The 46981-nt window shown below is 72.4% G+C and carries 44 protein-coding genes and 1 tRNA gene; 22 read left to right on the forward strand and 23 right to left on the reverse strand.

Features of this window, described 5'->3' with window-relative positions:
* Positions 1-76: 76 nt before the first annotated feature.
* The 6 genes from fabF to AB0B76_RS06095 all read right to left on the reverse strand — a co-directional run bounded on the left by fabF (position 77) and on the right by AB0B76_RS06095 (position 6313).
* Positions 77-1294, reverse strand: coding sequence for a beta-ketoacyl-ACP synthase II (gene fabF / locus AB0B76_RS06070; protein WP_360370047.1), 1218 nt, complete (start codon positions 1292-1294; stop codon positions 77-79).
* Between the two features lie 66 nt (positions 1295-1360).
* Positions 1361-1606 (reverse strand): acyl carrier protein, encoded by a 246-nt coding sequence (locus tag AB0B76_RS06075; protein ID WP_223097536.1) that lies wholly within the window; start codon positions 1604-1606, stop codon positions 1361-1363.
* 53 nt (positions 1607-1659) lie between these two features.
* Positions 1660-2622: a beta-ketoacyl-ACP synthase III gene (locus AB0B76_RS06080; protein ID WP_360370050.1), complete on the reverse strand. Its 963-nt coding sequence runs from the start codon at positions 2620-2622 to the stop codon at positions 1660-1662.
* A complete protein-coding gene (locus AB0B76_RS06085; protein WP_360370053.1) occupies positions 2619-3776 on the reverse strand; it encodes an acyltransferase domain-containing protein in 1158 nt (385 codons plus the stop codon). Before AB0B76_RS06085 ends, AB0B76_RS06080 begins: the two co-directional genes overlap by 4 nt.
* 170 nt (positions 3777-3946) lie before the next feature.
* Positions 3947-5176, reverse strand: a complete 1230-nt coding sequence (locus AB0B76_RS06090; protein WP_360370249.1) for a helix-turn-helix domain-containing protein — start codon at positions 5174-5176, stop codon at positions 3947-3949.
* 129 nt (positions 5177-5305) lie between these two features.
* On the reverse strand, positions 5306-6313 hold the full coding sequence (locus AB0B76_RS06095) for a cellulase family glycosylhydrolase (protein WP_360370056.1): 1008 nt from the start codon (positions 6311-6313) through the stop codon (positions 5306-5308).
* Between the two features lie 140 nt (positions 6314-6453).
* Between AB0B76_RS06095 and AB0B76_RS06100 the strand changes: the two genes are divergently transcribed.
* From AB0B76_RS06100 to AB0B76_RS06120, 5 genes are all read left to right on the forward strand, one after another.
* Positions 6454-8652 carry a UvrD-helicase domain-containing protein gene (locus AB0B76_RS06100; RefSeq protein ID WP_360370059.1) on the forward strand — a complete coding sequence of 733 codons (2199 nt, stop codon included), beginning with the start codon at positions 6454-6456 and terminating at the stop codon, positions 8650-8652.
* Positions 8649-9545, forward strand: a complete 897-nt coding sequence (locus AB0B76_RS06105) for a ParA family protein (protein WP_360370062.1) — start codon at positions 8649-8651, stop codon at positions 9543-9545. Before AB0B76_RS06100 ends, AB0B76_RS06105 begins: the two co-directional genes overlap by 4 nt.
* Positions 9546-9556: 11 nt before the next feature.
* The gene (locus tag AB0B76_RS06110) at positions 9557-9946 is read left to right on the forward strand and encodes a hypothetical protein (protein WP_360370065.1); all 390 of its coding nucleotides are present in this window, start codon (positions 9557-9559) and stop codon (positions 9944-9946) included.
* Positions 9947-10097: 151 nt separating this feature from the next.
* Positions 10098-10655 (forward strand): winged helix-turn-helix domain-containing protein, encoded by a 558-nt coding sequence (locus AB0B76_RS06115; protein WP_360370068.1) that lies wholly within the window; start codon positions 10098-10100, stop codon positions 10653-10655.
* A gap of 2 nt (positions 10656-10657) precedes the next feature.
* Complete coding sequence (locus AB0B76_RS06120) at positions 10658-11122, forward strand: hypothetical protein (protein ID WP_360370071.1); 465 nt, start codon at positions 10658-10660, stop codon at positions 11120-11122.
* A gap of 100 nt (positions 11123-11222) precedes the next feature.
* Here AB0B76_RS06120 and AB0B76_RS06125 read toward each other — a convergent pair whose 3' ends face one another.
* From AB0B76_RS06125 to AB0B76_RS06135, 3 genes are all read right to left on the reverse strand, one after another.
* A complete protein-coding gene (locus tag AB0B76_RS06125) occupies positions 11223-12677 on the reverse strand; it encodes a hypothetical protein (protein WP_360370074.1) in 1455 nt (484 codons plus the stop codon).
* 32 nt (positions 12678-12709) lie between these two features.
* Positions 12710-12782, reverse strand: a tRNA-OTHER gene (locus tag AB0B76_RS06130).
* A 112-nt stretch (positions 12783-12894) separates the two neighbouring features.
* Positions 12895-13062 (reverse strand): hypothetical protein, encoded by a 168-nt coding sequence (locus AB0B76_RS06135; RefSeq protein WP_360370077.1) that lies wholly within the window; start codon positions 13060-13062, stop codon positions 12895-12897.
* 139 nt (positions 13063-13201) lie between these two features.
* Here AB0B76_RS06135 and AB0B76_RS06140 point away from each other — a divergent pair, with 139 nt between their 5' ends.
* A complete protein-coding gene (locus AB0B76_RS06140; RefSeq protein WP_360370080.1) occupies positions 13202-14515 on the forward strand; it encodes a TIGR04013 family B12-binding domain/radical SAM domain-containing protein in 1314 nt (437 codons plus the stop codon).
* A 23-nt stretch (positions 14516-14538) separates the two neighbouring features.
* On the opposite strand, the gene AB0B76_RS06145 is transcribed toward AB0B76_RS06140, so the two are convergent.
* Positions 14539-15765, reverse strand: a complete 1227-nt coding sequence (locus tag AB0B76_RS06145) for a helix-turn-helix domain-containing protein (RefSeq protein WP_360370083.1) — start codon at positions 15763-15765, stop codon at positions 14539-14541.
* Positions 15766-15917: 152 nt separating this feature from the next.
* Here AB0B76_RS06145 and AB0B76_RS06150 point away from each other — a divergent pair, with 152 nt between their 5' ends.
* Together AB0B76_RS06150 and AB0B76_RS06155 are read left to right on the forward strand one after the other, a co-directional pair.
* Positions 15918-16385 carry a DUF6069 family protein gene (locus AB0B76_RS06150; RefSeq protein WP_360370086.1) on the forward strand — a complete coding sequence of 156 codons (468 nt, stop codon included), beginning with the start codon at positions 15918-15920 and terminating at the stop codon, positions 16383-16385.
* 257 nt (positions 16386-16642) lie between these two features.
* Complete coding sequence (locus AB0B76_RS06155; protein WP_360370089.1) at positions 16643-17788, forward strand: alpha/beta hydrolase; 1146 nt, start codon at positions 16643-16645, stop codon at positions 17786-17788.
* On the opposite strand, the gene secA2 is transcribed toward AB0B76_RS06155, so the two are convergent.
* Both secA2 and AB0B76_RS06165 read right to left on the reverse strand, forming a co-directional pair.
* The gene (gene secA2 / locus AB0B76_RS06160) at positions 17779-20118 is read right to left on the reverse strand and encodes an accessory Sec system translocase SecA2 (protein WP_360370092.1); all 2340 of its coding nucleotides are present in this window, start codon (positions 20116-20118) and stop codon (positions 17779-17781) included. The two genes, AB0B76_RS06155 and secA2, sit on opposite strands and share 10 nt — an antisense overlap.
* A 31-nt stretch (positions 20119-20149) precedes the next feature.
* Positions 20150-20806 carry a hypothetical protein gene (locus tag AB0B76_RS06165; RefSeq protein ID WP_360370095.1) on the reverse strand — a complete coding sequence of 219 codons (657 nt, stop codon included), beginning with the start codon at positions 20804-20806 and terminating at the stop codon, positions 20150-20152.
* A 116-nt stretch (positions 20807-20922) separates the two neighbouring features.
* Between AB0B76_RS06165 and AB0B76_RS06170 the strand changes: the two genes are divergently transcribed.
* The 3 genes from AB0B76_RS06170 (at position 20923) to AB0B76_RS06180 (ending at position 25135) form a co-directional block, all read left to right on the forward strand.
* Complete coding sequence (locus AB0B76_RS06170) at positions 20923-22032, forward strand: HupE/UreJ family protein (RefSeq protein WP_360370098.1); 1110 nt, start codon at positions 20923-20925, stop codon at positions 22030-22032.
* Between the two features lie 95 nt (positions 22033-22127).
* A complete protein-coding gene (locus tag AB0B76_RS06175; RefSeq protein ID WP_360370101.1) occupies positions 22128-24080 on the forward strand; it encodes a metallophosphoesterase family protein in 1953 nt (650 codons plus the stop codon).
* Positions 24081-24136: 56 nt separating this feature from the next.
* Positions 24137-25135 (forward strand): DUF916 domain-containing protein, encoded by a 999-nt coding sequence (locus AB0B76_RS06180; protein WP_360370104.1) that lies wholly within the window; start codon positions 24137-24139, stop codon positions 25133-25135.
* On the opposite strand, the gene AB0B76_RS06185 is transcribed toward AB0B76_RS06180, so the two are convergent.
* Positions 25111-26361 carry a cellulase family glycosylhydrolase gene (locus AB0B76_RS06185; RefSeq protein WP_360370107.1) on the reverse strand — a complete coding sequence of 417 codons (1251 nt, stop codon included), beginning with the start codon at positions 26359-26361 and terminating at the stop codon, positions 25111-25113. The two genes, AB0B76_RS06180 and AB0B76_RS06185, sit on opposite strands and share 25 nt — an antisense overlap.
* A gap of 77 nt (positions 26362-26438) precedes the next feature.
* Positions 26439-26975: a MarR family transcriptional regulator gene (locus tag AB0B76_RS06190; protein WP_360370110.1), complete on the reverse strand. Its 537-nt coding sequence runs from the start codon at positions 26973-26975 to the stop codon at positions 26439-26441.
* Between the two features lie 97 nt (positions 26976-27072).
* Here AB0B76_RS06190 and AB0B76_RS06195 point away from each other — a divergent pair, with 97 nt between their 5' ends.
* The 5 genes from AB0B76_RS06195 to AB0B76_RS06215 all read left to right on the forward strand — a co-directional run bounded on the left by AB0B76_RS06195 (position 27073) and on the right by AB0B76_RS06215 (position 34013).
* Positions 27073-30264: an efflux RND transporter permease subunit gene (locus AB0B76_RS06195; protein WP_360370113.1), complete on the forward strand. Its 3192-nt coding sequence runs from the start codon at positions 27073-27075 to the stop codon at positions 30262-30264.
* Positions 30265-31455: 1191 nt separating this feature from the next.
* Positions 31456-32094 carry a transporter gene (locus tag AB0B76_RS06200; protein ID WP_360370116.1) on the forward strand — a complete coding sequence of 213 codons (639 nt, stop codon included), beginning with the start codon at positions 31456-31458 and terminating at the stop codon, positions 32092-32094.
* Entirely contained in the window at positions 32087-32398 is a 312-nt protein-coding gene (locus AB0B76_RS06205; RefSeq protein ID WP_360370119.1) for a transcriptional regulator, read from the forward strand. The genes AB0B76_RS06200 and AB0B76_RS06205 overlap by 8 nt, the downstream gene beginning before the upstream one ends.
* The gene (locus AB0B76_RS06210; RefSeq protein ID WP_360370122.1) at positions 32398-33267 is read left to right on the forward strand and encodes an ABC transporter ATP-binding protein; all 870 of its coding nucleotides are present in this window, start codon (positions 32398-32400) and stop codon (positions 33265-33267) included. Before AB0B76_RS06205 ends, AB0B76_RS06210 begins: the two co-directional genes overlap by 1 nt.
* Positions 33268-33272: 5 nt before the next feature.
* Positions 33273-34013: an ABC transporter permease gene (locus AB0B76_RS06215; RefSeq protein ID WP_360370125.1), complete on the forward strand. Its 741-nt coding sequence runs from the start codon at positions 33273-33275 to the stop codon at positions 34011-34013.
* On the opposite strand, the gene AB0B76_RS06220 is transcribed toward AB0B76_RS06215, so the two are convergent.
* The gene (locus AB0B76_RS06220; protein WP_360370128.1) at positions 34006-34881 is read right to left on the reverse strand and encodes an alpha/beta hydrolase; all 876 of its coding nucleotides are present in this window, start codon (positions 34879-34881) and stop codon (positions 34006-34008) included. The two genes, AB0B76_RS06215 and AB0B76_RS06220, sit on opposite strands and share 8 nt — an antisense overlap.
* A gap of 55 nt (positions 34882-34936) precedes the next feature.
* Here AB0B76_RS06220 and AB0B76_RS06225 point away from each other — a divergent pair, with 55 nt between their 5' ends.
* Genes AB0B76_RS06225 through AB0B76_RS06235 form a run of 3 tightly spaced genes read left to right on the forward strand, consistent with a single transcriptional unit; the run spans position 34937 to position 38836 of the window.
* On the forward strand, positions 34937-37732 hold the full coding sequence (locus tag AB0B76_RS06225; protein WP_360370131.1) for a BTAD domain-containing putative transcriptional regulator: 2796 nt from the start codon (positions 34937-34939) through the stop codon (positions 37730-37732).
* Positions 37733-37744: 12 nt separating this feature from the next.
* Positions 37745-38182 (forward strand): hypothetical protein, encoded by a 438-nt coding sequence (locus AB0B76_RS06230; protein ID WP_360370134.1) that lies wholly within the window; start codon positions 37745-37747, stop codon positions 38180-38182.
* Positions 38183-38194: 12 nt separating this feature from the next.
* Positions 38195-38836: a hypothetical protein gene (locus AB0B76_RS06235; RefSeq protein WP_360370137.1), complete on the forward strand. Its 642-nt coding sequence runs from the start codon at positions 38195-38197 to the stop codon at positions 38834-38836.
* Here the strand turns inward: AB0B76_RS06235 and AB0B76_RS06240 are convergent.
* The 3 genes from AB0B76_RS06240 to AB0B76_RS06250 all read right to left on the reverse strand — a co-directional run bounded on the left by AB0B76_RS06240 (position 38833) and on the right by AB0B76_RS06250 (position 41208).
* A complete protein-coding gene (locus AB0B76_RS06240; RefSeq protein WP_360370140.1) occupies positions 38833-39255 on the reverse strand; it encodes a winged helix-turn-helix domain-containing protein in 423 nt (140 codons plus the stop codon). The two genes, AB0B76_RS06235 and AB0B76_RS06240, sit on opposite strands and share 4 nt — an antisense overlap.
* 119 nt (positions 39256-39374) lie before the next feature.
* Positions 39375-39638 carry a hypothetical protein gene (locus AB0B76_RS06245; RefSeq protein WP_360370143.1) on the reverse strand — a complete coding sequence of 88 codons (264 nt, stop codon included), beginning with the start codon at positions 39636-39638 and terminating at the stop codon, positions 39375-39377.
* A 214-nt stretch (positions 39639-39852) separates the two neighbouring features.
* Positions 39853-41208, reverse strand: coding sequence for a GH1 family beta-glucosidase (locus tag AB0B76_RS06250; RefSeq protein ID WP_360370146.1), 1356 nt, complete (start codon positions 41206-41208; stop codon positions 39853-39855).
* A gap of 36 nt (positions 41209-41244) precedes the next feature.
* On the opposite strand from AB0B76_RS06250, the gene AB0B76_RS06255 reads away from it, so the two are divergent.
* Positions 41245-42018 carry an aldo/keto reductase gene (locus AB0B76_RS06255; protein WP_360370149.1) on the forward strand — a complete coding sequence of 258 codons (774 nt, stop codon included), beginning with the start codon at positions 41245-41247 and terminating at the stop codon, positions 42016-42018.
* Here AB0B76_RS06255 and AB0B76_RS06260 read toward each other — a convergent pair.
* Genes AB0B76_RS06260 through AB0B76_RS06270 form a run of 3 tightly spaced genes read right to left on the reverse strand, consistent with a single transcriptional unit; the run spans position 42005 to position 44075 of the window.
* The gene (locus AB0B76_RS06260; protein ID WP_360370152.1) at positions 42005-42469 is read right to left on the reverse strand and encodes a hypothetical protein; all 465 of its coding nucleotides are present in this window, start codon (positions 42467-42469) and stop codon (positions 42005-42007) included. The two genes, AB0B76_RS06255 and AB0B76_RS06260, sit on opposite strands and share 14 nt — an antisense overlap.
* A 27-nt stretch (positions 42470-42496) precedes the next feature.
* Entirely contained in the window at positions 42497-43708 is a 1212-nt protein-coding gene (locus AB0B76_RS06265) for a cellulose binding domain-containing protein (protein WP_360370154.1), read from the reverse strand.
* Between the two features lies 1 nt (position 43709).
* On the reverse strand, positions 43710-44075 hold the full coding sequence (locus AB0B76_RS06270; RefSeq protein ID WP_360370157.1) for a PPOX class F420-dependent oxidoreductase: 366 nt from the start codon (positions 44073-44075) through the stop codon (positions 43710-43712).
* 58 nt (positions 44076-44133) lie between these two features.
* On the opposite strand from AB0B76_RS06270, the gene AB0B76_RS06275 reads away from it, so the two are divergent.
* On the forward strand, positions 44134-44589 hold the full coding sequence (locus AB0B76_RS06275; RefSeq protein WP_360370160.1) for a helix-turn-helix domain-containing protein: 456 nt from the start codon (positions 44134-44136) through the stop codon (positions 44587-44589).
* A 138-nt stretch (positions 44590-44727) separates the two neighbouring features.
* Here the strand turns inward: AB0B76_RS06275 and AB0B76_RS06280 are convergent, their stop codons facing one another.
* A complete protein-coding gene (locus tag AB0B76_RS06280; protein ID WP_360370163.1) occupies positions 44728-45594 on the reverse strand; it encodes a hypothetical protein in 867 nt (288 codons plus the stop codon).
* A 23-nt stretch (positions 45595-45617) separates the two neighbouring features.
* Positions 45618-46139 carry a SigE family RNA polymerase sigma factor gene (locus AB0B76_RS06285; RefSeq protein WP_360370166.1) on the reverse strand — a complete coding sequence of 174 codons (522 nt, stop codon included), beginning with the start codon at positions 46137-46139 and terminating at the stop codon, positions 45618-45620.
* A 423-nt stretch (positions 46140-46562) separates the two neighbouring features.
* On the opposite strand from AB0B76_RS06285, the gene AB0B76_RS06290 reads away from it, so the two are divergent.
* Complete coding sequence (locus AB0B76_RS06290; protein WP_360370169.1) at positions 46563-46883, forward strand: GYD domain-containing protein; 321 nt, start codon at positions 46563-46565, stop codon at positions 46881-46883.
* Positions 46884-46981: the final 98 nt, after the last annotated feature.

A 46981-nucleotide genomic window follows, 5' to 3' on the forward strand; every position in this document is an offset into this window, starting at 1 on the left:
TTGAGTGCTCACGCCCGACAAATCGCGGCCGGCACCCAAGGAAGACCTGGGTGCCGGCCGCGACCGGAAGGAAAAGCTAGACGCGCGCGAAGACCAGCGCCGCGTTGTGCCCGCCGAACCCGAAGGAATTGTTCAGCGCCGCCGGGATTTCGATGTGCCTCGCCTTGTGCGTCGCCACGTCGAGGTCCAGGCCGTCGTCCGGGTCGTCGAGGTTGATGGTGGGCGGTACGACCCCGTGGTACACGGCCAGGATCGTCGCGATCGACTCGACCGCGCCCGCCGCGCCCAGGAGGTGCCCGGTCATCGACTTGGTCGACGTGAGGACCGGGTGGTCGCCGAGCGCGCGGTGCAGCGCCTTGATCTCCGCGAGGTCGCCGACCGGCGTCGAGGTCGCGTGCGCGTTGACGTGCACGACGTCGGACTTGACGACGCCGGCGTCGCGGAGGGCGAACTCGATGGCCCGCACCGCGCCGTCGCCCTCGGGGTGGGGCTGCACGATGTCGTACCCGTCGGAGCTGAGTCCGGCCCCGGCGAGCCGGGCGTAGATGCGGGCCCCGCGCGCACGGGCGTGGTCGGCGCGCTCGAGCACGATGGCGCCCGCGCCCTCGCCGAGCACGAAGCCGTCGCGGCCCTTGTCCCAGGGGCGGGACGCGGCCTCGGGGTCGTCGTTGCGCACCGACATGGCGCGCATGGCGGCGAAGCCGGCGATCGGCAGCGGGTGGATGACGGCCTCGGTACCGCCGGCGACGACCACATCGGCGCGGCCGAGCCGGATGAGGTCGAGGGCGTGCGCGATGGCCTCGGCGCCGGTGGCGCAGGCGCTGGCCACGCAGTGCACGCCCGCGCGGGCGCCGAGCTCCAGGCCGATCCAGGCGGCGGGCCCGTTGGGCATGAGCATCGGCACGGTGTGCGGGGAGACCTTGCGGGGTCCGCTGGCCTCCAGGATGTCGTCCTGGTTGAGCAGGGTCTGGGCGCCGCCGATGCCGGTGCCGACGCTGACGGCGAGCCGGTCCTTGTCCACCTCGGGCGAGCCGGCGTCGGCCCAGGCCTCCCGGGCGGCGATGATCGCGGTCATCTCGCTGCGGTCCAGGCGGCGGGCCTGCACCCGGTCGATCTTCTCCGTCGGCTCGACCGCGAGTTGCGCGGCGATCCGGACGGTCAGCTGCGCGGCCCAGTCCTGGGTCAGCGGCGCCACGCCGGACTTGCCGGCGAGCATGGCGTCCCAGGTGGACGGCACATCTCCACCGAGGGGAGTGGTGGCCCCCAAGCCGGTGACGACGACCTCAACACTCACTGCTCAACAACTCCTCAACGGCTGACCCTGGTGTGCCGGGGCCCCGGTCGGGACCCCGGCGGCGGTTCAGGCCTGCGACTTCTCGATGTACGAAACGGCGTCGCCGACGGTCTTGAGGTTCGGCACCTCGTCATCCGGAATCTTCACGCCGAACTTCTCCTCGGCCGCCACGACGACCTCGACCATGGACAGCGAGTCGACGTCGAGGTCATCGGTGAACGACTTCTCCTCGGCGACGTCGTCGGGGTTGACCCCGGCGACCTCCTCGAGGATCTCGGCGAGGCCTTCGGCGATCTCTTCACGGGTGGACATAGAGCTTTCCTTCCTAGGGTTGACGCGCTCGTCGATGAAAGATGAACAGACCGCTACGGGCAGTAGATGACTTGACCCGCGTACGTCAGGCCTCCGCCGAACCCGAAGAGCAGCACCGGCGCACCGGAGGGGATCTCGTGCCTCTCGATCGCCTTGGACAGGGCCAGCGGGATGCTCGCGGCCGACGTGTTGCCCGACTCGACGAGGTCCTTGAGGATCACGGCGTTGGGCAGGTCGAGGCGCTTGACGATCCCGTCGATGATCCGCGTGTTGGCCTGGTGGGCGACGAACGCGGCGATGTCCTTGCCCTCCACGCCGGCCCGGTCGAGCGCGGCCTGGGCGTAGGGGGCGATGGCCGTGGTGGCCCAGCGGAAGACGGCCTGGCCCTCCTGCTTGATGTACGGCCGCCAGCCCTCGATCTTGAGCACGTCGCCCTTCTCCGGCGCCGAGCCCCAGACCACGGGGCCGATGCCCGGCCGCTCGCCGTCGGCGACGGCGCTGACCACGGCCGCGCCCGCGCCGTCGCCGAAGAGCACGGCGGTGGTGCGGTCGGTCCAGTCGACCACGTCGGAGAGCTTCTCGGCCCCGATGACCAGGGCGTTGCGGGCGGCCCCGGCCCGGATCGCGTGGTCCGCGCCGGCCAGGCCGTAGCAGAAGCCGGAGCAGGCGGTGTTGAGGTCGTAGGCGGCCGGCGCGTTGATGCCGAGCTTCGCCGCCACGCGGGTGGCCACGTTCGGGCAGCGGTCGACCGAGCTGCAGGTGGCCACGATGACGGTGTCGATGTCGGCGGCGGTGAGCCCGGAGGCCGCGAGGGCCTTGCCGGCCGCGTTGATCGCCATGTCGGCGACGCTCTCGGCGCCGGCCACGCGCCGCTCGGCGATGCCGACCCGGTCGCGGATCCACGCGTCGTTGGTCTCGATCACCTTGGACAGGTCGTCGTTGGTGACCACCTGGGGCGGCTGGTAGTGGCCGAACGCCAGGATCTTCGATCCGGCGGCCGGAGTAGCCGGGGTCATAGTTGGCCTCCAATGCGGGCGAGCGGCCGGCCGGGGGCGACCGGGTCGTCATGGCGGGCGAGCCACTCGGTGAGCACGCCGGCGCCGGGCGCGGCCACGTCGACGGGGCCGTGTGCAGTCTGCACGCTCCCGATGACCTGGCCGGCCTCGACGCGGTCGCCCTCGGAAAAAGCCGGAGTGAACGTCCCGGCGCCGGTGGCGACGGCGACGCTGTCCCCGGAGACACCGGGCGCGGCAACGGCCGCCGAGCCGTGGCGCGCGATCGCGTCGCGCGCCTTGGCGAGGTCGTCCGGCGTGTTGACGGTGACGATCTCGATGCCCTTGAGCGCGCGCTTGGCCAGGCCGGCCAGGGTGCCGGCCGGGGCGAGCTCGACGATCGCGGTGACGCCGAGGTCGGCGAGGGTCTGCATGCACAGGTCCCACCGCACGGGGGCGGTGACCTGGCGGACCAGGCGCAGCAGCATGGCCGGGCCGTGGCCGACCGGCGTGCCGTCACGGTTGGAGAGCAGGATCTTTTCGGGGGTACCGGCGGTGATGCCCGACGCCACCGCGGCGAGCGCGGCCTCGGCGGGGGCCATGAACGGCGTGTGGAACGCCCCCGCGACCTGCAGCTTGATCACCTTGGCCCGCGCGGGCGGCTCGGCGGCGAACTTCTCCAGCCCCGCGAGCGACCCGGCCGCGACGATCTGGCCGGCCCCGTTGCGGTTGGCCGCGTAGAGCCCGGCGGCGTCGATCGCCACGACGACCTCGTCGGGCTCACCGCCGAGCACGGCGCTCATCCCGGTCGGCTCCAGCGCGCAGGCGGCGGCCATCTCGCGGCCGCGCACCCCGGCAAGGGTGACGGCGGCCTCGGGGCTCAGCACGCCGGCCAGGGCCGAGGCGGCGAGCTCGCCGACGCTGTGCCCGGCGACGACCGCGGCGTCGTGCAGCGGCAGGTGCTCGGCGGTCAGCAGCGCGGCCGCGACGAGCAGCGGCTGCGTCTTGGCGGTGTCCTTGATCTCCTCGGCGTCGGCCTCGGTGCCCAGATGCACCAGGTCGACCCCGGACAGCGCGGACCACCAGCGCAGACGGGCCTCCACGCCGGGCCGGGCGAGCCAGGGGGCCAGGAAACCGGGCTTCTGCGAGCCTTGGCCGGGAGCGAGTACGGCGAGCACGTCTATGACTGTTCCGGATCCCCTACGGTCCCGCGGTAGCGCGAGACACCAAAGTGAACGACCTCACTTGTAGGAACCCTACAAAAGATCGCGTGGTGTTGTGCCAACAGCACCGCGCCGTTACCCGTCGCGGCCCGTTGTTCACGTCCCGGACCGGATAAACGGGCAAATCACCCCGAGGTGGGCGGGCTCGCCGCGGCCGGGGCGAGCGGGTCCAGCCGGCCGATGGTCAGCGCGATGCGCAGCGCGAAGGCGTCCCGCGGCACCAGCGGGGTGAATCCGGTCACCTCACCGATGCGCCGCAGCCGGTACCGCACCGTGTTCGGATGCACGAACAGTCCCCGCGCGGCGCTCTCCAGCACCCCTCCGCCGGCGAAGAACGCGTCGAGCGTCTCCAGCAGCTCCCCGCCGGCCCGCACGAGCGCGCCGTAGACCTCCTGCCGCAGCATCCGCCGCGCCTCGGCGTCGCCGGCGAGGGCGCGCTCGGGCAGCAGGTCGGAGGCGGCCACCGGCCGGGGCGCGGCGGGCCAGGCGGGCGCGGCGCGGAAGCCGGCCAGGGCCGCGCGGGCGGACTCGGTCGCCTCGTCCAGCGACGGTACCGCCGGCCCGACCACGACCGGCCCGTCGCCGAACCCGACCAGCAGGCGCTCGGTCGCGGCCATCGGGTCCGCGGCCCCGCCGAGCACGACGACGAGGCGGTCGCCGTGCACGCCGCCCAGGATCTCCACGCCGATGCGGCGGGCGGCGCGGTACACGGTGTGCAGTACCGCCGCCGCCTCCCCACCCGGCGAGCGGCCGACCGCGACCGCCACCGGGGGCGCGTCGGCCCAGCCCAGCGCGGCCGCGCGGCTGGCCAGCACGTCGGAGGAGTCCCCGCGCAGCAGCGCGTCGACGAGCAGGGCCTGCAGCCGGGCGTCCCAGGCGCCGCGGGTCTCGGCCGCCCGGGCGTACACGCGCGCCGCCCCGAAGGCGACCTCGCGGCTGTAGTACAGCACCGCCTCGCGCAGCGCGCTCTCCTGCCCGGGCGCGGCCAGGGGCTTCAGGTGCTCCTCGACGACCTCGATGGTGACCCGGATCAGCTGGACCGTCTGCCCCAGGTTGATCGAGCGGGCCAGGGCGCGCGGCGCGGCGTCGAAGAACTCCTCGGAGTTGTCCGGCGGCGCGGGTCCGTCCTGGTCGCGGTTGCGCAGCCACTCGACAAGCGAGCGCACCCCGGCCTGGGCGACGAGCATCACCCAGGCCCGCTGGTCGGCGGGCAGCTCCCGGAACCACAGCAGCGTCTCGTCCATGCGCGCGACGCTCGCCGTGGCGAGCGCGCCCGCGGCCCGCTCGATCGAGCGGACGCTGTCCTCCAGCGGGCCCGGCGCCGCGGGCGGCCTCGCGTCAAGACCGCCCAGCACCTCCGGCAGCTCCGGAAGGTCCGGTCCCAGGTCGTTCACCCGCATAGCTTTGCACGCCCGGCCTCACCGGGCCGCCGCGAGCCGAAGCCGCGGGCTTCACCGGGCCGCCGCGAGCCGGAGCCGCCGGGCTCACCGAGCCGCGGCCAGCCAGAGCCGTCCGTACACGGTGGCCGTCCGCCCCGTCGCCCGCAGCCCGTTGGTGCCGTCGACGAGCCGCCGCCCCCACGCCGTCAGCCGCCCGGGCCGGTAGCCGGCGACCACGTCCAGGTACTCGTACTGCGGGCTGTTGCCACTCCACGACCAGCCCAGGTATCCGAGCCCGTACGCCTGGCAGAACGCCATGATCGCGTCCTCGTCGGGGTCGCCGTACTCGTGGATCGACGAGAACTCCCCGACGACGATCGGCAGCCGCTGCGCCACGAAGTGCCCGAGGTACGCCGCCACCTTCTCCGCGGTGTCGAACGGCCCGTACATGTGCACGTCGAAGACCACGTTGCGCTGCGGGTCGCTGGCGAACACGGCGGCGGCGTGGTCGTACATCACCCGGAACGCGTCGTTGCCCCAGTTCGGCGCGTCGACCATCAGCGCGTGCGCGAACCCGGCCCTGCGCAGCCGGGCGATCGCGGCCTCGGTGGTGTCGAGCCAGTCCGCGTCCACCGCATGGCCGGACGGCTCGTTGGCGATGTTCAGCACGACGTACGACTCCTGGTGACGCAGCACGTCGCGCAGGGTGAGCCAGTAGTCGACGGCCTCGGCGATGGTCGCCGCGCCCGGCTGGGTGCCGTAGCCCATCGTGTCGTGCACGTCGAGTACGCAGATCAGCCGGGCCGCCTTGCACCGCGACACGATCGACGCGACCTCGCTCGGCCGCGTCGCCGGCCACTCGTGCCCCGTGCCCAGCGCCACCCGCACCGCGTTCGCCCCGGTGGCGCGGATGTCGTCGAAGACCGACGCCGGACCGTGCCCGAACGCGTACCCGTGGTTGACCCCCCGCAGCACGAGCGGCTCGCCGCCGGCCTCGGTCAGCCGGCCGCCGGCCACGTGGATGCCGTCGGTCGCGCCGGCCCGCGCCGGGGTGACGTACGCCGCCCCCAGCAGGGCCAGGAGTAGCGCGGGAAACGCCGACCTGACCACCATCCGTTTGACCACGGGTGAGGCGCTACCCGGGCCGGTGCCATCCACCCGTTGTCCGAGGGTGATTCGGCCGCGCGGGGATCGACCGCCCTCCCTGGCGCAAGGTAGCGTGAGGCGCACGCAGCGTGCGAAAAGGGAGTTCCGTGGAGTCCAAGGCAGCCGAGATCGCTGCTGAGCAGCAACACTTCGACCTCGCCCACAAGCACCGCGAACGGGCGCGCGCCGAGCTGGGGGAGACCCCGGACGCCGCCGCCAACGCCGGCGCGGGCCGCTGGCTGGCGGGGTTCCGCCGAGGCCGTCGCGACGCGCTCGCCGGCCCCGACCAGGACGTCGCCTTCGGGCGGGTCGACCAGGCCGACCGGGAGTTCTTCTACATCGGCCGGGAGTCGATCTTCGACGACCAGCGCCAGGTCCTGGTCGTCAACTGGAAGACCCCGATCGGGGAGCTGTTCTACGAGGCGTCGCACGAAGATCCGCGCGGCCTGGCCCGCAAGCGCACCTTCACCACCGAGGCGAACCGGATCCTCGACTTCGAGGACCTGGTCTTCCAGCAGCTGGCCGCGGCGGTCGAGGCCCTCGACGGGCCCGACGCGGCGCTGCTCGGCGAGCTCGACCGCGGCCGCACCGGCGAGATGCACGACATCGTCGCCACGATCCAGGCCGCGCAGTACCAGCTCATCCGCTTCCCGCTCGAGCACTGCCTGGTCATCGAGGGCGGCCCCGGCACCGGCAAGACCGCGGTCGCCCTGCACCGGGTCTCCTGGCTGCTCTACAACGAGCAGGACCGCCTCCGCCCGCGCGACGTGCTCGTCGTGGGCCCGCACCCGGCCTTCACGAGGTACATCCGCCGTGTTCTGCCCTCGCTCGGGGACGCCGACGTGGAGCAGGTCGACATCGACCAGCTCGGGCCGCCCGTGCAGCGCGGCCGGCAGGAGGAGCCAGCGGCCCACCGGCTCAAGGGCGACTCGCGGATGGCCGGGTTCCTGGCCCGGGCGCTCGAGGCCCGCATCGGCGCGCCCGAGGCGGCCGAGCGGATGCTCTTCGACGGCCGCTTCCTCACCCTCACCGGCGCCGAGGTGGCCGAGGCGGTCGCGGTCGCCCGCCAGTCCGCCGGGCACTACGCGCTGCGCCGCCAGCGGCTGCGCGCCCGCCTCGCCGAGCTCGTCCGCGACCGCGGCGGCCCGCTGGAGGCCGAGCGCCTGCCCCCGGTGGAGAACCTGCTGGAGCGGCTGTGGCCGCTGCAGAGCCCGGCCGCGTTCCTGCGCAGCCTGTTCGGCTCCCGCACCCGCCTCGCCGCGGCTGCCGCCGGGCATTTCACGGAGGAGGAGACGCTGCTGCTGTACCGGCGCGGCGCCGACCGCCTCTCCGCGCAGGTCTGGAGCGCGGCCGACGTACCGCTGCTCGACGAGCTCGACGAGCTCGTCAACGGCACGACCGGCCGCTACCGCCACATCGTGGTGGACGAGGCCCAGGACCTCTCCCCGATGCAGCTGCGCGCGATCGGCCGGCGCTCCGCCAACGGCTCGTTCACCCTGGTCGGCGACCTGGCCCAGTCCACCGGGGCCTGGGCCCGCGACTCCTGGGACGAGGTCACCGGCCACCTGCCGGCGCTGCAGCCGCGGGTGCTGCACAGCCTGCGGTACGGCTATCGCGTGCCCCGCCAGGTGTACGAGCTGGCCGCGATGCTGCTGCCGATCGCCGCGCCCGGCGCCGAGCCGATCCGCGTGGTGCGCGAGGGCCCGCAGGACCCCGGCACCCACGTCGTCGAGCCGGTCGAGCGGGCCGGCCGGGTGGCCCAGATCGCCCGCGAGCACCTGGACGCCAACCGGTTCGTCGGCATCATCTGCCCGGCGGTCCTGCGCGCCGAGCTCGAGTTCGCGCTGCACGCCAACGACCTGCCGTGGGGCCGCGCCGACCAGGGCGAGCTCGACCGGGCGCTCAACCTCGTCTCCCCGCAGGAGGCCAAGGGCCTCGAGTTCGACGCGGTGATCGTGGTCGAGCCGGAGGAGATCGTCGCCGAGGACCCGCGCGGGCACCGGCTGCTCTTCGTCGCCCTCACCCGCACCATCCGCTACCTCGACATCGTGGCCAGCGGCGACACCCTGCCGCTGGAGTCCCCGCGCGACGTCACGAACCGCATCCCGCGCCAGCGCCGCGTCATCGAGCCCGACCCCGACCCGACCGTCGAGCTCTCGCTGCTCGACCGCCTGGCCGAGGACCTGGCCGCGATGGTCGCCGGCGGCTCGCCGCCACCGCTGTGGGACGAGGTGCTCCAGCGCACCGCGGCCCTGCTGGACGAGCGAGCGGGCCGCGACCGGCCGAAGGGCCGCCACAGCCGATGAGCGTCGTGTCGGTCATCAACTACAAGGGCGGCGTGGGCAAGACCACGATCACCGCGAACATCGGCGCCGAGCTGGCCGCGCGGGGCCGCAAGGTGCTGCTCATCGACCTGGACCCGCAGGCCAGCCTGACGTACTCCTTCTACCGCCCCTCCGACTTCGACGAGCAGCCGACGATCCGCGCCTGGTTCGAGGCGTTCATCGCGACCCGCGCCCCGGAGCCCCTGTTCAAGTACGTGCTGGCCCCGCACGCGGTCAACGCCCTCGTCCAGCCGCTCGGCGGCAACCTGCACCTGATCGCCTCCCAGCTCGGCCTCGTCGACGCCGACCTGGACCTGGCGGCCGGCCTGGGCGGTTCCAGATTCCAGAAGAGCAGTCCGCGGTACCTGCAGGTGTACCGCCTCCTCGCGGACGCGCTCGCGGACCAGTCGTTCAACAAGTACGACACGGTGCTCATCGACTGCCCGCCGAACTTCAACCTCGTGACGCGCACGGCCCTCGTGGCGAGTGACCACGTGGTCGTCCCGGCCCGCCCCGACTACCTGTCGACCCTCGGCATCGACCTGCTGCGCACGCGCCTGTCGGCACTGGTCGAGGAGTACAACTCGGTCGCCGGCCACCCGATCAACCCCGAGATCGCCGGGGTGGTGTACACCATGGTGCAGTACACCGCGAACGGCCCCTTGAACACGCAGCAGACCTCGGTCCAGGCCACGACGGAGATCGAGATGCCGGTCTTCCGCCAGACGGTCCGGGACAACAAGTCGGCCGTGACGGAGGCGGGCCTGCGCGCGGTCCCCGTGGTGCTGGCACCGCCGGGCACCCCCGCGATCGAGAACCTACGATACGAGTTGCAACAGCTGACGAGCGAGTTCCTGGCGCGCACGAGAATCTGAGCGGAGCTTCCATGACCGACCCGGCCGACCTCGCCCACGAGGTACTGCTCCGCGTAGCCGCCTTCGTGAAGACCCTCCCGGCCGACCAGCTGGCCGACCTGGCCTCGGGCGCGGCGAAACTGGAGCTGGTCCCGAAGGGCGGCCGCCCCGCCCGGACCCCGGCGGCGGCTCCGGCCTTGTCGCGCCCGGTGAGCGAGATCGAGTCGATGCTGTCGCAGCTGGAAACCCGCCAGGCCGCGATCCAGTACGTCAACGACCTGAAGCTGACCGTGCCCCAGACCAAGGAGCTGGCCAAGGTCCTGGGCGTGGCGGCCCCGGCGAAGTCCACGAAGGCCGCCCTGGTCACCGCGATCGTCGACGCCAAGGTCGGCCGCCGCCTGGACAGCCTCGCGCTGAGCTGAGTTCCTGGCTCGCTGCGCTCGCGGTGGGGGAGCTTCGCTCCACCCACACCCCCCTCAAGATCCACGCCAGCCTGGCACGCTTCCCATCCAGTACTTGCACATCGTGCAAGGTATTATGCAGGATATGCAAGTAAGGTCTCGGCTGCTTCCAGTGCTGCGCTCGCCGCTGGTCGGTGAGCTGCTGGCGTGGCTGTACCTGCACCCCGACCTGAGCTGCTCCGCGACGGAGCTGGCCCGCCGCTTCAAGGTCTCCCAGTCGACGGTCAGCCGGGAGGCGAGTCACCTGGTCCAGGCCGGACTCGTGCGCGAAGAGCGGCGGGGAAACCTGCGCCTGCTGCAGGCCGACCTCACCAACCCTCTCGCCCGCCCGCTCACCGAGTTGCTCGCGTTGACGTACGGTCCGGCCGCTGTCCTGGCCGATCTCCTCCCCCCCGTGGAAGGCGTGGATGAGGCGTACATCTACGGGTCATGGGCCGCCCGCTATGCCGGTGAAGCCGGTCCTCCACCGCGCGACGTCGATGTACTGGTGGTGGGGGACGCGGACGAGGACGACCTGGCGGACGCGGCCCGCGTCGCCGAAGGGCAACTGGGCCGTGAGGTCAATATTCACCGCGTGTCGACCGACATCTGGCGGTCGGCCGGCGACGATCCTTTCCTCGCTTCGGTACGGTCGCGTCCGTCGTACCCCATCGTCCAACCCGGAGAATGACCGTGAGATGGCAGCAGGGCCGCGAGGCACTGGATGGCATGATCGCGCGCGGCGAGTTGGAGCGTGTACCGCCCAGCCGCGATCACGCCGACGTCCTCCTGTCCCAGGCCCGCCGGCACCTTGCGTCGGCGGGAGCGATTGCGGCCTCCGATCCCGCTGGCGCTTATCAGCTGCTGTACGACGCCGCCCGCAAGGCCCTCGTCGCAGTGCTGGAGAACCAAGGCGTGCGGGCCACGAGCCGGGGCGGCCATATCGCGGTACGTGATGCGGTCTCGGCTCAGCTCGACCCGCCACTCGGTGGAGCGCTGCGCCCGTTCGATCGCCTCCGGCGGCGCCGCAACCAGGTGGAGTATCCCTCCGCGGGGGCACCTGGCATCAACGCGGATGAGGTCGCGCGTGATGTGCCCAAGGTCGAGCAGATCATCGACGTCGCCGCCAGGGTGCTGGACCAAATGAGTCCGCTCTGATCCGCCGGCCGGTCGCCGTGCTGGAAGTCGCCTACCAGCGGGCCCCCGGGCGCCTCCGCGGCGACGGTCCGCGCGGCGCGGGAGATGGTCCTCGGGCGGATCAGGGATGCGCGGCGAGCCGGACCTGATCCGGCCGGCTCAGCGGCGGGAAGGCACCGGCCTCGTGCAGGGCCGCGAGCACTTCGGCCGAGGCCGAGTTGACCAGGGCCTCACACATCGGGGTGTACCCGCGCCGGCTCCGGGCGTTCACGTCGAGGCCCGCGGCCAGCAGGCGCGGCAGGAGCTCGGGATGCTCGAACTGGTGGATGCGGTGCAGCAGGGTGCGGCCCCTGGCGTCGCGCAGGTGCGGGTCCAGGCCCGCGTCCAGCAGCGCCAGCACCACCCGGCCGCCGCCGTGCTCCATGCGCCGCCACAGCTCAGCGCGGTACTCCCGCAGCCGCCTCGGCATGTTGCCGGCACCGCCGTGCCAGATGCGCTCGGCCTCGATGCAGCCGCCGACGGCCCCGCCGAGGGCCCGCATCGTCGCCTCGCGCCGCCGCTCGTCGTCGGTGTGGGGGTGCAGCAGCTCGAGGTGGCCGGCCCGCAGCGCGATCCAGTGCCAGTCGCGGCCGCAGCGGACCCGGACCCGCTCCTCGCCGGCGAAGCCACCGGGCAGCAGGGGCCGCGCGAGGCCGTCGGCGGCGCCGGGGAACAGCGCGTCGCGGACCAGCGGATGCAGCTGCGCCGCGTCGATCCGCCCGTGCCGGACCAGTTCCGCGTCGACCGGCCCGCGCAGCAGTTCCGGATGCAGGCACGGCTCCGCACCCGGCGCCCGCGCGCCGGTCGTGTCGCGGGTGACCCGCAGGCGATCCCCGGCCACCTCGAGGCGCAGATGCCAGTCGCGCCACCCGGAAGCCCGCTGAAACTGTACCGTCCGCAGCGCCCACGACTCCCGCCCGAACTGGGCGGCCAGGCGCCGCACCTCGCGCGCCGCGAACCGCGGGTCCGCCGGGCGCAGCATCTCCATCCCGGGCAGCCCCCACGAGTCGATGACCGCCTCGTCGACGGTCCACCCGGCCGCGTTCCACGCCTCGACCGCCCCGAGGCCGTGGATCTCCGGCTCGGCCCGCAGCTCGCCGGCCCGCCGGGCATCCCAGAAATGCGGCGGCAGCGGTACCACCAGCCCCTCGGCCAGGTCACCCGCGCGCCCGGCGTGCAGGGTGAGCCGCTGCGACCCCGTCGACCAGTCCGGCGAACGGATCTCGAGCACGACGGTGTCCGCGCCGACCGGGCCGTCGGGCGCCAGCACGTACCGCAGCCCGGCCGCGAGCGTCGCCGAACCGCCCCGCGAGCGGGGCAGGTGCCAGCGCAGCAGGTCGGGCGCGAACCCGGCGAGCAGCTCGGCGGCCTCCGGCCCGGGCTCGCCGAACGCGACCGTGACGCGGGCGGCGGCACAGGCGGCGCGCCAGTCGGCGCGCTCACGGGCCGCGGTGCACTCGGCGATCATCCAGCCGGGAACCGCGTACCGGCGGGCCAGCCGCCAGTGGTCCAGCTCGGCGAACGGTCCGCCAGCCACCCGTGCCACACCCCCGAGCCAAGCCTGAGCGGCGAAGCCGACCGGACTCGAACCGGCGTCCTCCTGCGTGATGTCAAGGCGCGACGACCCCTGCGCTACGACTTCGCCGCGCGGATGATACGCGAGCCGGCTACTCCGCGGCGGCCCCGAGCCTCGCGGCCCCGAGCCTCGCGGCCCCGAGCCTCGCGGCACGCGCGTCGAGCGGCGTGCGGGCCGGCTACTCCGCGGCGGGCCGGATCGGCAGCAGCGTCCGGCTGCGGCCCGGGCGCGGGTACGCCTCCGCGGCCGCGAGCCTCGCCGCGTGCTCGCGCTGGCGCTGCCAGTGGCCGTACAGCGCGCCCTGCTGCGAGGTGGAGCGGATCGTCGTCTTCCACGGAGCGGTCATCCAGTTCGCTGCGGTCGCGCTGAAGGCGCAGGGATTGGTCGTAGGCCAGCCGGGGCGCGGCGTGTTCGTAGCCGAGCGGTCGGCTTGACCAGGACGACGTCGAACCTTTGGCCGACCGTTGCACTGGCAGAATGTCGCTGTGAGCAACCCCGACCTCGTCTTGGTGCTGCGTTACCGCAAGGCCGTGACCTACGGCTTCCACGTGTTGCTCGGCGCACTCGAAGAGCACGACACCGCCACCTCGTACGAGGTGGTCTTCGCCGAGACCCCCGAGGCGACGATCACCGAGATCGAGGCCGGACTGAGCCGCGCCAAGCGGGTGCTGGTGCTGTGGTCGTTCTACTCTCCCGACGCCGAGGCGCTCGCCGCCGAGCTGAAGACCATCAAGGCGGCGGCACCTGGCGCGCTGCATGTGGCCGGCGGCGTGCACGCCACGGCGGAGCCGGTGCAGACGCTCGACGCCGGCTGGGATGTCGCGGCGATCGGCGAGGGCGAGACCACGCTGCTCAAGCTGGTCGACGCGGGAGGTGATCCGACCGGCGTGACCGGCCTGGCGTACCGCGATGAGACCGGCAAGGTGGTAAAGACCGGGCGGCCGGAGCGGCTGCCGCTGGACACATTCCGCGGGTTCTCATTGAGCTGGCACCGGTTCAACGCCCTTGAGATCACTCGGGGATGTGCGTTTTCGTGCAGATTTTGCCAGACGCCCTTTATGTTTTCGGCGCGGTTCCGGCATCGCAGCGTGGAGAACGTGCGCTGGCACGTGGATCAGATGCGCGAGCGCGGGCTGCGCGACGTCCGGTTCATCACGCCGACCGCGCTGTCGTACGGCAGCCAGGACGAGTCGCCGAACCTCGACGCCGTCGAGGAGCTGCTCGCGTCGTGCAAGGAGGGGATCGGGCCGAACGGGCGCGTCTTCTTCGGCTCGTTCCCCAGCGAGATCCGGCCCGAGCACGTCAGCCGTTCTGCTTTGCGGCTCGTCAAGAAGTACTGCGCGAACAACAACATCATCGTCGGGGCGCAGTCCGGGTCCGACCGGGTGCTCGAGGCGGCGAAGCGGGGGCACGGGGTCGAGGAGGTCAGGCGGGCGGCCCGGCTCGGTATCGAGGAAGGCTTCCGGATCAACGTTGACATGATCTTCGGCATGCCTGGCGAAGACCAGACCGACATCGATGCCTCGCTCAAGCTCGCTACGGAGCTGGCCTCGCTCGGCGCGCGCATCCACGCCCACACCTTCATGCCGCTGCCCGGTACGCCCTGGCGCGATGCCGCCCCGGGCGACGTCGACCCGGAGACGATCAAGGCGGTCGACCGGCTCTCGCAGCAGGGCGCGCTGTACGGGCACTGGCAGCGTCAACGTGAACACGCGACACGGCTCGCCGCCGCTGCGGAAGCTTATCCGCGACCGGGCCGAAGCCGCACCTTGCTGCCGGTTCGCCCGGCATCCGAATAGGTGGGCGACGCAGCCTCCTGGGCCTACGCGCGGGCCGGGCGTGGTGTGTCCTGGGCGAGGGATTCGGCGAGCAACCGCCAGATCTCAGCGGCCAGCGCCATGTTGCCGTTGCCCTGGGCCTGTTCGGCGAGGCCGCGCAGGCCGGTGACCGCTTCGTCGCGTGCGCCGTCCAGTAGCAGGAGCCGGTTGCGTAGCACGTCGAGTCTGATGCGGTCCTGGTAGGGCAGGAGCGGGTCGAGGCGGCCGAGCTGGTCGAGCAGCGTGCGGGCCTCGGCGGCGTGTCCGGTGTGCATGGCGAGGCGCGCGCGCAGGGCCAGCAGCTCTTGTTCGATGGTGGGTGTTCCGGTCACGGGGAGGCTGGCCTGGACTTCCTCGACGCGGCGCTGGGCGGCCTCGGCGTCCGGCGGGGTGGTCCCCAGGTCGAGCCTGGCCGCGGTGATCCGAAGGCGCGCCCACAGAGTGGGGTTCTCCCGTCCGTCGAACCCTCGCACGGCCTCGGCGAGCAGTTCGACCGCGGCGACGGGCTCGCCCTGACGGAGCCGGATGTTGGCCGCGGTCCAGAGTGCCTCGGCCCACAGCGTGTCTGACCGGCCCTCGACGATGCTGAGCAGTTCGTCGATGTGCCGGCTGGCCTCGGGCAGCCGGTCGGCCTCGGCCAGCGCGGGCACCACGGCCAGCAGGACGTTCGCCATGACATAGGGGCCCAGCGCGTTCTCCTTGGCCAGCCGGTGGGCCGCCAGCGCGCTGTCGACGGCGGCCAGGAGCTCGCCGGTGGACCGCAGGCAGCGGGCCAGCTCGGCCAGTGCCCTGGCCTGCAGCTCGGCCACTCCGAGTTGGTCGCTGAGGGTGGTCAGCTCGTCCAGGCAGGCCCGCTGCTCGGCGTACTCCTTGCGTTGCCGCCGCCAGTCGGCGACCTGCCACAACGCCTGCCAGCGCAGCAGTGGCTCCTCGCCTTCGGCGGTGGCCAGCGCGGCGGACAGCAGCTCGCCCGTCTCGTCCGGGCCGAGGCCGGTGGCGATGGTGAGACTACGCGCCAGTGATGAGGCGGTGGACTCCACCAGTTCCTCGGTGCTGACGCCGAGCTGGCTGGCCAGGTGCGCCAGCGCGCGTTCGGTGGGCTGGCGGGCCCCGGACTCCAGTCGGGACAGGTAGCCGGTCGACATGCCGTCGCTGGCGAGCGCTCCCTGGGTCAGGCCCCGCTCGATCCGCAGTTGCCTGAGCCGGCGGCCGAAGGCTGGTTGCTCCACCACATCCCGAGCCTAGCCACCTTGCCTCAATCTTGGCAACTAGAGCCAGCACTTAGCCACGCTGTTGGCAAATCGGCTTGGCAAACTATTGCCAACATCCTGGCAAGTATCGTAGCGTTCCCGGCGTTCGATACCGCGAGTCACAGGAGAACGCGATGCAGAAGCTCATCGGCATGACGAACGACATGCAGCGGACCGACAAGACCAGGGCCACCGCACTGCGTGCCGGCCGCGCGATCACCGTTGCCGGGGGAGCGGCCGGTGCTCTCCTCCTGTGGGTCGTCAACGACCCCTGGGCCGGCATCGACCTCGCCGTCCGTCAGGGCGTCGCCACCCAGCACATCGGCCCGGTCGTCGTCGCGGCGGCCGCGCTGGTCGCCGGCCTGGCCGCCTGGGGCCTGCTCGCGCTGCTGGAACGTACCGTCCGCCGCCCGGCCCGGACGTTCCGGATCGTCGCGCTGATCGTGCTGGTGCTCTCGCTGGCCGGCCCGCTGGGCAGCGGTGTCGGCACCAGCAGCCGGCTGGTGCTGCTCGGCATGCACCTGACCGTCGGCGCCGTGCTGATCATCGGGCTGCCCGGCCGACGGAACTACCTGGGGGTGCCGGTAGGAATCGCGTCATGAGCCCAGACGAGCGGGATCGGGCCGCTGGGCGGCAGGTCGCCGGCCTCAAAGATCGACGAAATCGCGACCATCGGTGGAATTGACCCAAAGGGGCGCGACTCGTGCTCGCGACCAAGCTCGACGCGTTACTGCCCACGTCTGTGATTCATCTCTGGAGGTTCTTCGTGCCCGTTGGCTATGTGTTCACTGTGGCGCTTCTGGCCTGGTGCACCTTCTTCGCCGTTGTCGCGCCGCGCCGGCCCCGACCGCTGGCGAGCATGAGCTTCTGGTTCGGCCTGACCCTCAACGAGGTGCCGTTCCTGGGCGTTTTGGCCCTCCTGGCCTCCACGGCACTGGCTGCGGCCCAGGGCGATCTCGAGTCATCGGGCGCCAAGGTGGCGGCCGCAGTGGCGGCCGTCACCGCTGCCGGGCTGTCTGTCTCCGCCTGGCGGGGCCTGCGGACCGATCGGGTGGTCGGGCAGGCACTTGACCAGGGGCTGGGGGCCGACTGGCGGGATCGTGTGCGCGTACCGCTGCGCCGCCACCGGCCCTGGGCCCGCATCCTGCTGCTACCAGGCCTCATGTGGCGGCGTGACGTGGAGCGGATCCCCAACATCAGCTACGGGGGCGCGGGACGCCGGAATCTCCTCGACATCTACCGCCGCCGCGACGCACCGCAGAACGCGCCGGTCCTGATCTACTTCCACGGCGGCCACTACACCGGCGGCGCGAAGAACCGCGAGGCACGGCCCCTGCTGTACCAGCTCGCCAGCCGGGGATGGGTGTGCATCAGCGCCAACTACCGGCTGCGGCCGCAGACTTCTTTCCCCGGCCATCAGATCGATGCCAAGAAGGTCATCGCCTGGGCCCGCGAGTACGCCCCCGCCTACGGCGCCGATCCGTCGAGGCTGTTCCTGGCGGGCAGCTCGGCCGGCTCCAACCTGGCGGCCCTGAGCGCGCTTACCCCGAACGACCCGGCGTTCCAGCCCGGGTTCGAGTCCGCCGACACCTCGGTCACCGCCGCGATCTGCCTCTATGGCTACTACGGCCACTATTTCGGCGAGACGCCCGACCAGGCGCCGTCCCCGAATCAACCATGGGCGTACCTCCACCCCGGCGCGCCGCCGTTCCTCATCGCCCACGGCACCAAGGACGCCCTTGCGTCCGTCGAGGCCGCCCGGGACTTCGCCGGCCGGCTGCGCCACACCTCCTCCAACGCCGTGGTCTACGCCGAGCTGCCCGGTGGTCAGCACGCGTTCGACCTCTTCCACTCCCCGCGTTTCGAGGCGGTCGTGGACGGCGTCGAAGCCTTTGCCGCCTGGGTCCTCGCCGCCCCGCGGCGCGACGGCCTTGCGGTAGCGCAGCACCAGGACGAGGTCGAGGGAGCTCACCGGCCCATCCTGCCGGCCCCGGGTCAGGTGTAGGAGATGGCCGGGGGGCGGTCGCCGCGCAGAGCCCGCCCGATGAACTCGAAGAACCGGTCGGCCTCCGAGCCGAAGGGGTTGTCCGCGACCATGTAGGTCCAGGTGGACGACGGGCGGCGCAGGCCCAGGTCGGCGAGGGTCGTGGCGTCCTCGGACGCGGCCGCGAGGGTGTCCCGGGTGGCGGCGGCGGCCTCGTGGGCGAGGGTGCGGAAGTCGTCGGTGGCGATGAGGTTGAACTCCTCCAGGGGGTCCTGGCGCCCGAGTACCCGCAGGTGGATGCCCTCGCGGAGCTCGGCCAGGAGGTTCAGGTGGCGGGCCCAGGCGCGGTCCAGGTGGTAGAGCGCCACCTCGACCGCGAGGGAGCGCCGGGCCGGGCGGGTCCACCGGCGCGGTTCGTCGGAGCCGGCGGGCCAGATGCGGGTCAGGTAGTCCTCGAGCGCGGCCGGGTCGGCCAGGAGCGCCTCGCGGGTGGTGAGCAGGAGCCGGCGGTGCTGGTCGGTGGCCGTGTGATAGCGGCGGGTGGTGCGGTGCAACTGCAGGAGCTTGCCCTCGGCGACGCGCTGGGCGTGCTCGTACACCTGGCGGAACCTCTTGTCGTTGATCCGGCCGTCCGGGTCCACCGAGCGCGGGTCGAGGCCGATGATCAGGTGCTCGGTCACGACGTCGTCGTCGAGGCTGGTGTAGAACACGGAACGGCCCGGGTCGCCCTGCCGGCCCGCGCGGCCGCGGAGCTGGTGGTCGAGGCGGGCGCTGTCGTACCGCCCGAGGCCGAGCACGAGCAGCCCGCCCGCCGCGGCCGCCCGTGGCGCGAGACGGATGTCGACGCCGCGGCCGGCCATCTGGGTGGACACGGTGACCGCCCCGTGCTCCCCGGCGCGGGCGATGATCGCCGCTTCGGCGGCGTCGTTCTTGGCGTTGAGCACGACCGTGGCGACGCCGCGGGCGGCCAGGAGCTCCGCGAAGCGCTCGGAGTCGGCGACGCTCGCCGTGCCGATGAGCACGGGCTGCCCGGCCCCGTGCGCGGCCTGCACCCGGCCGGCCGCGGCGGCGTCGCGCCGCTCGGCGGTCAGGTACAGCCGGTCGCGCTCGTCGACGCGGATGCCGGGCCGGTTGGTCGGGATCGTTCCGGTGCGCAGGTGCAGGTCCTCCGCCAGGCGTTCGGACGCCTCCAGCGCGGTGCCGCTCATCCCGGTGACGACGCGGTAGCCGCGGGCCACGGTCTCGACAAGCATCTGGTCGAGCACCTCGGCCTGTGCGGTCACCGCGATGCCCTCCTTGCGCTCGATCGCGGCGTGCAGGCCGTCGGGCCACCGCTGACGGTCGGCGACCCGGCCGCGGGCGTCGTTGATCAGACGCACCTGACCGTCGGCCACGATGTAATGCACGTCGCGGTGTACCAGTGCCTGCGCGTGCAACGCCACATGCGCGGCGGTCAGCAGGCCGACGTGGTCCTCGGCGTACAGGTCGTCGACGCCGAAGTGCTCCTCCAGCGCCCGGATGCCCGCCTCGAGCAGTGACACGTTGCGCCGCTCGCCGTCGACCTCGTACTCCACGCCCGCCGTCATCGCCGCCACCGCCCCGGCCAGCGAGGCACCCTCCGGCCGCGGTTCGGCGTCCCCGGCGAGCACCAGCGGGACCATCGCGTCGTCGAGCAGCACCGCGTCGATCTCGTCGATCACCGCCGCGTCCAGCTCCGGCACCAGCCGCTGCGCAGCGGCCGGCCGTTGCCGGTCCCGGAGCAGGTCGAACCCGACCTGGTGCACGGTCGCGTAGACCACGTCGCTGCGGTACGCCGCGTGCCGCGCGGCATGGTCCATGCCGTCGACCACCGCCGCGCACGACAGGCCGAACGCCGCGAACAGCGGCGCCCCCGCGTGGGCATCCCGGCCGGCCAGGTAGTCGTTGGCCGAGAGCACGTGCACCCGCCGGCCGGTCGCGGCCAGCCCGGCCGCGACGAGGAACCCCACCAGCGTCTTGCCCTCGCCGGTCGCCATGTCGACCACACGCTCGCGGAGCATGCTCACCGCCGCCGACAGCTGCACCCCGAAGGGCTCGAGCCCCAGCCGGCGGCGCGCGACCTCGCTCGCCACCGCGACCAGGCCCACCAGGTCGCCGTCGTCGGCGAGGTCCGCCGTCGCCGCCGACCGGGCGCGCTCGAGCAGCGCCTCGTCGCCGAGCCCGTGCAGCGCTGCCCGTTCGCGCAGGACGGCCTCGACCAGCGGGTCGAACCGGCGCAGGTTCGCCGTCCCGGGCTCCTGCCGGAACCGCCGCACCAGTACAAAGGCGCGCCGCCACGACGACGGGTCACGCAACTGCTCCAGCCGGCCCATCACCCCAGGCTAGCCCGGCAGCGACGGCCGTCTACCGGTCTTCGAGCCAGACGACGATGCCGGTCAGGCCGGTGAGGACCGCGGCGGCACCGGCCCGGATCGCCGCGTCGCAGCGCTGGGCCGTGAAGGACGCCGCGTCGTACGTCGAGGAGGCCCCCAGGCCCTCCCCGCGGAACGACGCCCCGGCCCAGTCGACCGCCGTCACGTTGTGGGTCGGCTCGGCGAGCTCGGCACCCACCACGAGGAACGGCTGCGACAGGTGGCTCGCCGTGATGACGGCCAGCGGGTCGACGAGCTCGTTGCCGGCGCTCACGATGAGGTCCGGGTGCATGTCGACGGCCCTGATGATGTCCGGGACCGGGTCGGCGCCCACGGTCACCGTGCGCAGGTCCGCGTGCTCGGCCGCGGCCCACCCCCGCACCGCGGTGACCAGCGCCGTCGTCGGTCCGTCGGTGCCCTTGGTCAGCAGGACCACGCGGTAGCCGCGCGCCGGCTGCACGCCGTCCCACGAGCCGGGGACCGGCGTGATCGTGCCCTCCGGGGTCGGCGGCGCGGACGGGTCGACGAAGCCGGGGCCGAGGGTGCCGACCGGCGACGGCATGGGCCGGGGCTCGGCCCAGCCGTCGGTCCCGGCTCCGCAGCCGGACAGCAGCAGGGCGACCGCCAGGCCGGCCACGAGGCGTCTCACGACACGGAATACCAGCAGACGACCGGCAACCCATTCAACCGGTCGGAGAAGACGTTCTTGATCGGTTCGCCCGGGAAGGGACTGGAGTTCACCTGAGCCCTGCAACGTGACGCCGCGTGTCCCGCCTTGCCGTCGTGGGTTTCGCCGCCGCTCTGGTCGCCCTGCTCTGGAGCGGCCCGGCCGGCGCGCACGGGTTCTCGTCCACTGTGTACGCCGGCGTGACGGCCGCACCGCACGGCGTGCACACGCGGCTGCAGCTCGAGTACGACCTCCTCGTCGTCTCCACCGCCGACGCCGAGCACGACGACGCGCTGTTCCGGGCGGGCACCGCCGCGTTCGAGGCCGGCGACGTCCCGGCCATGGCGGCGGCCCTGAACGCGCACGCGGAGCCGGCCGGCCGGTACGTGACCGAGCGCTTCACCGTTCAGGGCTGCACCGCGGCCCCGGCGCCCGCCTTCACCATGGGCGAGCAGGAGGGCGTGCCGTACGCGACGCTCGAGGTCGACTGGGCATGCCCGCCGGCGAGCAGCCACACCGTGCGCAGCGCCCTGTTCCCGGACGGCGAGGGCTACGTCAAGGACGTCAAGACGATCGTCACGTACGACCTGGACGGCAAGCGCGGCAGCGCCGCCCTGGACGGGCAGCACCCCGCGTTCGACACGAGCCAGGCCTGGTACCAACGGTTCTGGGAGTTCTTCCGCCTCGGCGCCGAGCATCTGCTCACCGGCGTCGACCACATCCTGTTCCTGCTCGCCCTCATCGCCGGCTCCCGGCGCCTGCGCGACATCGTCCTGGCCGCCACGAGCTTCACCCTCGCGCACTCGGTGACCTTCATGCTGGCCGCGCTCGGCCTGGTGGCGGTGCCGGCGGGCGTCGTGGAGCCGGTCATCGCCCTGTCCATCGCCGTGGTGGCCGCGATGAGCGCGGTGAACAAGGAGGTGACCGGCCGGGCCCGGCTCGCCGTCGTGTTCTGTTTCGGCCTCGTCCACGGCCTGGGATTCGCCGGCGCGCTGGGCATCGACGAGCCGTTCTCGTGGACGCTGCTGTGGTCGCTGCTGGTGTTCAACGTCGGCATCGAGGCCGTGCAGCTCGGGCTGATCGGGCTCACCTTCCCGCTGCTGCTCCGGTTACGCCGCAAAGCCCCCATAACCGGACGTTGGGTGACGGGGGCCATCGCCGCGGGCGTCGCGGCCATGGGGTTGGTGTGGTTCTTCCAGCGCCTCTAAATGGGCGTCCGGCTGGCGTTCACGAGGGATTCACGAGCCGGCGAAAGCGTGATCACGCTTTTCCCCTACCCCCATCGGAAAAGGAAAAATATCCGATGAACCACCGCACCTCCCGCGTGGCCGCCGCGGCCACCGCGGCGCTCCTGGGCCTGGCCATGGCCCTCGGCTCCGGCGGTTCCCCCGCCGCGGCCGCGGACCCGGCCACACTCACGGGCGTCATCCTCGGCGTCGGCGCCAACGAGTCCCAGCGGATCGTGACCTGGTACTCCTCGGCCGACACCGCACAGCAGGTCCAGCTGGCCCCGACGGCAGCGCTCACGTCCGGCGAGTTCCCCGCCTCGGCCGCCACCTTCGCGGCCATCGGCGGGGCGAACATCGCCACCAGTGGCGGCTTCAACCGCCACGCCGTCCTGACCGGCCTGCAGGAGAACACCCAGTACTCCTACCGGGTCGGCGGCGACGGCAACTGGTCGCCGGCGTACGCCTTCAAGACGCAGGACTTCGAGGGCGACTACGACTTCCTGTTCTACGGCGACCCGCAGATCGGCTCGTCCGGCGACGTCGCGAAGGACGCGGCCGGCTGGCGCGACACCCTCGACGTCTCCCTGACCGCCAACCCGAACGCCGAGCTGCTGGTCTCCGGCGGCGACCAGGTCGAGACGGCCAACACCGAGTCGCAGTGGGACGCGTTCCTGTCCTCGGACAAGCTGCGGCAGTACCCGTGGGCCGCGACCATCGGCAACCACGACGTCGGCGGTAAGGCCTACGAGCAGCACCTGTTCACGCCGAACACGGACCGCTCGAACGCCCTCTACGCCAACGGCAACCCGGCGTCGAACACGTCCGGCGGCGACTACTGGTACATCTACAAGGACGTGCTGTTCATCGACCTGAACAGCAACTCCTACGCCACCACCACAGGCGGCGGCGGCGACGCGGCACACATCGCGTACGTCACCGACGTCATCAACCAGCACGGCGCCGAGGCCAAGTGGAAGGTGCTCGTCTACCACCACTCGATCTACTCGCCGGCCGACCACGCCAAGGACGGGGACAACAAGACGCGCCGGGTGGACTTCCCGACCGTCTTCTCGAACCTCGGCGTCGACCTGGTGCTGCAGGGGCACGACCACTCCTACTCCCGCAGCTACGAGATCAAGAACGGCGCGAAGGCGAACCCGGACGAGCAGCCCGGCGCGGCCGACGTGTACCCGGGCCCGGGCGGCGTCATCTACGTCACCGGCAACTCGGCGTCGGGGTCGAAGTACTACGACATCACGGCCCCCGACAACAGCGGCACCAGCGGCGCGGGCAACGGCGCCGACCCGCTGAACCCGAACGACTACTGGTACAACTCGGTCCAGAACCAGGAGCACGTCCGCTCCTACGTGAAGGTCGAGGTCCGCGGCGACAAGCTCGTCGTGCAGAACCTCCGCAGCGGCACCTGCGCCGCCCCGAACGCGGCGGTCGAGCTCGGCAAGGTGTCCTGGTGCAACAACACGCCGGCCGGCCAGCCGGTGGGCTCGGTCGTCGACACGGTCACGGTCCACCCGTACCACGGCGACGGCCAGCAGCTGCAGGTCAACGTGCCCAACGCGGCCCCCGGCGAGTTCGGCTGGACCATCGACGGCTACAACGGCCTGGTCAACCTGGGCACCGCGCAGGAGCACAACGGCGAGTACTTCGCCGCGAACGGCAACCTGAACCCGATCGTCGTGTCCGACACGCGCCGCACCCAGGCGCCGTGGACCGTCTCGGCCAGCGTCAGCGACTTCCGTGACGCGAACAAGACGTTCCCCGGCTCGTACCTGGGCTGGACGCCGAAGATCCTCGCCCCCGGCGCGGGCGCCCAGGCCGGCGCCCCGGTCGCGACGGCGTACGACGACCACGGCCAGGGCCTGGCCGTCTCGCGCCAGCTGGGCTACGCCGAGCAGGGCCACCCGAAGGGCACCGCCCAGCTCGGAGCCGGGCTCGACCTGAAGATCCCGGGTGACGTCGAGAAGGGCGAGTACCGCGCCACTCTCACCATCACCGCACTGAGCAGCTGAGAACCGTCGGGGCGGGCCCCGGCCCGCCCCGACCTCCCCGACAGACGAGGTACGCCATGCGCTTCCGAACCATCGCCATCGCCCTCGGGCTGCTCGCCGCCGTCGGGGTCGCGGCCCCCGCGCACGCGGAGGAGGGCGACGTCGCCTGGACCGTGCGGACGGCCTCGAACACCTACGGCGCCGAGCGCTCCAGCTACAGCTACGCGGTCAACCCCGGCGGCCAGGTCAAGGACGCCATGGTGGTGGCCAACCGGGGCAAGGCGCCGCTGAACCTGGCCGTGTACTCCGGCGACGGCTTCACCACCGGCACCGGCCAGCTCGACCTGCTCACCAAGGACAAGCCCTCGATCGGCGTCGGCGCCTGGCTGCACGCCGGCAACGCCACCGTGACCGTCGCGCCGGGCCAGACCGCCGAGGTCCCGTTCACGCTGGACGTGCCGGGCAACGCGACGCCGGGCGACTACGCGGGTGGCATCGTCACCGCGCTCGCCCAGCCGGACTCGGCCCAGGGCATCAACGTCGAGCGGCGTCTCGGCATCGCCGTCAAGCTGCGCGTCGGCGGCGCGCTGCACCCGGCCCTCGCGGTGGAGAACCTGACCGTGGACTTCGGCGGCGGCGACGCCACGGTCACGTACACCATCCACAACACCGGCAACGCGATCCTCTCCGCGGACCAGGACGTCTCGGTGGCCGGCCCGTTCGGGCTCCTGCGCACCGGCGCGGGCACGGTGAAAGCCCCGCCGCAGCTGCTGCCCGGCGAGACGTGGCAGATGACGGTCCCCGTGCACGGCGTGCCGCGCGCCGGCTGGCTCACCGCCCGCGCCTCGCTCACGCCGCGCCTGACCGACGCGTCCGGCTCCACCACGTCGCTGCCGGCCGTCCACGCCGAGGCGCGCACGATGGCCCTGCCGTGGCTGTGGCTGGCCGGGCTCGTCGCGCTGATCGGGATCTTCTTCCTGGTCCGGTACCTCCGGCGGCGCACCCAGGCCCGCCAGGACGCCCGCGTGCGCGAGGCGGTCGACAAGGCGCTTCAGGCCGGCGGCGTCACCGCGTAGACCGCGGCCGAGCGGGGGGAGCGGGTGCCGAGCAGGCCACGGGCATAGACCGCGAAGGTGTACTCCGTCGAGCCCCGCAGGCCGCGCAGGGTCACCTCGGGCCGGGCGGTCGCCGCGACGCGGGACTCGCTCGCGCCGTTGACGGCCACGACGATGTAGGTCGTGCCCGGGGACCGGCGCGGCCACGTCAGGTGCACGCTGTTCGCGGTGACGTTCGCGACCTTGAGCGAGGCTCCCGCGGTACCGTTGCGGAAGGTCGTCGCTTCTCGAGTGTCGGTCGAAATGCCGTTCGGACCCGTGAGGAACCGCTCGCCCCAGGCCGTGCGGCTCGTCGGGTCGAAGTTGTGGACCAGGTCCAGGTAGCTGTAGGGCGTGTCGTTGCCGCTCCAGGACCAGCCGAAGTACCCCACCGAGTGCCCCTCGGCGTAGGCCATGATGGCGTCCTCGTCGGGGTCGCCCCACTCGTGCTCGCCGGAGAACTCGCCGATCACGACCGGCAGGCGGCGCTTGGTGAACGAGCCTAGGTACGCGTTGACCTTCGCCGCGTTGTCGAACTCGCCGTACATGTGGATGTCGAACGCCGTGTTGCCCGTCGGATCGGCGGCGCGCACCTTCTCGGCGTTGTCGCGCATCACGAACGCCTCGTCCTGGCCCCAGCCGGGCGCGTCGACCAGGAGCGTGTGCCGGAACCCGGCCGCGCGCAGGGCCCGGACCGCATCCGACGTCTGCTGTACCCATGGCCAGTCCGCGCCGACGCCGAACGGCTCGTTGGCCACGTTGACGATGATGTGGTCCTCCTGGCCGGCGAGCACGGTGCGCAGCGAGGTCCAGAACGCCACCGCGTCGGCGATCGTCGCGGCCTTCCTGTCCTGGCCGAAGCCGGACGTGTCGTGCGCGTCCAGGATGCAGACCAGCCGCTCCTGCCGGCAGAGGCTGACGATCGTGCGCACCTCTTCCGGTTTGGTACGGCGGAACTGGTGGCCCATCCCGAGGGGCACCCGCACCGCGTTGGCGCCCGCGGCCTTGATCGCCGCGAAGGAGCCGTTCTTGTCCGGGTACCAGATGAAGTCGTGGTTGACCCCGCGCAGCACCAGGTCGCTGCCGTTCGCCTCGACCAGGCGGCCGTTGCGGACCTCGATGCCGTTGGCGGCCTCCGCGGCCTGCGCCGGGGCCTTCAGCAGCACCGCGGAAGCGACGAACAGCAGCAGGACCAGCACGCTCCTCATGGAAGCGGCGCCTACCCGGGCCGCGGCGGGTCTATCTCGCGGCCGGGGTGAACCGGCTGGCGCGGGCGCGCGTGTCTCTACGGCGTATGGGTCGGCGTTGCCGCGGTCGCTGGAAACGTCGGGGCTGACCGGTCGCCGTTCGGCGGCGCCGGCCCATCTTCGCCCTGTTCCAGGGCGTCGGCCACGGCCACCTCGACGACCCGTTCCAGCACCGCGGCCAGCATGCCCAGGGTCTCGTCGTCGAGGCGGTCCAGGAGCCGCCGCTGCGCCTTCGCCCCGCCGTCCATGATCTCGGTGAGGATCTTGCGCCCGGCGGCCGCGAGATGGATGCGGCGGATGCGGCGGTCCTGCTGATCCTCCGTGCGCGTGACGTAACCGTGCACCACGAGCCGGTCAACGATGCCGGACAGCGTGGCCAGGCTCACACCGAGGCGGCGGGTCAGCTCGGCGGAGGCGATGCCGTCGTGCCGAGACAACAGCATTAGCACCTTGAGCTGCTGCATCGTGAGGTTGACTGAGAGCAGCGGGTTGGTCCGGTCGTAGGCGAGCAGGGCGCGCATCCGTTCGTCGGAGGCGGCGACGCGAAGCAGAAGCGCTTCCCTGTGAGTGTTCACAGGAATGTTTTACCCCCTGGATAAATTTTGCGCGAGGCGAACCGTTAGCATCACACGAACTAACGTATGTCTAGCCGATCGGAAGAAGACTCCAGACATGTCGTTCCTCGCCCGGCTCAGTTTGGCGAACCGGGGGCTGGTCGCGATCGTCGCGATCGTCGTCCTGGGCTTCGGCGCCATTGCCATCCCGAAGTTGAAGCAACAGCTCATCCCCTCGATCGACTTCCCGGCCGCCTTCGTGGTCGCGTCCTACCCGGGCGTGTCGCCGGACATCGTCGAGCAGCAGGTGACCGAACCGATCGAGAGCGCGCTGCAGGGCGTGCCCGGCCTGAACGACATCACCTCCACCAGCCGCGAAGGCGTGGCCACGGTGCAGGTTTCGTTCGAGTACGGCTCGTCGATCGACGACATCACCAACAAGATGAACACGGCCCTCGCGCGCATCCGCACGCAGCTGCCGTCGACCGTCGACCCGCAGGTCATCGCGGGCTCGACCGACGACCTGCCGGCCGTGACGCTTGCCGCGTCCCGCTCGGGTGACCAGATCGCGTTCGCGCAGCAGCTCAACCAGGTCGTCGTGCCGGAGCTGCAGGGCATCGAGGGCGTACGCCAGGTCGAGGTGACCGGCGCCGAGACGCAGAACGTGCTCATCACGCTCAACCCGGCGAAGGCCTTCCCGGCCGGGGTCAACGCGCAGACGCTGACCGCCGCGCTCAAGTCGAACGGCGTGTCCTTCCCCGCCGGCACCCTGACCGAGGGCGACAAGTCCCTCGCGGTCCAGGTCGGCGGCACCCTGACCACGCTCGACGAGCTCAAGAATCTCAACGTCACGCCGACCGCGAAGCTCGGCGACGTGGCCACGGTCGAGCTCAAGACGGTCGAGGCGACCTCGATCACGCGGACCAACGGCAAGCCCAGCCTCGGCATCTCGGTCACGGCCTCGCCCGACGGCAACGCCGTGAAGATCTCCGACGCGGTCCGCGGCAAGCTCGCCGACCTCGAGAAGTCGCTCGGCGGCGACACGAAGATCACGGCGGTCTTCGACCAGGCGCCGTTCGTCAAGTCCTCCATCAAGAGCCTGTCCACCGAGGGCGCGCTCGGCCTGCTCTTCGCCGTCCTGGTGATCCTGATCTTCCTGGTGTCGCTGCGCTCGACGCTCGTCACCGCGGTGTCGATCCCGCTGTCGGTCGTCGTCGCGCTCATCGGCCTGTGGGTCGGCGACTACTCGCTCAACCTGCTCACCCTGGGCGCCCTCACCATCGCCGTCGGCCGGGTGGTCGACGACTCGATCGTGGTGCTCGAGAACATCAAACGACATCTCGAGTACGGCGAGGAGAAGGTCCACGCCATCCTCACCGGCGTTAAGGAGGTGACCGGCGCGGTCGTCGCCTCGACGCTGACCACCGTCGCCGTGTTCCTGCCGATCGGCCTCGTCGGCGGCCTGGCCGGCGAGCTGTTCCGGCCGTTCGCGGTCACCATCGCCGTGGCCCTGCTCGCGTCGCTGTTCGTGGCCCTGACCGTGGTACCGGTGCTCGCGTACTGGTTCCTGCGCCGGCCCAAGGCCCTCGGCGCCGAGGAGCGCGAGGCCGTCGAGGCCAAGGCGCTGGAGAAGGAGCGGCGCAGCCCGCTGCAGCGCGCCTACGTGCCGCTCATCTCGCTCGTCACGCGGAGCCGTCTTTCGAGGTGGGCCACCGTCGGCGTCAGCATCCTGGTGTTCATCGGCACGATGGGCCTGGCCACCATGCTGAAGACCAACTTCATCGACCAGTCCGGGCAGACCCAGTTCTCCATCTCGCAGGAGCTGCCGCTCGGCTCCAGCCTGGCCACCACCGACGCGGCGGCCAAGAAGATCGAGGACCTGCTCGGGGCGCGCAGCGACATCGAGGCGTACCAGGCCACGATCGGCGCCTCGGCCGGCTTCGGCTTCGCGGGCGCCCAGTCGGGCAACACGGCCAACTTCTCGGTCACCGCGAAGCACGGCACCGACGTCAACAAGACCATCGACGAGCTGCGCACGCAGGTCACGGCGGCCGGCACCGCCGTCGGCACGGTGAAGATCACCGCCGGCGGCGGCGACTCCGGCAACCAGCTCGAGGTCGTCGTCAAGGCCAACAGCGCCGACGACCTCGCCAAGGGCGCCGGCCTCGTCGAGCAGGCGATGAAGGGCGTCAAGGACAAGAAGACCGACAAGCTCGAGATCTCCGACGTCGAGAGCAACCTCGCCGCGAGCAACCCACGCATCGACGTGAAGGTCAAGCGCGACCAGGCCGCCAAGTACGGCCTGAGCGACGCGGCGGTCGGCGGCATCGTCTCCGCGGCCTACCGCGGCCAGACCCTCACCCAGATGACCATCGACGGCTCGCAGCGCGACCTGGTGCTGCGCTCCGGCCCGGCCCCGGCCTCGCTGGACCAGCTCAAGGCCCTGCAGATCCCGGTCGCGGGCACCCCGCCGGTCGTGCGCCTCGACCAGATCGCCGACGTCGCCCAGGACGCGGGCCCGGTCGCGATCACGCGCATCGACGGCAACCGCAGCGCCTCGGTCACCGGCCGCGCCCCGAGCGACAACCTCGGCCAGGCCTCGACCGACCTGCAGGCCGCGCTCGACGGCCTGACCCTCCCGGCCGGCGTGACCGTGTCCCTGGGCGGCGCGAGCCAGCAGCAGGCCGACACCTTCGGCCAGCTGGGCCTGGCCATGCTGGCCGCGATCGCGATCGTCTTCATCATCATGGTGGCGACGTTCCGCAGCGTGGCCCAGCCGCTGATCCTGCTGGTGTCCATCCCGTTCGCGGCGACGGGCGCGATCATCCTGCTGCTCGCCACGAACACCCCGCTGGGCCTGCCCGCCATGATCGGCGTACTCATGCTCATCGGCATCGTGGTGACCAACGCCATCGTGCTCATGGACCTGATCAACCAGTACCAGGAATCCGGAATGCACGTGCGCGAGGCGGTAATCGAGGGCGGCCGGCGCCGCCTGCGCCCGATCCTCATGACCGCGGTGGCGACGATCTGCGCCCTGCTGCCCATGGCGGTCGGCCTGACGGGGGAGGGCGGCTTCATCTCCCAGCCCCTGGCCATCGTGGTGATCGGCGGCCTGTTGAGCTCGACGCTGCTGACGCTGGTCCTGGTCCCGACCCTCTACACGATGGTCGAGTCGACCAAGGAGAAGCGCCGCCTGCGCCGCGAGGGCAAGCACGCGTCCCCGCTGACGGCCCCGGACCCGGACGGCGGCGACGAGCCGGACGGCCGCCACCGCGTGGACCCGCTGGAGCCGGCACCGTCCCTGTAACACATCTCTGAAGGGCCGGCCGCCTTTGCGCGGCCGGCCTTTCGCTGTGTAATACCGCGACTACTCGACCCCAGATCAACTTGGTGGGGGTGTGTAGCGTGGGGTTTGAGCGGAACGGCCCCGCGGCACGTGCCCCGCCTTTCGCCAACCGGGACGCGCAACGGGGTCTTGCGGAACGGCCACAACGAGTCGACGACGGCCGCACACGCCCGCGCGCGACCACGGGGGCAAGCCTGCCTTTTGCGCGCCGCCTACGGTCACACGGCTCGGGCCGGGCGTGTGGTGCCACGGTTCAGACCTCGACCTGCGGCGCCATGGCTTGGGCCGTGGCTTTGAGTTGGGGTGTGTAGCGCTCCGGCTCGGGCTGCGGTGCGCGTGGCTTGAGTTGGGGTGTGTAGCGCTCCGGCTCGGGCTGCGGTGCGCGTGGCTTGAGTTGGGGTGTGCAGCGCTCCGGCTCCGGCTGCGGTGCCGCGGCTTGAGTTGGGGCGTGCGGCGCCGAGGATTTGGCCGGGGCTCGTGGCGTCACGGTTCTAGCTGGACGTGCGGTGCCACGGCTGGGGCGTGCGACGTCACGGCTTCGGCTGAGACATGCGGCGCCGCGGTACGGCCTTGATGAGCACGTGGCGCGGGCGGGCTTGAGCCTGGTTTTCGCCGCCGACTTCCCGGCCCAGCCCACGGCGGGTGCTTCGGCGCCGGCCTTCGGGCCCGGCCACGGTCTTGCCGGTCGGGCGGTCCTCGGGGCTGGTGACCGCTCGCGGCTTCGGCGTCGTGCGGCGGGTTGAGCTTCGGGCGGCGGCCAAGGTTCGGGCTGGTGAGGGCCTTCCGCTTCGACCTTGAGTGGCCGGATGATCTCGGAGGCGTTGACGGTCCTCGGCTGCGGTGACGACCCTTCGGGCGCTGCCATGGCATTGGCCGCGCCCGAACGATTTCGAAGTGGCGTCCCTCCGCCGGCTTGCGTGAGCCGGCGGAGGGACGCCGTGACCTTTGAAGCTCGCGGCGGTCCTGGAATGCCCGCCCCCTGTTCCGAGCTGCGCGAATTCGGCCGACTGGGGATGCCCCCGAAACCGGTAAATCCGGATAAATGCGCAAAAATCGTAACCGGAGAACCGAGCAAGAGCGTTGAGCGGCGCGAATGGGCGCCGAAGCACAACAGGCTTGCGTAAACAGGTTTGTCACGTAAAGTTGTTTACCATGACCCCCGTCGATGACGATGCGCCACCCGCTTCGGCGGCTGAATCGCTCGCGCTCATTCGTCAGGAGCAGGCCAAGGCCGCCCGCGTCGTCGGGCTCAACCCGCTGCTCTACTACGTGCCGTGGGGGCTGGCCTGGTTCATCGGGTTCGGGCTGCTCTTCCTGCGGTACGGCCCCGACGGCAAGGTGTTCGTCGACCTCCCGGCCTGGCTCCCCCTCGCCAGCCTCTTCGTGCTCATGGCCCTCGCGATGCTCAGCACGATCCTGGTCAGCGCGATCCGCGGCCGGAGCCTCGAAGGGCGCTCGTCGTGGCAGGGCTCGGCGTACGGGTTCGCGTGGTTCTTCGCGTTCGCCGGCGTCGGGACCACGATGAGCCACTTCGCGAAGCTGCTGCCCGAGGCCGAGCGCGGCCTGCTCTGGGCGACCGCGTCGGTGGGGCTCGTCGGCGCGATGTACATGTGCGGCGCCGCGATCTGGCTCTCCCGCGACATGTTCATCTTCGGGGCGTGGCTCACGCTCATCAACATCGCCGGCGTGCTCGCCGGGGCCGGCTGGCACTCGCTGATCATCTCGCTGGGCGGGGGCGGCGGGCTGATCCTGCTCGGGCTGCTGTTCCAGTTCCGGGGCAAACGTGCCTGAGCTCGACCCGGTGATCCACGTGCAGGCGCGCCTGCGCATCATGGCCGCGCTGTCGAGCCTCGGCGACGGCGACCGGATGACGTTCCCGAGGCTGCAGCAGGTCCTCGACATGACCGCGGGCAATTTGTCGGTACACCTGACGAAGCTCGAACAGGCCGGCTACGTCGAGGTCGTCAAGTCGTTCCGCGGCCGCACCCCGACCACCTCCGCGGGCCTGACCAACCGCGGCCGCGTCGCGTTCGACGACTACACCGCCGCGTTACGAGCGCTGATCGACCCCCCGAAGACGACAGAGGAGCCGTAATGCTCGCCCGTGCCATAGAGGTCAGCCGCCGCTACGGCGACACCCTCGCCCTCGACCGCGTGTCCCTCGACATCCCGCAGGGCGGCGTGGTCGGCCTGCTCGGCCCCAACGGCGCCGGCAAGTCGACGCTCATCAACCTGCTCGTCGGGCTGCGCCGGCCCAGCGCCGGCTCGGTCGAGCTCTTCGGCGGCGACCCGCGCCGGCCCGAGAACCGCCGCCGCATCGGCGTGACGCCGCAGGAGACCGGGCTGCCCTCGACCCTGCGGGTCCGTGAATGCGTGGAGTTCGTGGCGCGGCATTTTCCGGATTCGGTACCGACGGCAGAGCTCCTCTCCCGCTTCGGCCTCACCGATGTGGCGAAGCGGCAGACGGGCGGCCTGTCGGGCGGGCAGAAGCGCCGGCTCGCCGTCGCCCTGGCCTTCGCCGGGCGCCCGGGCCTGGTGTTCCTGGACGAGCCGACGACCGGCCTCGACGTGCAGGCGCGCCGCGACCTGTGGAACGCGATCCGCGAGTTCACCGAGGCCGGCAACGGCACGGTGGTGCTCACCAGCCACTACCTCGAGGAGATCGAGGCCCTCGCCGACCGGGTCGTGGTCGTCGGTCACGGCCGCATCCTCGCCGACGACACCGTCGCCGCGATCCGTTCCATGGTCGGCATCCACCGGGTCAGCGTCAGCGCCGCCGACCTGCCCGACCTGCCCGGCGTCGTCGGCGTCGAACAGGCCGACGGCCGCACCTCCCTGCTCACCCCCGACGCCGACCAGCTCGTGCGCGACCTGGTGCACGCCGGGGTGCCCTTCCACGGCCTGCAGGTGCAACCGACCACGCTGGAAGAGGCGTTCCTGACCCTGACGAGCACCGGACGGTAGACGCGATGAGCTCCCTGGCCCTCACCCACGCCCGCTTCCGAATCCTCGAGACCATCCGCATCCCGATCGCCGTGGTCGGCGGCGCCTTCTTCCCGGCCGCGTCGATGCTGTTCTTCGTCGTACCCTTCGCCGGCGACAACCCCGAGGGCGCCACGTTCGCGACCGCCTCGATGGTCCTGTTCGCGGTCATGACGAGCTCGTTGTTCACGTACGGCGTCGGCGTCGCCGAGGACCGCGCGCAGCCCTGGGACCCGTTCACGCGCACCCTCCCGGCCGGCCCGGCGGCCGCGTTCGCCGGGCGCATCCTGTCCGGCCTGACCTTCATGGCCATCTCGCTGGTGCCGGTCGTCATCATCGGCTGGCTGTTCACCGCGGCCACCGCGACCGCGCCGGGCCTGCTGCTCGCCCTCGGCGCCGTGGTCCTCGGCGCCCTGCCGTTCACGTTCATGGGCCTCGCCATCGGCTACGCGCTGCCGATGAAGGCCGCCCTCGCCGTCGCCCAGATCATCTTCTTCCCGCTCGCGTTCGGCGGCGGCCTGCTCTCGGCGCCGAACGACGCGCCCGGCTTCGTCGAGACCATCGCCCCGTACCTGCCCACACGCGGCGCGGTCGAGCTGCTCTGGGCCGCGGTCGGCGACTTCCGCGTGTCGACGACCGCGATGGTGTCCCTGGCCGCCTGGACGCTCGCGATGGCGGCCCTGGCCGCCTGGGCCTTCCGCCGCGACGAGGGCGCCCGCTTCAGCTGACGGGGGAGGCGGGCTCGCGGGAGAGGAGCTCGAGCAGGTGGCGTACCACCGGCTCGGGCTCTTCTTCGGCCATGAAGTGCCCGGCGTTCACGGTGTGGTGGCTCAGGTCCTCGGCCCACGCGCCCCAGCGCGCCTTCGCGTCGAAGCCCATCGCGGCGCCCCAGTCCTGCTGCAGCACCGTCACCGGCATGCGCAGGCGGCGACCCGCGGCGCGGTCGGCCTCGTCGTGCTCGACGTCGACCGTGGCGGTCGCGCGGTAGTCGGCGACGATGGACGGGACGGCGTCGCGGGAGGCTTCGAGGTACCGCTGCCGGATCGCCGCCGGCAGGGAACCGTTGCCCCACAGGTCGAGGAAGTGCCCGAAGAACGCGTCGGGCGCCCCGGCGATGAGCCGCTCGGGCAGCGGGGCCGGGGCCGCCATCAGGTACAGGTGGAAGCCGACGATGCCGGCCGTGCCGCGCAGCACCTCCCAGGAGTCAAGCGTCGGCAGCACGTCGAGCAGCGCCAGGTGCGTGATGCGCGACGGGTGGTCGAGGCCGGCCCGGATCGCGACGAGGGCGCCGCGGTCGTGCCCGGCGAGCGCGAACCGCTCGTGGCCGAGCGCCCCGGCGAGCGCGACGACGTCCTGCGCCATGACGCGCTTGGCGTAGGCGGCGGTACCTTCGGGCTTGTCGCTGTCGCCGTACCCGCGCAGGTCCGGGCAGATGACCAGGTGCCCGGCGGCCGCGAGGGCCGGTGCCACGTGCCGCCACATGAGGTGCGTCTGCGGGAAGCCGTGCAGCAGGACGACGGGTCGCCCCTCGCCGCAGACGGCGACGTTGAGCGAGACGGCGGGCGCGACTTCGACGCGACGGTACGAGAATTCCATGCCGCCACCGTGCACCCCCCGGATCAGCAGCCGATCAGCGGCGAATAATCGAGCGGTGACCTCGTTCCGCGTCCTGGGCCCGCTCGAGGCCTGGGATCCGGATCCGGTACCGCTCAAGGGCCCCCGCCACCGCACGATCCTCGCCCGCCTGCTCATCGCCCGCGGCCGCGTCGTGCCCGTGGGGGTGCTCGCCGACGACGTGTGGTCGGGTACGCCGCCGCCGGGCGCCCTGGCCGCGCTCCGCACGTTCGTCGCCGACCTGCGCCGCGCCCTCGAGCCCGGCCGCGCGCCCCGCACGCCGCCGCGCCTGCTGGTGACGGCCCCGCCCGGGTACGCCCTGCGCGCCACCGACGTCGACGCCTGGCGCTTCGAGGAGGCGTTGAACACGCCGACGCTCGCCGCCCTCGACGAGGCCCTGGCGCTGTGGCGCGGGCCGGCCTATGCGGAGTGGTCGGCGGAGCCGTGGGCGCGGGCGGAGAGCGAGCGCCTGGACGAGCTGCACCAGCTGGCGTCGGAGCGCCGGGCCGCGGCCCTGCTGGACGCGGGCCGCGCCGCCGAGGCCGCCTCCGACCTGCGCTCGTTCGTCGCGGCCCACCCGCTGCGCGAGGAGTCCTGGCGCCTGCTGGCCCTGGCCCTGTACCGCTCCGGCCGCCAGGGTGACGCCCTGGCCGCCCTGCGCGAGGCCCGCGCGAAGCTGGCCGCGGAGCTCGGCGTCGACCCGGGCCCGGCGCTGCGCACCCTGGAGACGGACATCCTGCGGCAGTCGGAGCGGCTGGTCGTCGCCGAGCCGTCCGGGCGCCTCTTCGGGCGGGACGACGAGCTCGCCCGGCTGCGCGGCAACGCGTCGGCCGTCGCGATCGTCGAGGGGGAGGCGGGCGCGGGCAAGAGCGCGCTCGCCGAGGCGTTCGCGCGGGAGCGGGAGGCGGGCGGCTGGACGGTGCGGTGGGGGCGGGCCGGCGAGCACGACGGCGCCCCCGGCACGTGGCCGTGGACCGACCTGCGCACCGCCGGCGAGGAGCTCGGCCCGGCCCCGGTGCTGCTCGTCGCCGAGGACGTGCACCGGGCCGACAAGGACGTGGCGGACGTGCTGGCCGCGCTGCCCGGGCGCGTGCACCTCCTCGCGACCGCGCGCGACGCCGACCCGGGCCCGCAGTACACGGCGCTGCTGGCCCGCCTCGCCCGCGCCGAGCCGCTGCGCATCCGCCTCGGCGGCCTCGACGAGCGGGCGACGGCGGCCCTGGCGGGCGAGGTCGTGGGGCGGGCGGTGGAAGCTCAGGACGTACACCTGCTGCGGGAACGCACCGGGGGCAATCCGTTCTTCGTGCGCGAGCTCGCCCGCCTGCTCGCCACCGACGGCCCGGCCGCGCTGCGCACGGTGCCGCCGGGGGTCCGCGACGTGATCCGCCACCGCCTGGCGCAGCTGCCGGAGCCGGCGCGGACGGTACTGCGTCAGGCCTCCGTCCTCGGCCGCGACATCGACCCCGAGCTGCTCGCGGCCCTGGCCGGCGCCGACGTGCTCGACGCCCTGGAGGAGGCGACGCGCGCCGGCTTCCTGACCGACGGCACGCGGTTCGCGCACGTGCTGGTGCGCGACACCGTGTACGGGGACCTGTCCGCGCCGCGCCGCGCGGCCTGGCATCTCGCCGCGGGGGAGGCGGCCGAGCGGGTGTCCCCGGACGACGCGGAGACGCTGGCGTACCACTTCACGGCGGCGGCGACGCGAACCGCGAAGGCCCGGGCGGCCCGGTACTCGGCCCTGGCCGCGACCCGCGCCGAGCGCCGCAACAACCCGCACGAGGCGGCCCGCCTGTGGCGGCAGGCGCTGGCCCACGACGGCGGCTCGGTCGCGGCGCTGCTGGGCCTGAGCCGTTCGCTGGCGGTCATCGGCCACCTGGCCGAGTCGCGGCGCCTGCGGGCCGCGGCGCTGTCGATGGGGGAGCTGGGCGCGTTCGACGTACCGGCGATCTGGCCCCGCAACGACGACGAGGCCCTGTCCGCCACGATCGCCGCGGCCGCGACGAAGGCCCTGACCGGCGCGACGGGCCCGGCCCGGTCGCGCCTGCTGACCGCGCTGGCCATGGAGCTGCGCGGCACCCGGGACGGCCGCGGCGCGGAGGCGGCGGACGAGGCCTACGCCCTGGCCGGCGACGACCCGATGCTGCGCGCCCTGGCCCTCAACGCCCGCTTCCTGCACGCGTTCCCGAGCCCCGGCCGGGCCGCCTTGCGCCGGTCGATCGCCGAGGAGTTGCTGGCCGTGTCGTCCGCCCACGGCCTGGCGACGTTCGAGGTGCTGGGCCACCTGATCGCCCTGCAGTCGGCGTGCGCCCTCGACGATCCGGACCGCGCCGACGCCCACGCGGCCGCGGCCGACGCCCTGTCCGCGGCGCACGCCCTGCCCGTCGTGGCCGTCTTCACGCGGTGGTACGCCGCGCTGCGCCTGGCCGCGGCCGGGGAGGCCGACGAGGCCGAGCGGGCGTACCGGGCCGCGGACGCCGACCTCGCCCGCGCCCAGATGCCGGGCATGCACGAGGGCCTCCTGGGCCTGGCGCTGCTCTCGATCGGCCGCCGGACCGAGGCCGACGACCTGGGCCCGTACGAACCGTGGGCCCGCCCGCTGCTCCTCCTGCGCGCCGGCCGCCCCGGCGAGGCCCGCGCGGCCCTGCGCGCCCTGCCCCCGTCACCGCACGACCTGCTGTGGGAGGCGCGGCTGAGCCTGGCCGCCCGGGCCGCGATCGCCCTGGCCGACGGCGAGTCCCACGCGCGCCTGGCGGCGCAGCTGCGCCCGGCCGCGCACGAGCACGCGGCCGGCAGCGGGGTGCTGACCCTCGGCCCGGTCGCCGCGTACCTCTGACATCATCGGCCCATGGGAGCATCGGGCTGGGACTATCTCGTCCCCTTCGCCGGCAGCGTGGCCACCACCCTCGAACGGCTTCGCGCCGACGTGTTCGCCGCGGGCGACTACTACACCCCGCGCGGCGAGGACCATCCGAAGCCGGCGACCGAGGAAGAGCTGTGGTCGGACGAGTGGGTCCAGGAGAGCATGACGCACTCGATCCTGGACGTCTTCGAGGTCGGCTCCGGCGACCCGACCGGCTTCGAGGCCCTGGGCAAGACCTTCGAGGTGACCGAGGCCGAGTGCGAGCGGATCTTCGGCACGCCCCGCGCGACGCCGGCCGACCTCGCCCGCGGCTTCGACGCCCTCGAGCCGCTGCTCACGATGCGGGGCGTCGGACGCCACGTGGTCGGCTACGCCGACGGCCGGCCCGACCAGGTTCTGTTCTTCGGCTACTCCGGCGACTGAGCGGGTGACGCGATGACCGTGCATGACCTGGCGGGGCGGCTGCCCGGCATCGAGGAGCTCCGCGCGCACTGCCGCGCCCTCGCGACGCTCGACGCGATCCTCTGCCCCGAGTGGGAGTCCCGGCTGTACTCGTTCGACTCGCGCTGGTCGCCCGGCGAGGAGGTGGCCTCGATGCGCGACGGCTCCGGGAACGACTGGTTCATCGCGTTCGGGCGCGGCGGGGCGTTCATGCGCGGGTTTGACCACGAGTCGGCGATGGCGGGCCGGCTCCGGCCCGGGGTCGCCGACGCGGTACCGGCCGTGTTCACCGGGTTCGTGCACGAGCCCGCGTTCGGCTTCCACGACGGCGGCCTCCGCGCCACGTTCTGCCTGTGGCGCGAGACCGCCGACGACCGCTGGCGGGCCGGCGCCGTCGACTTCCCGCCGGGCGCGGACCCCGACGGCTCGGGGCACCTGTGCGAGCTGCTCGTCGACCGCACGCCCGAGGCGTACCGGCGCTACGCCGAGGACTACTTCGAGGTCGACGCCGACCTGTCCGCGATCCGGCGGGTGTACGCGCACGAGCCCCTCACCGCCGGCCTCGTGCGCGCGCTCAACCCCGAGCTGACCGTCGCGGACCTCGAGGCGGACGTGGCCGAGATCGGGTACCGCTAAGCAGGCTCTTCACCCCCGGGTGGCGTGAGCAGCATCACGCGGTCGGCCGGGTGGACGGTTTCGAACTCCTCGGTGCGCACCACGAGCAGCGGCACGCCCTCCAGCAGGTTCAGGCTGCGGCGCTCGTCCGACGTAGGCATCCGCGCGGTGATCTGGGCCGACGGCGGCGCCGGGAGCTGTTCGACCGGCCCCGTCTTGCGCACCACCGAGCGGCGCCCGCGCTCCGTGGCGATAACGCCCTCGCTGCGCAGGACCGCCATCGCGTCGCGCACCACGTCGCGGCTCACCTTGTACTGCAGCGAGATTACGCTCTCGCTCGGCAGCTCCATCCCCGGCCGGAGCTCGCCGCCCTTGATCCGGTCCAGCAGCGCGTCGGCGAGCTGTCGGTACAACGCAAGCGCGGAACGGCGATCGAGCATGGCGAGGACCGTATCACCCACATGGCCATGTGGCCACATACGACCGTGCCAAGGTGTAGACGGCGCAGGCTTGAGCCCCCGAGGTCGGTTGGGTGGTCGGTCCGAAAGTCTCGCGCCGGCTACGGCTTGTGCGGGCAGCGGCGGATCGACACCAGGCGCGCCGGGCGGATCACCGGCTGCTTCGACGAGGCCGGCGCCGTCGTGCCCGCCGTGACGCCCGCGACCGCGGCCAGGTGCGACGACAGCGCCGCGTGCAGCAGGGTCGGCGACGACGCCGGGTTCGGGGCGGCCGTCGACGGGTTCGCGCGGCGGTTCAGCGGCTGGTACGTGCGCTGCTGCGGCACGCGCGGCCGGGCCGGGGCCGGGCGGGCGGCGGCCGGCATCGGCCGCCGCGGGGCTCCGGTGGGGGGTGCGGCGGGGCGAAGGCTCGGCGTCGTCCTTCTCCGGGCGCGTCACGATGAACGCCACGACCGCCGCCACGAGGGCGGGGACGAGGTAGAGAAGGGCTCCGGCGTACTGCTCGGCCACGGCGGCTACTCCCAACGGCCGCACACGTCTGACCTGCGCACCGCTACGGATTCCGCCGCACCCGCCGTGTCATCCGGTCGGGTCTTGCGGCAAGTCCGGGCGGGGTGCGGCTGTGGTGCAAACCTCGCGGTACCACTCGTAGGAGCGCCGCGGCGTCCGCTGCTGGGTGTCGAAGTCGACGTGGACGAGGCCGAAGCGCTGGTGGTACCCCTCCGCCCACTCGAAGTTGTCCATCAGCGACCAGGTGCAGTAGCCGTGCACCTCGACCCCGGCGTCCATCGCGGCGCGCACGGCACGCAGGTCGCCGGCGATGTAGTCGATGCGGAACTGGTCGTCGAGGCCGGGCCAGGAGCAGCCGCTCTCGGTGATCCACACCGGCGGGAGGCGGTCGCCGTAGCGGTCCTTGAGGCCGACGAGCAGCTCGCGCAGGCCGTCGGGGACCACGGGCCAGTCGAAGGCGGTGCGCGGGTACCCGTCGATCTCGAGCCGTGCGAAGGGCAGCGGGTCGCCCTCGGGCGGGGCGGCGATCAGCGACGGGTTGTAGTAGTTCACGCCCAGCGCCTGGATCGGCTGGGAGATCACCTCGAGGTCGCCCTCCATCACGATGGAGTCGACGTCGGCGGTGGTGAGGAACTCGTAGCCGGGCGGGTACTCGCCGAGCAGGATCGGGTCGGTGAACAGGTGGTTCTGCACCAGGTCGTAGATCGCCGCGGCGGTCTGGTCGGCCTCCGAGTCGCTCTTGGGCCACACCGGCGAATGGTTGTTGGCCAGCGTGACCGGGGCGTTCGAGGTGCGGCGCAGCGCCGAGACGGCCAGGCCATGGGCCAGGAGCAGATGGTGTACCACCGGAAGCTGGTCGCTCTGCAGTTGCAGCCCGGGCGCGTGCACCCCCTGGACGTGCCCGAGCGCGAAGTGGATGTACGGCTCGTTCAGGGTGATCCACAGCTTGACCCGGTCGCCGAGGCGCTCGCCGAGCAGCTCCGCGTACTCCCCGAAGCGCATCGCCGTGTCCCGGTTGGCCCAGCCGCCCTGGTCCTGCAGCGCCTGCGGCAGGTCCCAGTGGAACAGCGTGACGAGCGGGTCGATGTCGCGGGCGAGCAGGCCGTCGACGAGCCGCTCGTAGAAGTCGAGGCCGGCCGGGTTGGCGGGCCCGCTGCCGGTCGGCTGGACCCGGGACCAGGCCACCGAGAACCGGTAGGCGCCGGCGCCCAGACCCGCGATCAGGTCGAGGTCGGCCTCCCACCGGTGGTAGTGGTCGCAGGCCACGTCGCCGGTCTGCCCGTCGCGGGTGGTGCCGGCGGTGTGGGCGAAGGTGTCCCAGATGGACGGTCCGCGCCCGTCCTCGGCGACGGCGCCCTCGATCTGGTACGCGGCGGTGGACACTCCGAAGCGGAAGCCCGGCGGGAACGGCGGAAGATCCGGCATAGGGCGCACGCTACCGCGTCGAGGCAAGATTGACCCATGGCACATGACATTCCAGCCGTCGAGCTGGCGCCGGGGGTGAACCTGCCGACGATCGGGTTCGGCACTTGGCAGATCACCGGCCGTTCCGCGTACGAGTCGGCCCGCGCGGCGCTCGACGCCGGTTACCGGCACATCGACACGGCGACCATGTACGGCAACGAGGAGGAGATCGGCCGGGCGCTGCGCGACAGCGGCCTGGACCGCTCCGACGTCTTCATCACCACGAAGCTGCCGCCGTCCCACGCGGGCCGCGAGCGGCAGACCCTCGACGCGAGCCTCAAGGCGCTCGGCGTGGACTTCGTCGACCTGTGGCTCATCCACTGGCCGCCGGCGCGCGGCAAGTCGCTGCCGACCTGGATCTCGTTCCTGGAGCAGCGCGACGCCGGGCGCATCCGCTCGGCCGGCGTCAGCAACTACGACACCGCGCTCGTCGACGAGCTGACCAAGGAGACGGGCGAGACGCCGGTCGTGAACCAGGTCGCCTGGAGCCCGGGCCAGCACGAGCCGCAGTTCCTCGACGACATGCGGGCGCGGCGGGTCGTCGTGGAGGGGTACAGCTCCCTGAAGAACACGCCCCTGAACGACCCGGCGCTGGTCGGGATCGCCGAGCGGCACGGCGTGACCGTGCCGCAGGTGGTGCTGCGCTGGCAGCTGCACCACGACATCGTCGTCATCCCGAAGTCCACCCGCCCCGAGCGGATGCGCGAGAACCTCTCGGTGCTGGACTTCGAGCTGACGAGCGAGGAGATCGAGGCCGTCAGCTCCGTGTGACCGACCGGTCGATCCGCGCCCGCCAGCCCCGCTCCCGGGGCTTGCGGCGCAGCTTGGCCAGGGCCGCGACCGCACCGGCGGCGAGCTCCTCGAAGTCGAAGCCGGTGCGGTGCGTGCCCTTCTGGATGACGAACGCCATCCCGGCGGAGTTGCTCACCGCCCACCCGGGGCGGGTGCCGAGGCGGTGGGCGGCGTTGGCGCCGTACGCCGTGACGAGGCGGATGTCGAACGGGTACCGCACCTCGCCGCCCTCGCGGGTCACCACGATCCGGGCCTGGGCGAGGGTGTCGTCGCGGTTGAACAGGGCCCGCCACCACTCGGTGCGGGGCGCCTCGACGACGACCTCGACGCCCTGCCCGTGCTCGCCCGGGTCCCGTGCCTCGGCGACGAGCCGGACCAGGTCCACGACCCGGTCCGGCCGCGATCGCCGGAACGGCACCCAACTGTCCACGGCGCCAATATAGGGACTTCCGCGCGGTTATGGCGTCGGCGGCGGCGGGTCGAGCACCACGGTCAGCGTCGCGAACGCCGACTTGTTGCCGATGGCGTCGAAGGCCCGCACCTTGAGCCCGAACACGGTCTGCCCGGCCGGGCGGGGCTCGACGTACGTCGTCGCGGTCACGTTGCCGGACCAGTCGGGCCCGTGGAAGACCTGGTACCCGGCCACCCCCACGTTGTCCGTCGACGCCGTCCAGGTCCACGTCACCTGGGTCGCCGAGATGGAGATCCGCAGGTCGGTGGGGACCGTCGGCGAGCGGTAGTCCGAGTTCGGCCCCGGGTCGATGGCGACCGACAGCGACCGCGGCTCGGAGCGGTTCCCGGCGCCGTCGAAGGCGACGATCGAGAAGGTGAAAGAGCCGAAGCCCAGCGGCGGTACCGTCAGCGCCGTGTTGCTCGTCGCGCCGTAGTGGTCGCCGTTGACGTAGACGTCGTACCCGGCCACGGCCACGTTGTCGGTCGAGGCCCCCCACCGGATCGTCGCCGAGCCCGGCGACAGGCTCGGCGGCACGCTCGGCGCGACCGTGTCGGGGGTCCCGCCGGGCGTGATGACGGCGTACGGCGACGCGTTCCCGGCCGCGTCGAGCGCCCGCACCCGGTACGTGATGATCATCGGCGGCGGCATGCCCATCGTGTACTCGGTGCCGGACACCGTGGCCACCAGGTTCGCGCCGCTGTACACCTCGTAGCCCTTGACGCCCACGTCGTCGGTGGACGCGTCCCAGCGCAGCGTGAACGCCGTCGTGCCGACGACGGCGCGCAGGTTCCCGGGCGTCGTCGGCGGCCGGATGTCCGCGGTCGCGGTGACCCCGGTGCAGGAGGCCCCGTTCAGGGAGCAGTTGAGCGGCCCGCCGGTGCCCTGCGCGAGCCACCCGAACCAGGTGTTGCCGCCCGGGGCGACGGTCGCGTTCCAGGACGCCCCGACCGCCACGTAGTGGTCGCCGGTGTGCGTGACGGTGGCGCCCCAGGCATTGGCGAGCGTCGTACCGCTCGGAAGGTCGAACTCGACCCGCCAGGTCAGCGGCGCCGAGGTGCCGTTGTCGATGGTGTACTGCCCCGTGTACCCGGTCGACCAGGAGCTCTGCTTCGTGAACGTGGCGGTGGCCGCACCGGGAACGGCGGCCCGGGCGGGTGCCGCGGCAATCGCGACGCCGACAGCGGCGGCGGCGAACGCCACCAGAAAACGATTCATGTCAATAACTATTGGAGATGACCTGCTCCGGCTCAATGAGGAACACGATTCGGTCCTCGCGCAACGGGTAGGGCCCGCCGGTGTATTTGTACGCGATTCGATCAATGATCTCCCAGGCCGCGTCCCCGTCGACGGTCGCCACGACCCGCCCCCGGATCAGCTCGGTCGAGTTGGGCCGCCCCCGCTCGGTGATGGAAAGTGCCACGCGCGGATCCCGCGCGAGATTGCGAGCCTTACGCGACCGCGGCGACGTGAGCACCGCGATCTTGTCCCCTTCCCACCCCACCCATACGGGCACCGAGTGCGGCGACCCGTCGGGCAGCACGGTGGCGATGTGGGCGATGTTCACGTCGTCGACGAGGCTCATGTGACACACGCTCCCTGGAGTAGGTCTCTTTAGGGAACTTATCAACTAGACTTGGCACATGCAACGCACCCAGTTCTCGGAGATGGCCTGCTCGATCGCCCGCACCCTGGACGTGATCGGCGAGCCCTGGTCCCCGCTGGTCCTGCGCGACGTGTACATGGGGATCAACCGCTTCGACCAGCTGCAGGCCGACCTGGGCATCTCGCGCAAGGTGCTGGCCCAGCGCCTGACGTGGCTGGTGGAGCAGGACGTCCTGGAGCGCCGGGCCTACTCGGACCGCCCGCCCCGCCACGAGTACGTGCTGACGGCGAAGGGCCTGGAGCTGTGCGACCTGCTGATGGCGATGGTGCGCTGGGGCGACCGCTGGACCGCGGGCGAGGCGGGCCCCCCGGTGCTGTACCGCCACCGAACCTGCGGCGAGATCGCCCACGCGGAGCCGACCTGCTCAGCCTGCGGCAAGCCCATGCACGCCACGGACGTGGACGTCCTACCGGGCCCGGGCGCCGCCGTCTAGGTCCGTGACGGCTCAGCACCCTCACGGCCGGGCCGCCGCACCGGCGCCGGCCTCCACAGACCCTCCACATCACCGTGCCCGGGCGCGCGCCTGCCCGGCGGTCGAGGTACCGGCCGGGCAGGCGTGGTTGACGGGTTGTCAGCGGTTCTTGCTGGTCGGCTTGCCGTTCGGCGCTTCCTCGTCCGGCGCGCCCGTCGGCTTGTCGGTCGTCTTGACGTGCTTCTCGGTCGGGGACCGGTCCACGTCGGCGGCGGGCGGTGCCGTGACCGTGACCGGGGTGCCGAAGTCGCCGAACTCCATAACTTCGCGTCGGTCGCTCGTGTCGAAATCGATCTGGAGCCGCCGGACCCGGCCCTGGTCGTCCACGTCCACGGCCCCGGTGAAGGTCTGGGACCGGCCTTCCGGCTGCTTGGCCTCGGCCTTGTCCACCACCACGAACGTGAACCGCTTCCCCGTCCACCCGTCACCGGAGGCGGAGCCGGCCTCCCGGACGTCCGTGGCGGAGCGCAGCCGCCGCAGCAGCGCCTGGGTGTCCAAGGGGAAGAGCTTGACCAGGGCGACGGCCACCGGCGCGGTGTCGAGGCCGCTGTGGGGGTAGGCCGTCCAGGTCGTCGCGCCCTGCTCCCGGACGTACATCAGGTCGCCGATGAACCGGGTCTCCCGGTCCTCCCCGGTCACCGTGATGACGCCCACGCGCTGGGCGGGATCGAAAGCTCCCTCGAAGGCCTTTCCATCGCCGCCGGTACCGTGAAGCCGGTAGCTCTGCTTGTCGATGTTCTCGACCGCGGCGGCCACCTGGGCCTGGGCCGACGGCTCGCCCAGCGGCAAGGCCAGCAGGAGCACACTCACGATCGCGGCGGCCGCGACCCCCAGCGCGACGAGCGGGACCAGCGCCCGGGCCGGCCCCCGCCGCCGCACGGCCGGCAACCCGGCGACCAGGTCCAGGCCCGGCGGGCGGTCTTCGGTGGCTCGCAGGAGCAGTGCGCGAACTTCGTGCTGACTCATCGGCGTCTCCTCGTATCGTTCTGTCACCGGACTCCACTCCCTTCGGCCTCGGACCGGTTGACCGCCGTACCCGGCGGGATCAGCTTCCGCATCGCCTGCAGACCGCGGTGCGTGTGGGTCTTCACGGTCCCCACCGAGCAGCCCATGAGCGATGCGACATCGGTCTCCGGCAGGTCCTCGAAGTACCGCAGCACCAGCGCCGTGCGCTGCCGGCCGGGCAGCCGCGCGAGCGCCCGCCGGACGTCCTCGGCCATAGCGCCGGCCTCCCCGAGGTCACCGGGCCCGGGCGGGTCCGGCAGGTCGGCGCGCGGAACCTCACGACGCCACCGGGCCCGCCACCAGGACCGGTAGGTGTTGACGAGGATGCGGCGCAGGTACGCGTCGGGCGCGCTGGCGGTGTCCAGGCGATGCCACACCCGGTACAGCTTGCTCAGGCAGGACTGCACCAGGTCCTCGGCTGTGTGCCAGTCCCCGGTGAGCAGGACTGCCGTTCTCAGGTGGTGGTCGCCCCGCCGCCGCACGAAGTCGACGAAATCCTCGTCCATCGGGTCACCTCTCGTCGATGAAACCACCCCTGACACTCCCTGAGTGCCGGGCGAGGTTGACCACCGAACTACGGCAGTGACACGTGTCGAGGCCGCGATGGCCAGAGCGCGCCCGCGCCGGCAGCGTCTGAGGAGTGGGCTGCGTCCGGTTTCGCACCGTCCTCAGGCGTGCGTGGCGGTTGCCGTAAGCGTTGCCGTACGGACGCTGGCCACGTCGCGCGCACCGCCTGGCCGAGGCGCTGGTCATGGCCGCCGAAAGTCGCCCGCCGTTCCGGGCGGGGGGATTCGCCGCCGTTCCTGGAGCGCGTAGCACACATTTCCATCGTCGGGGCCACCTCAATGGAGCGGTTCTGCCGCGGGCGGTCAGACCGTTCCGGCCGGTGCAGCCCGGCGACTACCCTTGTTTGGAAGGGGGTGATCTCGATGCCCAGATTCCTCATCGAGGCGACTTACACGCTCGACGGACTCCGCGGACTCATGCAGGATGGTGGCAGCGGGCGGGTCGAAGCGGTCGGCAAGATGGCCGAAAGTGTCGGCGGCCACCTTGAATCGTTCGACTTCACATTCGGCGAGCAAGACACGCATGTGATTTGCGAACTGCCCGACAACAAGTCCGCCGCCGCCGTCGCTTTCGCGATCGGCGCATCCGGTGGAGCTACCACCAGGACCGTGGTGCTGCTCAGCCCTACAGAGGTCGACCAAGCGGTTCGGCAGGCTGTCGAATACCGCGCGCCTGGCGCCTGATCGGGCGATGAGCCTCTACGGGCGTCCTGGGCCGCGGTCAGCCAGGACATGAGCGCCGACTACGACCCGGCGGTCGCCGACGACATGCTCACCGTGAT

Source organism: Dactylosporangium sp. NPDC049140, assembly GCF_040648435.1.

Bases quoted from the DNA above. Each gene is read 5' to 3' on its own strand.
- AB0B76_RS06185 (WP_360370107.1), bottom strand. From the start codon at position 26,361: ATGAGGAGCGTGCTGGTCCTGCTGCTGTTCGTCGCTTCCGCGGTGCTG.
- AB0B76_RS06075 (WP_223097536.1), bottom strand. From the start codon at position 1,606: ATGTCCACCCGTGAAGAGATCGCCGAAGGCCTCGCCGAGATCCTCGAG.
- AB0B76_RS06110 (WP_360370065.1), top strand. From the start codon at position 9,557: ATGACCGACCCGGCCGACCTCGCCCACGAGGTACTGCTCCGCGTAGCC.
- AB0B76_RS06175 (WP_360370101.1), top strand. From the start codon at position 22,128: ATGAACCACCGCACCTCCCGCGTGGCCGCCGCGGCCACCGCGGCGCTC.
- AB0B76_RS06240 (WP_360370140.1), bottom strand. From the start codon at position 39,255: ATGCTCGATCGCCGTTCCGCGCTTGCGTTGTACCGACAGCTCGCCGAC.
- AB0B76_RS06080 (WP_360370050.1), bottom strand. From the start codon at position 2,622: ATGACCCCGGCTACTCCGGCCGCCGGATCGAAGATCCTGGCGTTCGGC.
- AB0B76_RS06155 (WP_360370089.1), top strand. From the start codon at position 16,643: ATGAGCTTCTGGTTCGGCCTGACCCTCAACGAGGTGCCGTTCCTGGGC.
- AB0B76_RS06195 (WP_360370113.1), top strand. From the start codon at position 27,073: ATGTCGTTCCTCGCCCGGCTCAGTTTGGCGAACCGGGGGCTGGTCGCG.
- AB0B76_RS06275 (WP_360370160.1), top strand. From the start codon at position 44,134: ATGCAACGCACCCAGTTCTCGGAGATGGCCTGCTCGATCGCCCGCACC.
- AB0B76_RS06235 (WP_360370137.1), top strand. From the start codon at position 38,195: ATGACCGTGCATGACCTGGCGGGGCGGCTGCCCGGCATCGAGGAGCTC.
- AB0B76_RS06135 (WP_360370077.1), bottom strand. From the start codon at position 13,062: ATGACCGCTCCGTGGAAGACGACGATCCGCTCCACCTCGCAGCAGGGC.
- AB0B76_RS06200 (WP_360370116.1), top strand. From the start codon at position 31,456: ATGACCCCCGTCGATGACGATGCGCCACCCGCTTCGGCGGCTGAATCG.
- AB0B76_RS06095 (WP_360370056.1), bottom strand. From the start codon at position 6,313: ATGGTGGTCAGGTCGGCGTTTCCCGCGCTACTCCTGGCCCTGCTGGGG.
- AB0B76_RS06180 (WP_360370104.1), top strand. From the start codon at position 24,137: ATGCGCTTCCGAACCATCGCCATCGCCCTCGGGCTGCTCGCCGCCGTC.
- AB0B76_RS06230 (WP_360370134.1), top strand. From the start codon at position 37,745: ATGGGAGCATCGGGCTGGGACTATCTCGTCCCCTTCGCCGGCAGCGTG.
- AB0B76_RS06270 (WP_360370157.1), bottom strand. From the start codon at position 44,075: ATGAGCCTCGTCGACGACGTGAACATCGCCCACATCGCCACCGTGCTG.
- AB0B76_RS06290 (WP_360370169.1), top strand. From the start codon at position 46,563: ATGCCCAGATTCCTCATCGAGGCGACTTACACGCTCGACGGACTCCGC.
- AB0B76_RS06245 (WP_360370143.1), bottom strand. From the start codon at position 39,638: ATGCCGGCCGCCGCCCGCCCGGCCCCGGCCCGGCCGCGCGTGCCGCAG.
- AB0B76_RS06285 (WP_360370166.1), bottom strand. From the start codon at position 46,139: ATGGACGAGGATTTCGTCGACTTCGTGCGGCGGCGGGGCGACCACCAC.
- AB0B76_RS06280 (WP_360370163.1), bottom strand. From the start codon at position 45,594: ATGAGTCAGCACGAAGTTCGCGCACTGCTCCTGCGAGCCACCGAAGAC.
- AB0B76_RS06210 (WP_360370122.1), top strand. From the start codon at position 32,398: ATGCTCGCCCGTGCCATAGAGGTCAGCCGCCGCTACGGCGACACCCTC.
- AB0B76_RS06105 (WP_360370062.1), top strand. From the start codon at position 8,649: ATGAGCGTCGTGTCGGTCATCAACTACAAGGGCGGCGTGGGCAAGACC.
- AB0B76_RS06150 (WP_360370086.1), top strand. From the start codon at position 15,918: ATGCAGAAGCTCATCGGCATGACGAACGACATGCAGCGGACCGACAAG.
- AB0B76_RS06215 (WP_360370125.1), top strand. From the start codon at position 33,273: ATGAGCTCCCTGGCCCTCACCCACGCCCGCTTCCGAATCCTCGAGACC.
- AB0B76_RS06265 (WP_360370154.1), bottom strand. From the start codon at position 43,708: ATGAATCGTTTTCTGGTGGCGTTCGCCGCCGCCGCTGTCGGCGTCGCG.
- AB0B76_RS06250 (WP_360370146.1), bottom strand. From the start codon at position 41,208: ATGCCGGATCTTCCGCCGTTCCCGCCGGGCTTCCGCTTCGGAGTGTCC.
- AB0B76_RS06255 (WP_360370149.1), top strand. From the start codon at position 41,245: ATGGCACATGACATTCCAGCCGTCGAGCTGGCGCCGGGGGTGAACCTG.
- secA2 (WP_360370092.1), bottom strand. From the start codon at position 20,118: ATGGGCCGGCTGGAGCAGTTGCGTGACCCGTCGTCGTGGCGGCGCGCC.
- AB0B76_RS06220 (WP_360370128.1), bottom strand. From the start codon at position 34,881: ATGGAATTCTCGTACCGTCGCGTCGAAGTCGCGCCCGCCGTCTCGCTC.